The following is a 57,203-nucleotide window of genomic DNA, read 5'->3' on the forward strand; positions in this document are numbered from 1 at the left end:
ATCTTACCAACATAAAATGTGAACAAACACCGAAAATAAAAATAAAAATCCACTTATAAGGTTTCGAACACTCAAGGGTGTAATCCCATCGAACATTATATATGGATTTGGGTGAGTGCTCATGATTTTAAAGGTTATGTTGTGTTTGTTGATATAAAGGTATGGCGGGATACCAAAAACACCTACAGGAGATAGGTTAGCAGGGCAAACAAGTCGGTGAAATGGCAGGTTTTGGCGGTGAATGCCTCACCCTGCCCTCTCCAAAGGAGAGGGTTCTGAAAATCAAGCTGGAATGATCAAAAAAAGCATTAATCCATTATGCAATTTTAAAGCTGCAAATCAAAGTCCTCTCCTTTGGAGAGGATTTAGGTGAGGCCGAGGCTGTGCTAATTGATATATCCTATAAAATATCACAATTACCGCTGGTACACCTAACCAATGCGCATGAAAGGAGTTGCGCAGCTGGCCGTGAAACAGGTAGATGATAGAATGCCCCAGTCCGCAGCCGGGGCACCAGGTAAAGCCCATAAGCTTTAATGGGCATAAAGAAAAATGCGATGTGGCTTGTGGCGGGGTAAGGGCCAGGCACAACATCGCGGTAATCCAGAAAACGAGTTCGAAATATTTTCTAAAAAGCTTTTTAATCAACCTTGTTTGCTTTGTTTGCGAATAGTAAAGATACGGCAAACGCCAATATTACGCCAACAAGCAAGGCCCCAAATATCCGGCCCGAAAAATCGCTCAATGTATTTTTGGTTGATACGTAGCTAAAGTATAATATGGTTGCAAAAACAGTTATGATGCCACCGGCTATCAATATTTTAAAGCTTTGTATGAGGGCCTCCAAAAAGCCCATTTTGTCCTTGCATTCGTTTTTGCGGTAGGTGTAAATACCAAAAAACAAACCAATAGCCGGGATCAAAAACGAAAAGTACTCTAATGGCGCCACCTGGTCATTAATCGGGCCAATACCCGCGCTATGCATTACATAAATCCATATTCCGCTTAATACGCCAATCATGGCGCCCCATAAAATCGCATTTTTCATGATATTAAAATTTGGTTTAAATACTTAGGTTGAGCTCAGGGAAATAATACCTGAATTTATCATTAAAAAGTAAATAAAGCACCATATTGTTTGCATTGATTTATACTATTTAACCCAATTTATTTAAAGTGCCTTTTTTGCTTACATTTGCATCAGTTTGAATATCCGTGATATATTAGATAGGTATAAAGCCGACGACCGGATTAAAGCATTAGCCACCGCGCTTAATGCATCAAAAAATCCAAGAGTACAGCTTCGTGGTTTAGTCGGATCGAGTGATGCGGCCATGGCGGTAGCATTGTATTTTTTGCAGCACAAGCACATGGTATTTGTATTGCCCGATAGGGAAGAAGCCGGCTTTTTCCAGGCCGATCTGGAAAACCTTACCGGTAAAGAAGTTTTACTTTTTCCATCATCGTACCGCAAGCCATTTGAATTTACCCAGCCCGATAGCAGCAACGTGCTTGCCCGTGCCGAGGTATTGAATGAGCTTAACCACTCATCTGAATTTGGTCAGCTGATTGTTACCTACCCCGAGGCTATGGCCGAAAAGGTGATAGACCGCACATCGCTGGAAAAAAACACGCTGGAAATTGCGGTAAGCAATAAACTGAGTATCGACTTTATCAACGAGTTTTTAATTGAGTACGATTTTGATCGGGTTGATTTTGTTTATGAGCCCGGGCAGTTTTCTGTACGTGGCGGTATAGTTGATATCTTCTCTTTCTCGCACAACTTGCCCTACAGGGTAGAGTTTTTTGGCGATTTTATTGAATCTATCCGCACGTTTGAAATTGAAAGCCAGCTATCTGTTGAACAGGTAAAAAGCATCACCATTGTACCTAATGTACAATCTAAATTTTTAACGGAGAGCAATATCTCTTTGTTGGAGTATGTAGACCCTGGCACACAGGTATGGATAAAAGACGTACAATTTACTTTAGATATTATCCAATCCGGCTTTAAAAAAGCTGTAAACCTGTGGAAAGCCCTATCTGCCGATGAAAAGGCGCAAAATCCCGACTGGATTGACCCTAAATTTGGTTTTACTGATGAGAAACTAATTGCCGATCAGCTTTTTGATTTTCCGGTGGTGGAGTTTGGTAAACAATTCTTTTACCAGGCCGGTACGGTTATTAACTTTGAAATGCGCCCGCAGCCATCTTTTAATAAAGATTTTACGCTGCTTATCCACAACTTTAAAAACAACGAAGCTGCCCATATAGAGAATTTTATCCTTACCGATTCATCGCGCCAGGTGGAGCGCTTATATGCCATATTGGACGATCTGGATAAAACGGTAAAGTTTACCCCGATAAGCATTTCTGTAAGAGAAGGTTTTGTTGACCAGGAGCAAAAATTAGCCTGTTATACAGATCACCAGATTTTTGATAGGTACTACAAATACAAACTCAAAAAAGGCTACCAGCGCTCGCAGGCCATCACCCTGAAAGAACTGCGCGACCTTAAGCCCGGCGATTTTGTAACCCATATTGACCATGGCATTGGCAAATACGCAGGCCTGGAAAAAGTTGAGGTTAACGGCAAACAGCAGGAAATGATAAGGCTGATTTATGCCGATAACGACCTGCTTTACGTAAACATCAATTCGCTAAACCGTATTAGCAAATACAGCGGTAAAGAAGGCTCCCAACCCAAAATGAATAAGCTGGGTACCGATACCTGGGAGCGCCTAAAGAAAACCACAAAAAAAAAAGTTAAGGACATAGCCCGCGACCTGATTAAGCTTTACGCCCTGCGTAAAGCCCAGCATGGTAACGCGTTTTCGCGCGATAGCTACCTGCAAACAGAGCTGGAAGCATCGTTCTTGTACGAAGACACCCCCGACCAGGAAAAAGCCACTACTGATTTTAAAAAGGACATGGAATCGCCCCATCCTATGGACAGGTTGATTTGCGGCGACGTAGGCTTTGGTAAAACAGAAATTGCCGTGCGCGCGGCGTTTAAAGCCGTTGCCGATAGCAAACAGGTAGCCATATTGGTGCCTACCACCATTTTGGCGGCCCAGCATTACAAAACCTTTACCGATAGGCTCAAAGGCTTCCCGGCCAATATAGATTACATCAACAGGTTTAAAACCAGCAAACAGATCAAGGACACTTTAGAGAAGCTGAAGGAAGGCAAGGTAGATATCATTATTGGTACCCACCGCCTGGTGAGCAAAGATGTGAAGTTTAAGGATTTGGGGCTGATGATCATTGATGAGGAGCAAAAGTTTGGCGTAAGTACCAAAGAGAAGTTGAAACAAATGCGGGCCAATGTGGATACGCTTACTTTAACCGCTACGCCTATACCTCGTACGCTGCATTTTTCATTGATGGGCGCGCGCGACCTTTCCATCATATCAACCCCGCCACCAAACAGGCAACCGGTGGTTACCGAACTGCATGTGTTTAATGATAAGCTGATTAAAGAAGCCGTAGAGTTTGAAATAGAACGCGACGGCCAGATATTTTTTATCCATAACCGCGTGGCCGATCTGCCGCAATTGGGCGGTATGATACGCAAGCTGGTACCCAAGGCCCGCATAGGCATAGCTCATGGCCAATTGGAGGGCGACGCGCTGGAAGATGTGATGCTGAAGTTTGTGAACCACGAGTACGATGTATTGGTAGCCACAACCATTATTGAGGCCGGTTTGGATATCCCGAACGCCAATACCATTATCATTAACTACGCTCATATGTTTGGCCTGAGCGACTTGCACCAGATGCGTGGCAGGGTAGGCAGGAGCAACAAAAAAGCGTACTGCTACCTGTTGAGTCCGCCACTGTCAACGCTCACCAGCGAGGCTCGCAAGCGCCTTAGCGCCATTGAAGAATTTAGCGACCTGGGCAGCGGCTTTAACGTAGCCATGCGCGATTTAGATATCCGCGGCAGCGGTAACCTGTTAGGTGCAGAGCAAAGCGGTTTTATTGCCGAAATTGGCTTTGAAATGTACCACAAGATATTGGACGAAGCTATACAGGAATTAAAAGAGGACGAATTTAAAGGCGTATTCCCCGATGATAAGCCAAGGCCATATATTTCCTTTACGCAGATTGATACCGACCAGGAAATCCTGATACCCGATGAGTATGTAACCAATTTATCTGAGCGTTATAATCTGTATACCGAAGTATCTAAATTGGAAACAGAGGTGCAACTTTCGGCTTTTCAACAGCAACTGCATGACCGCTTTGGTCCGATACCGCCGCAGGTACATGACTTATTAAACACCATGCGCCTGCAGTGGATGGGTAAAGCTATCGGCTTTGAAAAAATTTCCTTGAAAAAGAATGTGCTGCGCGGATACTTTATCACCAACCAGCAATCAACCTACTTTGAGACCGAAGCGTTTCACAATGTGCTGGCTTTTGTACAGGCCAACCCAAGGCGCACAAACCTAAAAGAGGTTAAAAGCACCCTGCGCCTTAGCGTTGAGGGTGTGCACAGCATTGACCAGGCGCTGCTATTTTTAAATGAGATGGCAGGATTGGTAGGGGCGTAGTGATTTCATTTGGCTGAAAGGACTAATATATCTTCAAATCAACAACATCTTTTGCGTTATTATCCAACCCTATAGATGGTGCAAAAACTTTATCGTGCGTGTCAATTTTGCCGTCGCCATTGGTATCCCTAAACCGGATATCGCCAATTGAGGGTGTGGGTGTTTGTGAGGGGTTATTATTGATATCGGCCTGTGTATTAAAAATGCCTGCGGGGACATAACCATTATAAAAATTTTTCAGACTGCCGTTTTCAATCAAGATAAAACAGCGTGGCTGGAAGCTGGCATTAATGTTTGCTACACCATCAGCGCCGGTTGTGGCCTGGTATGTTGGTTTATTGTTTGATACCGATGCGGAATCCTTATATAGCTGAATGACGGCACCTGCTGATACTATGCCCGTGCGGCCGTTAGTTACAGTAATTTGCAGTGTTGTGGTATTGTTATCCTTGCGGCATGCGCCAAACAAAAGGATGATAAAGCAAGTAGATAACAGGGTTTTAATAGGAGGCATAATGCTAAAATACAAACGATATTTAATCGGCCTATGTATCTTTATAAATAAAAAGCAGCAATCCTGTTATTGATCACTGCTTTTGAATTTCGTTTTGTGGCGACGCTTATTTACACCTTTTTATAAATCGCATCCAAATTCCTGCCCATTTCCTGGTAATCCAGTCCGTATCCAACCACAAAATCATTTTCTATTTCAAAGCCTACGTACTTCAGCTCATCTATGGTTTTGGTAAGGGCGGCTGGTTTAAGCAGCAATGAACAAACTTTGATAGAAGCCGGACCGCGTTCTTTTAACTTGTCTATCAGGTAATGTACGGTGTTACCGGTATCTACAATATCTTCAATAATCAATACATCCCGGCCTTTAATATCCACAATCAAATCAATATCATCCCGTATTTTTAGCTTGCTGGTGGTGCCGCCATAATAGGAAGCAAGTTTGGTAAAGGAAATTTCGCAGGGGATAGAAATTTGTTTAATCAGGTCGGCAATAAACAGGAAGCTGCCATTAAGTACACCAACAAATACGGGGACACTATTTTTAAAATCTTCGTTTATCTGTAGGCCAATGGTTTTTACGCGCTCTTCAATGGTTTCGGCGCTAATAAGGGGCTCAAACTCAAGGTCTGCAATTTTAATTTTCATATGGTGCTTGATAGGGGTATTTAATTTTAAAGCATTTTTTAGAGTGCTTTAAACGATAAAAAGTTAATCTACTAAAATACTAAAAACACCTAAGAGTTGTACTACAATTAATTGTAACATATATATAGCTATCTTTGCGCTCCCATGATCGACTACCAGGCCCACACGCTCCCCAATGGCATCCGCATTTTGTTTAAGCCATCTCCATTTGCCATAACGCATTGCTGCTTTATTGTTAATGCCGGCTCGCGCGATGAAATGCCCGGCCAGGAGGGTTTAGCCCATTTTATTGAACACCTGCTGTTTAAAGAAACCGAAAGACGCAATACCAACCAGATATTAAACCGGTTGGAATTAGTAGGAGCCGATTTAAACGCTTATACCACCAAAGAATATACCTGCATTCACGCCTCATTGCTCAATCCGTATTTAGAGCGAAGTATGGATTTGTTTGAGGATATACTGTTTCATTCTACTTTTCCAGAGGAAGAGCAGGAGAAAGAACGTGGCGTAATCCTTGATGAAATAGCTTCTTACCTCGACCAGCCGGAGGAAGCTATCCAGGATGATTTTGAGGAGCTTCTGTTTAAAGATGATCCCTTTGGTAAAAACATTTTAGGCACGCCCGAAACCGTTGGCCGGATGAACAGCGATGATATGCGCGCTTTTATCAAGGCCAATTACAGCACATCTGAAATGATCTTCGCTGTACATGGCAACTACGATTTTAAAAAGGTAGTTAAACTGGGCGAAAAATATTTTGGCAGTGTTGCCGCTCATCACCCTCAAAAAACAAGAATAAAACCGCAGCTCAATACCAGCGGCATAGTTGTGGTTAAAAAGCCAATTTCGCAAACGCATTGCATTATTGGCGGGCAGGCCTATGAATCATCGCATCAGCATAAAAACGCGTTATTGCTGTTGAATAACCTGCTGGGAGGCATGGGCATGAGCAGCCGCTTAAACCTGGAAATACGGGAGAAGCATGGCATTGCTTACACGATAGAATCAAACTACACCACCTTTACCGATACCGGCATTTTCTCCATTTATTTTGGAACCGATACCGAGAAGGCCGATAAAGCCGGGCGCCTGGTACATAAGGAGCTAAAAAAACTGCGCGAGCAAAAGTTAGGCACCCTGCTGTTGCACCAGGCTAAGCAAAAGTTTATAGGGCAGATAGCCCTGGCCGAAGAAAATCGACTGAGCTTGATTATCTCTATGGCGAAAAGCCTCTTAGATTTTAACCATATTGACACACTTGAGGATCTTTTTGCTAAAATTAATGCCGTTACTGCCGAACAATTGCTGGAAATAAGCAACCAAATATTTGATAATGAAAGGCTTATTACATTGAAGTTTGAGCCTAAAGAATAAACCCGTATTTTTGCAAAATGAAGTACCCTATCATCGCCTACGGAGACCCTGTTTTAAGAAAAAAAGCTACGGCCATTGAACCGGATGAATATCCTCATATAAAAGAATTGGTTAACAATATGTTTGAAACCATGTACGGTGCCCGTGGCGTAGGATTGGCAGCGCCACAAGTTGGCATGTCTATGCGTTTATTTGTGGTTGATGCTACCCCGTTTGACGATGAGGACCCGGATTTGAAGGATTTTAAAAAGGCGTTTATCAACGCGACGATTTTAGAAGAAACCGGCGAGGAGTGGTCTTTCAATGAGGGCTGTTTAAGTATTCCCGATATCAGGGAAGATGTAAAACGCAAGCCGGTGATCAAAATGTCGTACTATGACGAGGACTGGAAACATCACGAAGCAACCTTTAAAGGAATGGCTGCACGCGTTATTCAGCACGAATACGACCATATTGAAGGCAAGCTATTTACCGACAAATTAACCCCATTACGTAAGCGCCTCATTGAGAAAAAGCTCAACAACATATCAAAAGGCGAAGTAGATGTAGATTACAAAATGAAATTCCCGGCAGCTAAGAAGGGGAGGTAGTTTGCAGTTGGCTTTTAGTATCAAGTAGTTAGTATCAAGTATCAAGATAGGGGGGAATTTGCAGTTTGCAGTGAAATGGCCTAACAGGTTAATGAAAATCAATGCGATTTCACAAACATGCAAATGAGCTTTTTAGAAAAATTCCAATAATTCTTTAATTCGATAAATTCCGGTTCAGACAATCAAAATCCTGTGAAATCTGATAAATCCGTTTAATCCCGGTTCAGAAAATAATCAAATAATCAAAACAAACATCCCTGAAAGGAATTCTTAACTGACCACTGACCACTGACCACTGACCACTGACCACTGACCACTGACCACTGACCACTGACCACTGACCACTGACCACTGACCANACTGACCACTGACCACTGACCACTGACCACTGACCACTGACCTTACTTACTATCCGCGTCTGAAATTTGTTTGATCAGGCTTCCCCAGGCAAATGGGTTAAGCAGGGGATTGGGTGTTAATGAGTGCGAGTTCTGGATGTTGTTATGCATGGCCTGCGCGTTGGCCGATTGAATTTCCTGCGCGTCCCTTGGCAGGGTATTGTACATGGCGGTAAGCGATGCCCTGCTGATATTTTTGCGGGCAATCTCCAGGTCGTCATCAGCTAACTTTATAGTTAAAAAATCTTTCTTAAACTCATCTGTGGTAGCCCATGGAAATACATGGAAGGCCGGCAGGTTAATGATTTGCGATTTAATGCCTACCTGCAGCGTATAGCTTTTGCCCGATAAGTTTGAGGGGATCACTACGGTTACCGGGGCATAGCCCACACAGGTAAAGCGCAAGGTATCCTGCTCATGAACCACAAAAGAAAAATAGCCTTTGTAGTTACTTAAATTAACCTGGTTATGGAATGATGTATTGGTGATAGATACATAGGGTACAATAACAACGGCACTATCGGCATTATGCACCACGCCTGAAAACTGCACCAAAGGCTTATCGCCATGGCTTTGTGCAAATGCGGCTGCCGATGCAAATAATAAAAATATGAGAACTAAATATTTCATATACCGGTTTCCCTTTTCCTAAACTACATTACCATAACTAACGGGAAAAGGTTTCAAAACGTTGCTCAAAAATATGTAAATACGACAAAAAAGTATCGTATTTAACAATACTTAACACTATCTCAAATTTTCGGGTAGTACGGCGTTAGGATCGTCAATATCGGTAAGGTTGATGGCCTCAATAGCGGTAACTTCGGGCACGGCCTTTTTAATAGCCTGCTCAATGCCTGCTTTAAGGGTCATGATACTCATTGGGCAAGAGCCACATGAGCCTAACAATTTTAATTTAACAACACCCTCCGGGGTGATTTCCTCAACTGAAACATTCCCGCCATCAGCCTCCAGATACGGACGGATGGTATCTAATGCTGCTTCAACCTGACTTAATAAACTCATTTTTACTAATTTATAACTAAAGTAAAGTTATCAATAATTTATAATATTTTTTGTTTGAATATCGGCCCCTAAAATAAGGCCAATGTCAAAAATCAATGCTTAGGCAACAGCCTCATTTGCCAATGCTTTGGCGTTGGCAATAGCCACTTGCTGGGCTACGTGCTGCGCCATGCCAATAAACGCGTTGGTCATTGCGCCATCTTCTTCCATAATGGCCGGCCGGCCCGCGTCGCCAGAATCACTGATGCTTTTAATCAACGGAATTTCACCTAAAAAGGGAACGTCCAACTGTGCCGCCAGCTTTTTACCGCCGTCTTTACCAAAAATATAATACTTGTTTTCGGGTAGCTCGGCGGGGGTAAAGTAGGCCATATTTTCAACAACGCCCAATATAGGCACGTTGATAGCTGGCATCATAAACATACCAATCCCTTTTTTAGCATCGGCTAAAGCCACATTTTGCGGCGTGGTTACAATTACCGCGCCCGTAACCGGGAAGGTTTGTGTAACAGTGATATGAATATCGCCGGTGCCGGGCGGCAGGTCAATCACCAAATAATCCAGGTCGCCCCAATCGGCATCGTTAAACAGTTGTTTTACGGCGGTTGATACCATTGGTCCGCGCCATGGCACGGGTTGGTTTGGATCGGTGAAGAAGCCTATCGAAAGCAACTTAATGCCATATTTTTCAATGGGTTCAATGCGGGTTTTGCCATCTACCACGCCGGCCTGCGGGCGTGCGCCCTCTAAGCCAAACATAATAGGTACCGATGGTCCGTAAATATCGGCATCAATTAAGCCAACCGAAGCCCCCATTTTTGCAAGGCCTAAAGCAAGATTTGCCGCCACGGTTGATTTACCTACACCACCTTTGCCCGATGCTACCGCTATAATATTTTTAACGCCCGGCACGCCGGTGTTTTTTTGGGTGGTAACACGCGATGTCATGTTGATATCAACCACCACATCTTTACTTACAAAATAAGCGATGGCGTTGCGGCAGGCATTTTCAATCATGGCCTTAAGCGGGCAGGCCGGTGTGGTTAATATAACCGAAAAGCTAAGCTTGTGGCCATCAATATGTATATCCTGGATCATGTTGAGTGTAACCAGGTCTTTTTTCAGATCCGGCTCTTCAACATTGCCCAGTGCTTGTAATACTTGTTCTTTAGTGATTATCATAATATTATGGCAAATTTACAAAAACAGGTGGTCCATTTGTAGCTGGTAAAGAAACAATTTGCAGAAACAACCGTTTGCAGGGGATAGGAATTAGTTTAGTTTTGGAAAAATTTACACATGAAGCGCCTCAACCCTAAATATATACGTATAGCCGCCTTTATCCTTATCCCGCTGTTAATTATACTGTTAATTGGCGGATATATAGCCTATTCAAAACGCGAGGGCCTGCTTCAAAGCGCCATTGTCAAAGCTACTGCAAAAGCTAAGCGCGATTATAATTTGGATGTAAAAATAGGTTCGGCCCATTTTACGGGTGCCAGTACGGTATCGTTTTCTGATGTAACCATCGTGCCAGAGCAGCGTGATAGCTTGCTGCGTATCAAAAATTTTGTGGTAAGCGTGAAGTTATTGCCGCTGGTAGTTGGCGAGATTAAGTTATCAGATGTGCTGCTGCAGGATGGGTTTATCAACCTAACTAATATTAAAGGCGTAAAGAATTTCGATTTTTTATTCAAAAAGAAACGCGATACGACATCGACCACCAAAGCCGACTTGAGTTTGCTGGCTAATAACCTGGTTAACGAAGTGTTGTACAAAATACCGGATAACCTATCGCTCAATAACTTTTCCCTAAGTTTTAAGGACGACAGCAGCGAGGTAAAATTGTTGGCAAAAACGGCGAAGATTAAAGATGGCAACCTTACCTCAACAATTGATGTGGATAACGGCGAATCTACCTGGCACCTTGCCGGTAAAATGCATCCTTCAGATAAAAACATCGATGTAAAACTTTATGCCGATGGTAAAAAAGTGGAGCTGCCTATCATCCAGAAAAAACTGCACGTTAAGATTAATGCCGATACCATATCAACCAAACTTACCAAAGTTGAACACAGCAGCGGCGAAACTAAAATTTATGGCTCGTGGGCGGTAAGTAATTTACTGATTAACCACCCAGGTCTTTCGCCGGGCGATATCGTTTTCCCTAAAGCTTCTATTGATGCCAATTTATTTGTGGGGCAAAACTATGTTTCTATTGATAGCTCGTCGGTTATCCATATTAAAAATGTTACCGCCCGGCCATTCATTAAATACACGCTTAATCCGGTTAAAATATATGAGTTAAAAATGAATACCGACTGGCTTAACGCCACCGATATTTTCGACTCTTTTCCGCAAGGGATGTTTGACGCTTTGGACGGCATCCAGGTGGCCGGTAAGTTAAAATATGCTATGAACTTTTACATGGATTCAAGCAAACCCGATGATTTGAAGTTTGATTCGCGCCTGGATAAAGATGGTTTCAGAATTATTAAATACGGAAAAACCGACTTAGGTAAGCTGAACAGCCCGTTTGTTTATACGCCATATGAAAAAGGTAAGCCAATGGCACCGCACCTGATTGGACCCGATAACCCGGAGTTTACACCGATAGACCAGATTGCGCCCAACCTGCGTAACGCGGTAATGACTGCCGAAGACCCTTCGTTTTTAACCAATCATGGTTTTGTGGAAGAGGCTTTCCGTAAATCGCTGGCTACCGATTTTAAAACCAAAAAGTTTAAACGCGGCGCAAGCGGCATATCTATGCAGCTGGTTAAAAACTCGTTTTTGAGCAGGGATAAAAACCTGGCCCGTAAAATAGAAGAGATATTGATAGTGTGGATCATTGAGAATAATCACATCATGAAAAAAGACCGCATGCTGGAGGTTTATTTGAATATTATTGAATGGGGGCGAAATATTTACGGTATTTCAGAAGCGTCGCATTTTTATTTTGGCAAATCGCCATCGGAGTTAACCCTGGGCGAAAGTATTTACCTGGCCAGCATTGTGCCTTACCCTAAGGGCGGTTTATACGCTTTTCAGCCCGATGGTTCGTTAAGGCCGGGCTTGCATGGTTATTTTAATTTAATTGGCCGGCTAATGGCCGATAAGGGCCTTACCCCGCGGGATACCAGCGCCTATGGCTTTTATACCGTAAGGCTGCGTGAAGGCCTCAGGGAGCGTATTGCCCCCATTGATACAGCCAAGGCCGATAGCTTAATGAAACAAGGCAGTAACGATGATAATGATCCCTTGCCGGTAATTGATGAGCCGGCAAAAAAACCAAACTTTTTTCAGCGATTATTTGGTAAAAAAGACACCGCCGAAAAGAAACAGGAAGAAAAGGAAAAGCTAAAGGAGAAAACAGCCAAAGAAAAGTTGAAAGAGCAGGTTGAAGCCCTAAAACTGGAATACAAAAACAAAATTGATAATATTGATACCGCCGGCAAAACCCGTAAAGATATCCGCGTGGAAAAACGCAGGCTTAAAAAGGAAGAAAGCGATAAGGAAGACGAGTTGAAAGCCAAAGCAAATTTATAGTTTACTGTATGATGACTAAAATAAATGTTTAAACACGCATCTTTGTTTAAGCAATTAAAGAAATCATGTCATTAGTAGATAAATTACAAAAAAGGGCCGCCATTAAAAAATTCGACCCTACTAAAAAAATCAGCGCAGGGCAGTTAGAGTCGCTTGAAAACGCGGTACAATTAGCACCATCTTCGTTAGGTTTGCAATCATTTAAAGTTATTGTAGTGCAAGACCCCGAAACCCGTGCAAAATTACGCGCGGCCGGTTACAATCAGCCACAAATAACAGATTCATCTGCATTATTTGTATTTGCCTCGTTAACAACGCTTGATGAAGATTTTGGTAAAAAATTCATTGACCTTGTTGCGCAAACCCGCAGTGTTGATCGTGCCAGCCTTGGCGGTTTAGAGCAAATGGTGTTAGGCACCTTAAGCAGCCGTACCGATGAGCAAAAACTGGCCTGGTCGCACAAACAAACCTACATCGCGTTAGGTGTTTTGATTTCAGAAGCGGCAGTGCTTGGTGTTGATGCCGCTGCGATGGAAGGTTTTGACGCCGCCCAGTTTGATGAAATTCTTGGTTTAAAAGAGTTGGGTTTAACAACCTCTGTAATAGCAGCCGTTGGTCACCGTGCCGACGATGACGTTTACAGCAAAATGATAAAAGTACGCCGCCCTAAAAACGAGTTGTTTATACACGTGTAATTGGTGAGTGGTTGATTGGGTTGGATTAGGTTGAATGGGTTAAGGATATCAGCTTAATTTTAAAGATCAAAAACCATGATCTCTAATATAGTTTTCAAGGCGATAGGGTATTTCTATCGCCTTTTTTCTATTATATCCTGATCAAAACATATCTTTGGTGACCCAGTCCTTCAATGAAAACATTTCACACCGTTTATGATTTTGGAAATGAGTCAATCCCTATTACGTTCCTTTTTCCCCTTCCGTTTTTCATTATTGGGTTGCTTATCTTTTTTTATCACTTAAAGAATAAGGATGAAAGTAAAGAGAATAGAAATATTTTGCCTGACCGTATACGAGGCCTAATTGTTGGGGGCGCTTTCCTTACACTGTCGGGATTTATGATGCCGATGATAGCGCTTTCAAGTATTCCGGATTATTATAAATTAAAGAAGATTTACAGTGCCGGAAGATATCAGATTGTTGAGGGCTCTGTAAAAAATTATCACCCTATGCCAGAAGGAGGGCATGATACAGAGAGATTTGATGTTAAAAATATTCATTTTGAGTTTTCAGATTTCCATATCAAAAATGGATATAATAATGCAGCATCTCACGGAGGCGCGATTAAAGCTAATTTGGCAGTGAAAATAAGGTATTATTCAGATGGCGGTGAAAATGTTATTTTAAAGCTTGAAGTAGATTGACATATTTTAATCAACCCAACTCACTCCCCCGAACTCTTTCTGATAAATAATTTTGATTTCAACACCACATGCCTTTTAGGGTTTGATGATGGAGCGTTTTTTTGTTCCAAGGCTTCAAACAGCAGGTTGGCGGCCTTAATGCCCATTTCATAAGCCGGTTGTGTAATGGTTGATAGCGCCGGACTCAACAGCGGCGCTATGCCCAGGCTTGAGAAGCTGATCATCTTTAATTTTTTAGGAATTTCTATCCCCAGGTCATTACACACATAATAGGTGGCAAAGGCCAGGCGCTCAACCGAGCTAAAAATGCCGTCGGGTTTTATTTCCTGCAGCACTTTGGTGAGTATTTTGTAGTTTATCTTTTCGTCGTTACTGCAATCAATTACCAATTCATCATCAAAGGGAACATTGTGCTTTTTTAGGGCATCCATGTAGCCCTGCATGCGCACCTGGCCAATAGAAATGCTTTTATTTACCACCAGGTATGCCACCCTGCGGCAACCTGTTTTTAAAAGGTGCTCGGTGGCGTCAAAGCTGCTCTCATAGTCGTTTGTGGTAACTTTGGCGGCATCAATATCCTCATACACCCGGTCGAAAAATACTACGGGCACGTTTTTAGATTCTAACTGCCGCAGGTAATTATGATCATTAGCCTCGCCCGATACCGACATGATGATGCCATCAACCTTGCCATTGTTAAGGTAGTTTACAAAGGATACCTCTTTTTCAAAAATATCATCGGTACGGTATAGTAGTATGTAAAACCCTTTTTTGCGGGCAACCTCTTCAATACCATTTATGGCTTGCGAGAAAAAATCGTTGGCAATTTCGGGGATAATAACGGCCAGGGTTTTGGTTTTTTTATCGCGAAGGTTACTGGCGTAATGGTTGGGTAAAAAATTATGCTCTTTGGCAAAGGCCAGGATGCGCTCTTTGGTATCTTTATTAATATCATGGCTGCCGTTAAAGGCCCTCGAAATAGTAGAAGTAGAGATATTGAGCTCCTTCGCCAGTTTCTTAATATTAACATTATCCATTATGATCCGGGTTCCTTTTTATTGATGATGCCAAATGTAACAAAACTCGGGTATTAGTATTTAAAAATTGACGTTAATTGCCGTTAAAATTGTATAAAATTATGGTATTAACTACATATTTAAACCAGACCCAAGTCGACGTTAACTGTAAGTTAATCAATGGCATGCGCTTTGCACTGCTATTGACGAAGGGATGGAAAAGATCATGACAAAGAGAATTTTGATAGTTGACGATAATGAGTTGATGACGGAGGTAATGACCTATATACTCAACGGAAACGGTTACCAGGTAACAGCGCTGAACGATGGCGAAAATATATTTAATGAGATAAAAAGGATACACCCTCATCTGGTGATTCTTGACGCGATATTACCGGGAATGGACGGGCGCGACATTTGCAAACTCATCAAACTTAACCGGGCTACTAAAAATCTGCCGGTTATCATTTGCTCGGGCAATGAGGATATTGATGATGCGCTAAACCAAAAAGGAGCGCCGAACGACGTATTACATAAGCCTTTTAATATAGATAGCCTGATTGAAAAGGTAGATTATCAGCTGGCGGCATAAAAACAGATGCTTTGCTTGTTGTTTTTAATGGCCTGTAAATTAGTTGTTTGATAAAATAGAAACCGGTTAAAAAAAGGATTGTGACTTTTTAGGGAATGGGATTTGTATATTTACCCGGAGAGAAGACACAGATGGGACTGCCACTAAGAATTACATACAATGATACCGACCATGTGTATCAGATTAATACATCGCCAATAAATAAGGCTACCAGCGAGCTTGAAATTTTATTGAATGGCGAAACAATTACCCTTCAAAAAGACGAACGCCAGGTATGGATACAACAGGGCGAAGGCCCAATGATTGATCCGGAATTGGCGCAGGCCCTGGGCCGGTCGGTTTCTTTAAGATTCAGGATGTAATTTGCTTGAATTGAAAAAGGGCGATTGATATCGTTCTTTCAACTTTTTGGTTCCGGATAAAATTTAATGTGAGTTTTTTGTCGCCAAATTTGTGACATAAAAAAAGCCTCTTCGCCCTCGCAGCTCAGAGGCTTTTATCTAAACCTTATCACAATGGAGCAAGCGCTCCGATTTGCATTGTAAACCTACAATTACCTGAATTAACCAGGAAAGAGTATCGATGAATGGCAAGGATTTATCGACGGATGGCCTATCTAAATCCAATTTCCAGCCCTTTAAAAGCATTTAAAACGAGTTTTCGTTTTCAACCGGGTGCCCCGTATCTATGAAAAAACAGCTTGATTTTTTTATAGAAGATGGCATCAGCGTTTATATGTTGAAATGCCTTAGTTTGCATGTAGCTGCAATGAAGCGTGTTTTTACGCTCTATTTCTACAGATCCGTTTTAAAGGTTTTTGATAGGTATTTTGGTTGGTGTTATTGATTTTAGCGCGGGATAAACACAGATGACAACTTATTCGTCATTATCTTTGTTTTTGGGTAATAAACGTACTGCTGCTATGCAAAACAGCAGGCTTACAGAAAATATCGCGGCGGCTATAAAAAATATCATCAGCTTAAAATATTGTAGGGGTTCAATAAAAAAGTCAAAAAAAATCTACACGCCTTTCAGCGCGATGGTTATTATCAATAAAATTTAGCGTTCGGTTTGTACTATTTACGTAGCTAATTTACAATTGGTTGCGCTAAAGTAACAGAATTATCGATAAGCAGGCCATTTATACCGACGGAGAGTTAAAAATTAATGCTTTGTGGAGGCTTTAGCTGCACAGAAAGTAGTGAAACGCCAGTAGGGGCTGCTTTAAATATCGTATTAAGCGATAGCTGCAAATACCGTTAAAACACCTATTGCCGGCACAACCGCATCATGATAGCTTTATCATTATTAAACGGAAAAGAAAATCTGATGAGTTTCGAGGTAATTTGTATTGCAAAACCCGATGTGAATAGTTCACACAAGGAAATCACGCATATAGGCTATTACGAATCTATAAACCAGCCCAAAGTGATTATCCCTATAGAGGATGCCATAAAGCGTATAGAATTATACAGAAGGGCATTTCATGTTTACATTGGTCGCCAGATAGCGCTCCTGAAAGTTGAGCGACAGCAGGATGGAAGGGCTTTCATCAGTACTCTGCCCGATGAAACACAAAAGGACAACCTGTTAAATTTGCCTTTGTGCTAAAATGAAATTGATACGCGTTTTTTCATTTGCGGCAATCATGTTATTGGTGCTACCGTTATTTGCCCGGCCAGTGCTTCAGCAAGCCCGGCATTACATAAAAAAGAAGCATAAGGCACGCCATAAAAATGCTCGTAAAGCACGGGTTTGTAATCCATATGGGAAGCACACATTATGATAAATAAAAGCGCTACTTACTTTTCAACGCCCTTGTAAAGGCACCAGCTATAACTTAAGCCCTCTGTATAATCCTGCCGTGAGCCCTCATGTGGCAGCACATCAACAATGTGGTTTACAGAGAGGTCTTCTGGCGATGGTACAAAATCAACGGCGTTACCAGTTAGCACATCAAGCGTATCGCCAGTATCATATAACAGCCGGAAAACACAATACCCCATGCCCGATTCGCCTGCGTTGTAAAGCTTATTGGCAAGTTTGGCCGGTAGTCTGTTGGGGCTATCGTGTATTACAATAACATCTTCTATGAGTATAAGCTGGTCGTCGCCGGGTAAAACGCTATAGCTGCTAATGTAGCTGTCATAGTCGGCAATGTAAACGTTATCAAGCACGGTGCCATCCTTTAACTCTACCTGGCAGGGATAATACTTTAAAACGCTATCTTTTGATGGCGTAATATCTGCAAGCTGTTGCTGCTGTGCTCTTGAAATTGGCTTGATTTCCATGGGGTTATGCTAATATAGCATATACACCATAAGTTGCATAACAAAGTTTAAATTTTTGTTTGGGTTGATGGACGGGGCAGATGGAGAGCCCTTAACTAGATCACCAGGAGCGGGGTGACAGAAGGAGCCGTAAACAAAAACAAAAAGAGCATATTAAATCGGTCCTAAACCCTTTCAAATATGCTCTTTTCCATACTGTTTCTCCTGTCGGGATGAGAAGATTCGAACTTCCGACCTCCAGCACCCCATGCTGGCGCGATACCGGGCTACGCTACATCCCGAATTTTATGTAGGGTTTGCAAATATATAATTTGTGTAAATAAATCAAAATGCAAATATGCTGATATAACAGCAGATTATTGGCCTGTGCCGCTATCCCTCCCCATCCAACTCCATATAAAAAACAGTGCCTTTACCCGGTTCGCTCACAAACCATATTTTGCCGCCGTGCTTTTCTATAATTTTTTTGGTGATTGATAGGCCGAGTCCAAAGGGTTGCTCGCCGGCGGTGCCGCGTCTTTTATCGCGGGTAAACATTTCAAAAATGCTGTCTCGGTTTTTTTCGGGGATGCCGATGCCGTTATCGGCTACATGGATTAAAATACGCTTGCCTTGCTGTGTCATCCCTACGCGGATTGTGCCGCCCTCAAAGCTAAACTTAATGGCGTTTACAATTACGTTGTTAAAAGCGCGCCACAGTTTTTCGGCATTGGCCATGGCTATAACCGGGCTGTCGTCGGCTTCAAATATGATCTCCTGGTTTTTGGTTTTGGCTTTAAAACGCAGAAGTTCTACAGCCTCAAACAGCAGTTTTTTGAGGTTGAGCAGTTCTACAGCAATGGGTTCATTTTCATCGGCAAGGCCAGATTTAAGCAGCTCATTGATCATATCCATCGTATTATTCCCCGTCGATTCAATGAGCTTTAAAGCATGGCGGCTATCTTCAGAAATGGTTTGAGCTTCCTCATCAAGCATCATACTGGCCAGGCCGGTAATACCCCACAGGGGATTCCTTAAATCGTGTGCCATTACACGCATCATGCGGATATAGTTTTGATTGGCCTCCTCTAACTCTGTAAGAGTAGTTTTTTGCTGGTCGTTTATTAAAATGGTGTGACTGTGACTTTTGCGTGTCTTTTTAAGGTTGCGAACAATTAGCCCCATAATGACGGCCAACAGTATGGCAACAACCGTAATAGCAGCCAAAAAAATCTGCTTTACTTTATTAAACTCAGTTATGGCCTCTTGTTGGCGCATAGCGGTTAGCTCCTGGTCAACATCCAGCCGATATATTTTGGCCGAACTGTTTTCGAGTGAATCGGCTATGTGTACGTAATCGGTAAGCGTCCGGAAAGCTTTTTCAGGCTGGTGTATTTTAAAAAGATAATCGGGGTACAGGCGGCTCCATCTAATAAGACCTTCTGGATTATAGCGTCCGTATTTATCAAGCAACTCGTGCGCTTTATCAAAAGCCACACCTGCTTTACTTAATTCGCCAATGCGCATGTATAAATCGCCCAGTTTGGTAAAGGCAGTTATCCGCATGCCATCAATATCCGCATTGGGTATGGTTACGCTTTTTTCGAGGTAAAGGCGGGCTTGCGTGTAATTGCCGGTTTGGGTACTAAGGCCGCCCAGGTTATCATATATTACAATACTTGCACTGTTTATATAATGCTTATCAAGAATATTTTCTTTGTCGGCTTGCGATATTAATGCCAAATCCGCTTATAATAATATGCGGCGCTATCGGTAATGCCGGCCCGCTCATAGGCTACCCCAATGCTGTTTAAAGCCGCCTGGCGCAGGTAAAAAAGCTTTTGCTGGGTGCGGGTAGTGCAGGCCCCCAGGCGCTGATAATCTAACTTCCAGTATTGTGCCGCCAACAGGTAGTTTTTTTGCGAATAATAAATACCCGCAATTTTGGTGTCAAGAATACCATCATCACAGCTGCCATCGCTTAAAAGCAACTTACCCTTAGCATAATAGCGTAGGGCAAGGTTGTATTGCTTTAATACCATACTTATGTCGCCCTTAATAATGAGGGCTTGCAAATAGGCGTCCGGGTATTTTTCTGCCAGGTTATTATTATTGAAGAAGGCAATGGCGCTATCTGCATAGCGGATCATCAAAGGACGGTTGTGATAGTAACCATCGGCCTTCATGCGATAGTAGTAAACAATAAGCGGATTGCTTTTATCAAGTTTGCCCCGGGTAGCGTCAAGCATTTTTTTGGCGGTATCGCTGTTGCCGGCAATCATCAGGCTATCTATAACCTGGAAATCGTTTTTTAACTTTGGGTTGTTGTTTATTGTGCTGCTTTTATAGCAGGAGGAAAATATTAAAATAATATGTAAAAATAACAGGCTTAAACAGCGTGTACTATATCTCATGGATTTAAAATACATAGTAATTTATGCTGTTTTGTTAATTAGAAGGGATATTTTTTTTAAATATAATTAAAAGCCCAATACCTCAAACTTTTTTTAACGATTTAGCATGTTCAATGGTGTTCAAATTTGTCCCAATATTGTTAAATATTACAGTTTTGGCTTTTAATACAAAAGCAAATTTTTATCTTACACACTATGTGTATAATTTACTGTCATTTATCGTTTATTTGATAGTTTAGCGCTTAGTTATGACACCTGCCGAAAATTATGATTTACTTATTGAGAAGATTAATATCTTCATAAAGAAGTATTACTTCAATAATTTTCTGCGCGGGCTTATCTTTTTGGGCGCGGGCCTGTTTACCGCTTATGTGGTAATTACGCTTAGCGAGTACTTTGGCAACTTCAACACCGTTTTCCGCACCATACTGTTTTACTTTTTTATCCTGCTTAATTTAGGGTTAATTTGCTGGCTGATACTGCCGCCGTTGCTTTCTTGGTTAAAATTGGGCAAATCCTTAACGCACGATGAAGCTGCTCAAATCATTGGCAGGCATTTTCAGGATGTAAACGATAAACTCCTCAATACCCTGCAATTAAAAAAGCTGGCCGCCCAGGATGAAACCCGCCGCGCCCTTATTGAAGCCAGCATCGATCAAAAGATTGAAACGCTGAAACCTGTAAGCTTTCCCTCGGCCATTAACATACAGGAGAACACCAGGTATTTAAAATACATTTTGGCACCGGTGGCGGTGATCATCGTTATCGCTTTCGCCGCGCCATCTATTTTAACCGAGAGTACCAAACGACTCATTCGCCATAACGAATACTTTGTGCCCGCCGCGCCGTTTAAATTCATGGTGCTTAACAAAAGTCTGTCGGTAGTGCAGGGAGAGGATTTAAAGCTGAGCCTGAAATTGGATGGCGATAAACTTCCCGCCGATGTATATATTGAAACTGCCAATAACACCTTCAAGTTGGATAAGGAAAGCATCAGCCGCTTTCATTACCAGTTTAGCAATTTGCAACAGGATACCCGCTTTAAGCTCATCGGCAACGGCTTTACATCGGCAGAATATACGGTGAAGGTTAACCAGAAACCGGCCCTGCTCCATTTTGATGTGGAGTTGAACTACCCGGCCTATCTCCATAAAAAAAATGAAACCCTTGTAAACGCCGGCGATTTGGTATTGCCTGCTGGTACCAACGTTACCTGGCAGCTGCATACCCAACACGCTACCGGTCTGCGCTTTTTTATGGATGATGTGCAGCATGATGCCAAAGCAGGCGGTACAGACCTGTTTGAACACAGCGAAAAGGTTTACAAAAACGCCATCTACAAGCTTAGTCCTGTTAACACCCAGGTAAGTCGCTCCGACTCGGCAACGTATCATATTAACGTAATTTTAGATGAAGCCCCCACCATCAGCGTGGAAGAAAAACCCGACTCGGTGAGTATGAAATCGCTTTATTTTACCGGGAAAATTCAGGACGATCATGGCTTTTCGGCGCTCGATTTTCATTACACCGTTCAGTCCGCAGGTAATAAGGCTGCGTCCAAAACGTTTGTTAAGCGGGTTGAAGCAGATATGAAACAAACACAGGCCGATTTCTTTTACTACTGGAATTTGAAGGAATTGGGCATTAACCCCGGCAGCCAGGTAAGCTATTATTTTGAGGTTGCAGATAATGATGGCGTTAATGGTCCTAAAAAAGCACGCAGTCCCGAACGTACCCTTAACGTGCCCGATACCAAAGAAGTGAACGAGCAATTGAACGCCGGTACACAGGCCATTAAGCAAAAAATGGAATCGGCTATTAAGCTGGCCGGGCAGGTGGAGCGCGAATCGCAGAAGCTTAACCAGATGCTGCTTGATAAAAACACGCTCAGTTTCGACGAAAAGAAACAGGTGGAAGACCTGCTGCAAAAACGCAAGGACCTGGAAGATTTGGTGAAAGAGATTAAAGACGATAACAAAAAAAACCAATACAACCGGCAGGAAAATCAGCAGCAAAACCAGGAGTTACTGGATAAGCAAAAGCAGATTGAGGATTTGTTTAACAACGTGCTCGATCAAAAAACTAAAGATCTGCTTCAAAACCTGCAACAGTTACTAAACGAACAGCAAAAAGATGCCACCCGCGATGAGCTATCCAAAATGCAGATGGATAATAAATCGCTTAAAAAGGAATTGGACAGGATGCTGGAGCTGTACAAAAAGCTGGAGTTTGATCAGAAGTTGAACCAGCAGGTAGATGAGTTAAACAAACTGGCAGAGCAGCAGCAAAAGCTTGCCGAAAAAACAAATCAAAAAGGCAGCGATCAGCAAAAACTACAGCAGGAGCAGCAGGGCATTAAAAAAGACTTTGAGGATGTAAAAAAAGGCTTACAGGATTTGCAAAAAACAAACGAGCAGGCCGAGCATAAGAGCGACTTCCAGAATCCCGAAAAGGAAACCCAAAGCATTGAGCGAAAAATGGATCAAAGCGCCGATGATTTGCAAAAGAACGATAAAAGCAAAGCTGGCAAAAGTCAGCAGCAGGCAGCCCAGGAAATGAAAGATCTGGCGAATAAAATGCAGCAGCAGGATGCTGAAGGCGAAAGCAAGGATAACGCCGTAGATGCCCAGCAACTGCGAGAATTGCTCAAAAACCTGGTAAACAGTTCCTTTAGCCAGGAAAAGCTGATGCAAACGTTAAAAAGTACCAGTCCGACTGATCCGCAGTATATCACCCTATCTCAAAGTCAAAAGGATATTAAGGATAATTTGAAAACGGCCGAGGATAGTTTATATGCCCTAAGCAGGCGCATACCGCAAATACAATCTACGGTAAACCAGGAGATCACGAGCATTAACAGCCATATTGACGATGCGTTGGATAACTTAGGCGATAGGCGCACGGCCGAAGCCAACCGCAATCAGCAATACGCCATGACCAGCATGAACAACCTGGCCCTGATGCTGAGCGAGGCTTTAGATCAGCTTCAAAAACAGATGAACAAAAGCAAAGGTGGCAAGGGTAAGCCGCAAAGCATGTCGCAACTGTCAAAAATGCAGGATCAGCTTAACAAAAACATGCAAAAGGCGCGCGAGCAAATGAAACAGCAAGGCAATATGCCCGGGCAGGGCGCACCAAAACCAGGGCAGGGGCAACCCGGTATGAGTGAGCAACTTGCACGCATGGCGCGCCAGCAGCAATTGATAAGGCAACAATTACAACAAATAAACCGTGAACAAAATAAGGATGGAAAGCCCGGAATTGGTAATTTAGACAAAATTTCGCAAGAAATGGAACAAACCGAGCGCGATCTCGTAAACAAGACGATTACAGACGAAGCGCTTAAACGACAACAACAAATTCAGAGCCGGTTACTGGAAGCAGAGAAAGCACAACAAGAGCGGGAACAAGACCAGCAGCGCGAAAGCAATGCCGGTAAAAACATCCCCCCGGGCTATATAAAAGCCCTGCAGGGATACCAGCAGCAACGTGCAAAACAAACCGAAGAGATAAAAACCGTATCTCCGGCACTTAATTTGTATTATAAGCAAAAAATTAAATCATACTTTGATCAACTTAATGCCAAATAATATGGAACAGGCAAATGTTCAAACCGGCGAATTATTCACGCTGCAGCTACCCTCTACCCCAGAGAGCATAACTCAGCTTGAGGCGCTGATAGAAGAGATTGCTGATAAATACCATGTGGCCGAAGATACTTTTGCCAACATGATGACCTGCTTAAATGAGGCCGCTATAAATGCCATTATACATGGCAACAAATCCGATATATCTAAAAAGGTGATCATCAATGCCGATGTGGACCTTAAGCGTATTATATGGACCGTTACCGATGAAGGCGAAGGCTTTGATTACGACCACCTGGCCGACCCAACCGCCCCCGAAAATCTGGAAAACTTAACAGGACGCGGTGTATTCATTATTAAACACCTTGCCGATCAGTGCATATTTAACACCAAAGGCAACGAAATAGAGTTACATTTTAAAATCTGATGCCCGCAATTCAATTTTTTGAAGAAGACATAAGCTATAAGCTAAAAAATAAAACCCTTGTGCGCCAGTGGATCAAAGATACCATCATCGCCGAGGGTTTTAAGTTGAAAGAACTTACCTACGTTTTTTGTTCAGACGCGTACCTGCTGCCCATGAACCAGCAATATCTTAACCACGATACCCTTACCGATATCATCACCTTTGATAACAGCGACGAAGAAGACCAAATTGTGGGCGATATATTTATATCTATCGACCGCATCCGCGAAAACGCCGCCAAGTTTGGCGTAACCGAAACGCAGGAGCTGCACCGCGTAATTATCCACGGCGCGCTGCACCTGTTGGGCTACACAGATAAAACTGTTGTTACAAAACAAAAAATGACACAAAAAGAAGACGAGTACTTAGCCCGTCGAAATTTTATTAGTTAGTTTTACGTAAATTTTTATCCAAAACTATCAATTATTACCAACCATGAAATTACTTACGTTAATATTAGCCTTCTTCCTGGTATCGGCACCAGCGTCGGTTTATGAATTTAAACTAAAAACTATCGACGGCGAAAACTTTTCCCTGGCCAAATACAAAGGCAAAAAAGTGCTTATTGTAAACACAGCTTCAAAATGCGGCTTCACCAAACAGTATAAAGATTTAGAAGCCCTTGCCGAAAAATACAAAGGCAAGCTGGTAGTAGTAGGTTTCCCGGCCAATAACTTTGGCGGCCAGGAGCCAGGCACCAACCAGGATATCAAAACCTTTTGTCACGATAACTTTAACGTAACTTTCCCTATGAGCGGTAAAGTAAGCGTGTTAGGTTTAGATATTGACCCATTGTTCCAGTACCTCACCACCGCCCCAAACCCCGAGTTTACCGGCGACATCAAATGGAACTTCGAAAAATTCCTGGTCGACGAAAACGGCAAACTAATCCACCGTTTCCGCTCACAAACCACCCCACTATCAGAAGATATTACCAAGTACCTGTAAGGTATAACGGTTACATAAAAAAGCCTCGGTTTACCGGGGCTTTTTCTTTAACCCGCCGTCATGCCGAACTTGTTTCGGCACCCCACTTGCTAAGTTTACTTCATGCGCGAAACCTGTTTCATGGGGTCCTGAAACAAGGATGACTTCCCTATGAATACAAAAAGCAATTAAGGTAGTAAAAGCAGACGCTTCGTGCGATTCCTTCCTAGGGAAGGGCAGGATAGATTTGAGGGGTTACGGACTATGTTTCACGTAAGTTCTGTGTAATGGTCAGTATCTAGGCTGACCTGTGATCGCCTGATGTGAAATTAAGTAAATCATAAGTCACCACCAGATAGATCGCGCATGACTTGCGCTTAGGATGAAATATATTATTGCAAATCTATAAGTGAATTTGTCATTTGGCTTTCGATGTGGATTTCATCTTTAAGATCTTTTAATTTTTGATTTAAGCTATCAAAAATAGCGGCCATTTCTTCATAGGCTTTGCCGAGTTTTAGTATAGTATCTTTTAGGTTCTCGAAATGATTGTTTACATTAAAATCAAAAGTAATTTCACCGTCTTCATTTGTCTCAGAAATTTTTTCAAAATCCTCAATGTTGTCGAGGATAAATTCATTAATAGAATTTAGTAAATCGTTATCCCGCTGTTTATAGTGTAGCCTGGATGGTAATAAATCGAAAAGGTTCCCAATTTTCAAGTATCTAAAAATTGCGATGTATGGAGAAAAGCTTAATAAATATACGTCACCTCCTGCAAATTTAATGTTGTCATCGTTGTCGAATTCTATAGAGTCCGCCAATCCCGAAAATGAATAATATTTTCTAAGTTGATTTACAGGGTCTTCGTCAAAAACTTTTCTTTTGAAATTTTCAAGGATAGGTAAAATGAAAAATTTAAGAAAACTTATCCTATCTACCTCGCTGCATAAATTCCAAAGATTTTCATAACCACCAATTGAGCTTCTAATTAATAGAAGAAATTTTTCTTTGTAAATTTTCTCTTTGTTTTCATCCGTTTGTTGTTTTACTAACATTGCGCAAAAATATTCTTGGATGGATTTATGAGGAAACTTGTATTCTATTCCGTCAATAACAATAATTGGAATGGCTAATGTTAGGTCATCGACAAGGTCATTTATATTGAAGTCATATTTTAGGGCCTTTTTTATTTCAGCTAACTTTGTATTTAGATAACTTGCGTCGAAGTTTAGTTCCCCGTCAAGTAGTGATTTAAAAGAAAACCACCTAAGTATTTGTTCAAAATCGTCATTTTGCAATTTTGTTTTTCGTTCATGCTGGTAGCCGCCCTGTTTTGTAAAACTGTCATGTTTAGTTGCTAACGTATCAAATACATTCCAATAAAATTTACTCTTTTTGGTCGGAAGTTCGGGATATGTATTAAATGTTAATATAAACATTGATAGTAATAGCGGACTTCTTAGAAAGTCAGAATATTCCTTATCAAAAGATTGGTTGATAACATTTTTTATTTTTGTTGCGAGATCTTTATCAACATTGTCTTTAAGAACTTTGTCGATAAACAAAAAAACCTCGTCATTCGACAGTTGTTGTACATAATAATTGCTGAACCTTGGAAGTGATTCAATTCCGCTTCCTGGCCGAGATGAAATTAAGAACAGATTTTTTGAATACCTGTCTATAAATTTATCAATGTCTTCCGTTATTTTGTTTTTTCGTTCTGAAAATATCTCATCATAGCCATCTAATAAAATAAAAAATTGGCCGCTTTCTAATAGCCGTTCAAGTATTCTTTTGTCTGGAGATAGTTTATTATTAAAAATATGTTCATAGATGTATTCAGTAAAGGACTTATCATAATGATTTAGGTTTCTTAATTCGATAAGAATGGGAATCCTAAATGTTTCATTAATTGTTGCCAAAAAGAAATGTTTCATTAACATGGTTTTTCCGCAACCTGCCGTTCCAATAATCGTTACATACTGTGAATTGAAAAATAAATCGTCATATGAGACAGTTTCTTTTCCGGCATGCCCTAGTTTGAGTGAGACGGGAAAAAATACATCATAAAAAGAAATAGTTTCGTCTCGGTATAAAAAGGTTTTGGTGTTGGCGAATTTTTTTTCGAGGCTGTCTATATAATCAGGTAAACCATTATCCCAAAAATATTCTATTTCGTTTTTTATATCAGAGCACAATGATAAGATTGGGTCCTTAAATGTACTCAATAAAGTTAACACGGATGGGCTTATCGGCATGTAATTTTGATGACTGTTGTTATCCAAATATAGCTTTATTTAAATATTTAATATATTAATAAAAAGAGTGCTGTTAACGGCTTTAGGTGCCCTTTTTTTCCTATTGATTCACAACATACGGCAATTGCAATTAGTAGAACGTTTGCATTAAATAGGGTAAAATACAAAAATGTTGCGTCTCGCATTTAAATCGGCTTTGCAATTGTTTGTTAACGGATGCGGTAATTACACATTGAATTGTCTATAATCGCGTATCAACAATCAATAGTATGAATCTGCAAATTGTAAAAGATGCACTATACTATGCTTTAACTTTAATGAACGACGAGGTGGAAAGCGTGGAACTACCAGAGTTAAGGGACGAGTATTGCTGGGTGATTGAAAAGATTGAAGAGGCTTTGAAGGAAATGAATGATAGAGAGATAAACAGTACGATATGCTCCAAGTAACCTGCGCCCTCATCATCAACAATCAAAACCAAGTGCTCGCCGCCCAACGCAGCGAAACCATGAGCCTGCCTTTAAAATGGGAGTTCCCCGGCGGTAAAATTGAGCCCAACGAAACCGCAGAGGATTGTCTGATCAGAGAAATCAAAGAGGAACTAAATATTGATGTTGAAATTATAAAGGCTCTACCGACGAACATCCATACTTACCCCAAGATTACCATAGAACTGATTCCTTTTATTTGTAGGCATATGAATGGCGAAATAATATTGAAAGAACACGCCCAAATTAGGTGGCTGAATAAGGATGAATTGTTAGCTTTGGATTGGGCAGATGCAGATGTGCCTATTTTACACCATTACTTAAGCCTTTAAAATGCCGGTACTTGAATTAGGTCTGTACGAGCAATTGATTAATAAGCTTATTGCAAATAAGTTAGATCTGCTGAGTAGCGACTCTTTCTTTATCAAAAGCACCCAACTGGATAAAGAAGAAGCCTCGAGATATCTGAGTCTGTATTTGGCCGAAACTATCAAGTTTGCGTTGAACGAGATTAAAGATGATAACAAAACGCTTAAGCAAATCGAGTTATCCAATAAAATCATTCAGCTTTTAATTAGCGAACTCCCGGCCGTTAGCCTTACTGACAATTTAATTGATAACGAAGGCAAGATTTTGGATGCGGTATTTTCTAAATTGGATTCGCCTTTTGCTGATTTTACCAACAGGGTTAAAGAAATTACCCCTTACACCCGCTTAAGCCAATGTGAATTATTTACCGGGAATAACCGGGGGCTATCTTTAGAGAGTGAGATCAAAAAAGAAATTTTATCGTCGGATGAAATTTGCTGGTTGGTGTCGTTTATTAAATATTCGGGCATCCGCATCTTTAAAGAAGAGTTGGAGGAGTTTACCAATAGCGGAAAAAAACTAAAGATCATCACCACCTCATACATGGGTGCTACCGATGTAAAGGCGATAGAATTTCTGTCGAGTTTAAAAAACACCGAGATAAAAGTTTCCTATAACTCGGAGCATGAAAGATTGCATGCTAAAGCTTATTTGTTTATCAGGAATACAGGCTTTACTACAGGGTACATCGGTTCGTCGAATATTTCAAGATCAGCCTTAACCAATGGTTTGGAGTGGAATTTAAAAGTAACCTCCAAAGAGATTAACCACATTATTGACAAGTTTAAAAAGACTTTTGAAACCTATTGGGTTGATAAGGATTTTGAACATTATGAGTTTGGCAAAAGTAAGCAAAAACTAAGCGAGGCCTTAAAGCAACAAAAATCATACGATAAGCAAAGCATTACCAGCTTTTTCGATTTAAAGCCTTTTCCGTATCAGGAAGAAATTTTAGAGAAACTACAATCGGAAAGAAAAGTACATGAGCGGTTCAAAAATCTTGTAGTGGCGGCAACAGGAACCGGCAAAACCGTAATCTCGTCATTTGACTACCGCGATTTCAAAAACAATAATCCCAGGGCCCGCCTATTGTTTGTTGCGCATCGCAAAGAGATTTTGGAGCAGGCTCAACAAACGTTTCAGCATGTGTTAAAAAACGCCAACTTTGGAGAATTATGGGTTGACGGACAAGAGCCAGATAATTATGAATATGTATTTGCCTCCGTTCAAACGCTGGCCAATCAAATCAGCAAATTGGCATTATCGCCCGATTTTTATGATTTCATTATCATTGATGAGGTGCACCACATCGCTGCATCAAGTTACAGACCAATTTTAGCACGATTTGCACCGCAGGTTTTATTGGGTTTAACGGCAACACCTGAGCGTGGCGACGGCGAAGATATTTTGAAAGATTTTTGCGGGGTAATAGCTGCAGAAATTAGATTGCCTGAAGCTTTGAATAGAAAGTTACTTTCGCCATTTCAATATTTTGCATTATCGGATAGTGTTGATTTATCCAAACTATCATGGAAAAACGGCAGGTACGAAATAAACGAATTGACTAAGCTTTACACCGAAGGCGACAGGCGTGTAAATGACATTTTAACCAATTGCGATAAATACCTTACCGATGTGCATGATGTGCGGGCATTGGGTTTTTGTGTAAGTATGGAGCATGCCCGGTACATGGCCGAAAAATTTGTTTTGGCAGGTTTAAAAGCCGATTATTTAACCAGCGACAATTCTCACAACCGGGCTGAATTAAGGGAGCGTCTTAGAAATAAGGAAATCAATTACCTGTTTGTAAGAGACATTTTTAACGAAGGCGTTGACATTCCCGAAATAGATACCGTGTTGTTTTTACGACCAACCGAAAGCTTAACAATACTTTTGCAACAACTGGGTAGGGGACTGCGCCTTGCCGAAAATAAGGACTGCCTAACCGTGTTAGATTTTGTAGGCAACGCCCGACCCGAATACGACTTTGAGCATAAGTTTAGGGCCTTGGTGGGTAAAACGCAAACATCTATTATCAAAGAGATTGAAGATGAGTTTCCGCATCTGCCGCTGGGATGCTCTATTGTTTTAGAAAAGAAAGCGAAAGAAGTAATCCTGAAAAATATTAGGGATGCAATTGGATTTAACAGGAGGCAACTCATTGTTAAAATTCAAAACTTTAAACATCAAACCACACTACCACTAACCCTGCACAACTTTATCGATTTTCAACACATAGAACCGCAACTGATTTATAAAAAAGATAGTTGGAGAAGGCTTTGCGCAGAGGCGGGCGCTATTGATGATTTTGCCGAACCTAATGAGCAGGAAATAGCCGGTTGTATCAAACGCTTGTTGCGCTGTAACTCTATCTGTTATTTGAAGTTTTTAAAAGGCCTGATTGAAAGCGGGTTTGAGAGCAATAGCTTCCACCAGGAACAAGAGTTAATGTTGTTGATGTTCCATTATGATTTATGGCAAAAGGCTGGTCCGCAATTGGGTTTTAGTAGCCTAAAAGACAGTGTTGCGCAATTCGCCAAAAATCCGGTAATGGTTTCTGAATTATTGGAAGTGGTCAATTACCTGATTTCAAAAGTCGATTTTATTGAAAAGACAATCGACCTTGATTTCCCGATGCCGTTAAAAGTTCATAGCAGGTACAATCGAAGCGAGATTTTAGTAGCAACAGGCTTGCATCAATTTGATAAAGCATCATCTAACAGAGAAGGCGTTGCAGCTAACAAAGTCCTGAACATGGAATCGCTTTTTGTAACACTTAAAAAATCTGAAAAAGAATATTCGCCATCAACGTTATATGATGATTATGCCATTAGTGAATCCTTGTTTCATTGGCAGTCGCAAAATGCCACCACTCCCGAATCGACCAAAGGGTTATCATACATTAATCACAACAAACAAGATAAAAAGATACTACTATTTGTACGTGAGCAAAACGACGATGAGTTTGGCTTTACCATGCCTTACGTATTTTTAGGTGAGGCTAATTATATCAAATCCACGGGGTCAAAACCAATGAATATTGAATGGCGTTTGCACGAACCAATGCCGGCCTATATTTGGAAGGAGAGCGGGAAATTGGCAGTAGGCTAAATGTTCACTTATCTCCGATTGCCCATCCCAAACCATCACCCTAAATTGCCGCATGGCAAACATTAAGTTCAACTACCAGTACCGTGATGGCGGCAATTATAAAAAATGTGGTTCGATGGTATTGGCAAACCCAACCGGTTTGGGTCTTGCCGAGCTAAGCTCGTTAATCCGATCCAAACTAATAGACCAAACCTGGTTTTACGCCGCTGATGCCGGTATCCCTGATTTAATCCCCAACACCTTCAACCCCGAAACCGACTCCACCTGGCACGAGTTTGAAAGTATTGAATTTACTGCCGCCCCGGTGAGTATGAAAATAGATGTGTTGGGTTTTGTGGAACTGTTGGGAATTATATGAATTGTCCACAGGAATGCCACGATAGTTGGTAATTACCTATATTGCTTTTTTAATAAACGATGAAGAAGGAAATAATATTAGAACTATTTGAAAAGTTTGAAGGGGCGTGTTATAGTTATAAAGATGTAGAATATTGGAGCGCTCGGGATTTGCAACACATATTAGGTTATTTGAGGTGGGAAAACTTTTTTAACGTTGTCAATAAAGCTAAAAAATCTTGTGAAGCCGCCGGTTCAAATATCGAAGATCATTTTCGTGATGCTACGAAAATGATAACCATTGCAAAAGGCGGCCAACGAGAAGTAGATGACATTGCTTTAACCCGCTACGCCAGTTACCTCATCGCTCAAAATGGCGATCCCGCAAAACAAGCGATCGCTTTTGCTCAAACTTACTTTGCTGTGCAAACCCGCAAACAGGAAATTATTGAACAACGGTTAATAGACGTTGAACGTGTTACAGCCCGCGAAAAATTAACAAAGTCTGAAAAGAAATTATCGGGAATATTATATGAGCGTGGCGTTGACAGTGCCGGGTTTGCTGTTATCCGATCAAAAGGCGATCAGGCCTTATTTGGAGGATTCAGCACAAACGACATGAAAAAGAAGTTGGGCGTGCCCACAACCAAACCTTTAGCTGATTTTCTTCCAACATTAACGATTAAGGCCAAAGATTTTGCCAACGAACTTACCAGTCATAACGTTATTGAAAAGGATTTGAATAACAATGCGCAAATATCAAAGGAGCATGTTGATAACAATAAAGCAGTGAGGGATATTTTACTGCAAAGAGGCGTAAAGCCAGAATCGCTACCTGCCGCCGAAGATGTTAAAAAGTTAGAGCGCAGGTTAGAAAGCGATGAAAAGAAGGTTTCTAAAACAAGTGGGAAACCAAAGAAGTAGGGGCAATAGGGTCTTTTATTCCTCGTCTTGTTTCGCCAAACTGTTGCGGTTTTGTTGCGGTTTTCAAAATATGGCAATTGTTAATCTGTTGATTACTAATGTAATATTGTTTTTTGTTGTTTTCTCCTGTTGCGAACGCAACACTTTATAAAAGATTTTAAGAAGCGGCGCGATCGGTGCTAAAGATTGGTTTAACGGATGTCTTGGTGTTCCGTCTACTTGTCGCTTGTAAAAACCCCTCCCTGCCGTTGCGCTCATTTCCGGCGCGGCCCTCCCGAGGGAGGAAATGGGAAAACACCCCCTCCAAACAAATTGGTCGACACATTTTGGGCTTCGGTGCGTTATTTGCTTACTTTAGCTTTAAGTACCGTGCTTATGAAAAATATCATCTACATTATATTACTGTTTGCTGTTGCTGCTGGTTTGGGGGCGTGTTCGCCAAAGGTGCTGCCTTATGCGGCTACCAACAAAGTGTACAGCCATCAAACAGATTCGGTATTGGAGGTGCTTGGTCGCGAGCAGCCTGCGGTGCTGGTTGATAGCCTGGGTGCGCCCATACCAAGCGAGTTTATAGGTACGGTTAACTTTAATGCCCGCAAGCCCAACTATGTAATTATTCACTACACCGCGCAGGATTCGCTGGCGCAAACCATTAAAACTTTTACCCTGGTTAAGCCACAGGTGAGCGCCCATTATGTAGTGGGCAAGGATGGCAAAGTGGTGCACATGCTTAACGATTACCTGCGCGCCTGGCAGGCCGGTATTAGCAAATGGGGCAGCATTACGGATATGAACAGCTGTTCGATAGGTATTGAAATAGATAACAACGGCCACGAGCCTTTTACCGATGTGCAGATTAAGAGTGTACTGGCCCTGCTAACCCAGCTTAAAAAGGCTTATAACATCCCTACGGCCAACTTTATAGGTCACCAGGATATTGCCCCCGCCCGCAAGCCCGATCCCGGCCCGCTGTTCCCCTGGAAACTGCTTGCCGCCAAAGGCTTCGGCTACTGGCCCGACGAACTGCTGGAGCTTCCGCCCGATAACTTCGACTATGCCACCGCCCTGCGCCTGATAGGCTACGATACCAGCAACCTGCCCGCCGCCATAACCGCCTTTAAACGCCACTTTGTACAAATTGAAGATAGCCCCGTAATGGGTCAGCTGGATTTGAATGTGCTGTATAATGTGTATAGGAAGTATTAGGTTAAAGGGTAAAGGCGAAAGGTAAAAGGAGCTGCGTTTTGGGTAAAGAAAAGGCGAAAAGTATAACTACCTTTCGCCTTTTGCCTTTCAGCTTTCGCCTTTAACCTTTCAGCTTTCACCTACTTCTTCACCCACCCATCTTTCAACGTAACTGTTCTGTTAAAGATCAGTTTTTCGGTGGTTGAGTATTTATCTAAGGTAAAGTATCCTTTGCGCATGAACTGTATGGCGGTGCCGGGTGTGGCGTTGGCCAGGTCTGGTTCGATGTAGGCGGTTGGGATAATATGCAGGCTGTTTGGGTTGATGTAGTCTTTAAAGTCGCCCTCTTCGCTTTGTGGGTTCTCTACCTGGAACAGGCGGTCGTACAGCCTTACTTCGGCAGTTTTGGCATGTGGTACGCTCACCCAGTGAATGGTGCCCTTTACGTTGATGCCGCTGGTGTCATTGCCCGATTTTGATTCGGGCAGGTAAGTACAATGAATTTCGGTTACGTTGCCATCGGCATCTTTCACAAAGCTATCGCATTTGATGATATAAGCGCTCTTCAGCCTCACCATCAACCCTACACCCAGGCGGAAGAATTTCTTGGGCGGTACTTCCATAAAGTCCTCCCGCTCAATCCATAGTTCACGGCTAAACGGAAACTCGCGGCTGCCGTCGCCATCTTCGGCTTCGGGGTTATTTTCGCCGGTAAATATTTCGGTTTCACCTTCGGGGTAATTGGTAATGATACATTTAATAGGGTCAAGCACAGCCATACGGCGCCAAGCGGTTTTGTTTAAATCCTCGCGGATACAAAACTCCAGCAGACCAACATCTATCATATTCTCGCGCTTAGCTACGCCAATGCGTTCGCAAAACTCGCGGATACTGGCAGGGGTGTACCCCCGGCGGCGTAGGCCGCTAATGGTAGGCATGCGTGGGTCATCCCAGCCATCCACATGGCCTTCAACCACCAGTTGCAGCAGCTTGCGCTTGCTCATAACGGTATAGTTGAGGTTAAGGCGGGCAAACTCGTATTGTTTTGACGGGAAGATGCTAAGGCGCTCGATAAACCAATCATACAATGCACGGTGGGGTATAAACTCCAGCGTACAAACCGAGTGGGTGATGTTTTCGATAGCGTCTGATTGCCCGTGGGCAAAATCATACATAGGGTATATGCACCAGGCATCGCCGGTACGGTGGTGATGGGCGTGCTTAATGCGGTACATCAATGGGTCGCGCAGGTGCATGTTGGGTGCGGCAAGGTCAACCTTGGCACGCAGCACTTTAGCGCCATCGGGGTATTTACCGGCTTTCATATCGGCAAATAATTGCAGGTTTTCTTCTACCGAGCGGCTGCGGTACTGGTTGGGTACGCCGGGTTCGGTAGGGGTGCCTTTTTGGTGGGCAATTTCTTCGGCCGTGCTATCGTCAACATAAGCCAGATCGGCTTTGATCAGCGCTACCGCGAAATCATAAAGCTGATCGAAATAGTCTGACGCGTAAAGCTCTTCGGCCCAGTTGAAGCCCAGCCATTTTACGTCTTCTTTAATGCTATCTACGTATTCAACATCCTCTTTAACAGGGTTGGTATCATCAAAACGGAGGTTGGTTTTGCCATTATATTTTTGGGCCAAACCAAAGTTTAAACAAATGGATTTAGCATGACCAATGTGCAGGTAACCATTAGGCTCGGGCGGAAAACGGGTTAATACCCGGCCATTGTGCTTGCCGGCAGCTATATCTTCTTCAACAATTTCTTCAATAAAGTTCAGTGATCTTTCTTCGCTCATAGGGCAAAAATAATAAAAAAAAGCCCCCTAACCCCCTGAAGGGGGAACTTTTGATTTGCGTGCGATGTGTTCATGCATCAATGTTCAACAAGCCCCTCAAAAGTCTCCCCTTCAGGGGGAACTTTTGAGGGGCTTCTATTGTTTTTATGGGAAAAATATTAAATTTGAAAAAACGCATAAATCTTAACCGCACGCCTATATGAACATGTACCCAGATCCATATATGAATTTTCAGGATATGACAGCCGAGGAGATGGCCTTTTTACAGCAAGCCACCGCCGCGCTGGATGAAGGCCAGAAAAAGTATTTCTATATGGTTTACAGCAGCAAACGCAAAAACTCGCAGGAGATATTGATTTTTACACTGCTTGGTTTTGTAGGCTTTGCCGGTATTCACCGTTTTGTTTTGGGACAGATAGGCATGGGCTTGGTTTACTTTTTCACCATTGGCTTTTGCTGGATAGGTACAATTATCGATCTGGTAAACAATAAATCGTTAACCCTGGAGTATAATAAAAACATGGCTTATGAAAGCCATAGGATGGCTGCTATGAGTAAGCAATCATAAGCCATATACATATATTTGTTCATGAAATTATCCGCCCTAACCGCCTACCTCGAAAGCCTTGCGCCGCTGGTTTACCAGGAAGATTATGATAACGCCGGCCTGATTGTAGGTAATCCCGATCAGGAGATTAGCCAAGCCCTGTTATCATTAGATTGTACCGAGGCCGTGGTAGACGAGGCTATTGCTACCGGTTGCCAGGTGATCATATCGCACCACCCTATCGTTTTCCGCGGACTGAAAAAGTTTAACGGCAAAACTTATGTGGAGCGTGTGGTGGAGAAAGCCATCCGTAAGGGGATAGCATTGTATGCCATTCATACCAATTTAGATAATGTGATGCAGGGTGTAAATACCCGCATTTGCGACACGCTTGGCCTCAAAAACTGCCGGATATTAGTCCCCAAGCATAACCTCCTTAAAAAGCTCATCACCTTTGTGCCCCATAGCCATGCCGATGAAGTGCGTAATGCTTTATTTGCCGCAGGTGCAGGTAACATAGGTAATTACAGCGAAGTAAGTTTTAATGCCGAGGGAGTAGGTACGTTTAAAGGCAATGAGTTTACCGATCCGCATGTGGGTACGCCAGGCAAACTGCACCGCGAAAATGAGATCTGCATTCAAACCATTTATCCGGCTAATTTAGAGAGTAAGATTATCATGGCGCTGATCTTAGCTCACCCTTACGAGGAGGTGGCTTATGACTTGGTGCCGCTAACCAACCAGCACCAACAAGTAGGTGCTGGGATGATTGGCGAGTTGGAGGTGCCAACCAACCAGGAGTCATTCCTGTTTCATGTAAAGGATAAGATGCGCACTCATGTAATAAGGCATACCGCATTTACCCATAAACCGGTTAAAAAAGTGGCTGTTTGTGGCGGTGCAGGAGGCTTTTTACTGAAGCATGCCATAGCCGCCGGGGCCGATGTTTTTATCACTGCCGATTACAAGTATCACGAGTTTTTTGATGCCGAAGGAAAAATACTTATTGCCGATATTGGACACTTTGAGAGTGAACAATTTACGGTGCAATTATTGTATGAAATAATACGAAAAAAATTTCCTATCTTTGCCGTCCGTTTAACAGAAGTAAATACAAACCCCGTCAAATATTTTATTTAATGGAACAAACCGTAGAACAAAAGCTTAAAGCTTTATACGAACTACAAACCATCCACACCAAAATTGACAGAATCCGCCAGGTACGCGGCGAGCTGCCAATGGAAGTTGCTGATTTGGAAGATGATGTTGCTGGTCTTGAAACCCGCATTCAGAAAATCAAATATGAGCTTGACGATGTAGAGGATGAGATTGTAACCCGCAAAAACCTGATCAAAGATGCTCAGGCTAATATCAAAAAATACGAAAATCAGCTTAACGAGGTTAAGAATAACCGCGAGTACGATGCTATATCAAAAGAAATTGAGATACAAGGCTTAGATATTCAGGTAAGCGAAAAAAAAATAAGGGAGTACGGTTTTGAGATTACTAACAAAACCCAGGTTTACGAAAAAGCCCTTGCCGATTTAGAATCTCGTAAAAGCGACCTTAACGCTAAAAAAGAAGAATTAGGCACCATTACCGCCGAAACTGAAAAAGAAGAAGCTGAATTAAATGCCCAGGCAGAAAAAGCTATCCCTAACATTGAAGAGCGTTTATTAACCGCTTACACCCGTTTACGTCAAAATGCTAAAAACGGCTTAGCGGTAGTAACCATCCAGCGCGATTCATGCTCTGGTTGCTTTAACCAGATCCCGCCTCAGCGCCAGTCGGATATCCGTCAGCGTAAAAAAATCATCGTTTGCGAGCATTGCGGTCGTATCCTGGTTGACGAGCAAATGGCTTTAGAAGCAGAAACCGTATAAGCAATTACTTATCAAATAATATAAAAGGCATCTTACGGATGCCTTTTTTTATGAGCTAAAATTTATGCAAAGATCAAGGTTAACCTTTTTTATACTCACCATAGCCACTATTATCATCGGCCTGCTTTCCCGCCATTTTAAAGGCATCCCGTTGTTTATTGGCGATATATTGTGGGCTACCATGGTTTACTTTATTGCGCGCTTCGTGCTTATCAGTAAACCGTTGAAACCAGTGGTTGTAGCCAGTTTATTATTTTGCTTCGCGATAGAGTTTAGCCAGCTTTATAAAGCGCCCTGGATAAACGATTTGAGGCACACCCTATTTGGTAGATTAGTTTTGGGCGAAGGTTTTTTGTGGAGCGATTTGTTGTGTTATGTGGTAGGAGTGGGGATTGGTGTTGTGGTTGAGGGATTTATTAATAAGCGAAACTCATTTTAAAGCGATTGGTTTCTTTCCCACTCACCTCTTAAGTAGGTTTGCATAATTGTTGGGTCCTCTTTTGCCTTGAATATACCATTGTACTTTTTGGCATTGAACCCTGTGCCTGCATTTTTTGTGAAGAGTTGTTTTTCAACGGCTTTGATCTCTTTGTGTGTCGCTCCCTGTTTCAAATTACAATCATGGGTTTCCTTTAATATCAAAATTAAATATAGCTGATTTTTAAAACAAACTCGTTTGCTTCCCTTTCTTCGGCACAAATAAACTATAGTCATATTCGGGCATCTCCCTATCGCCAAGGAAGCGTTTACAGGCCATTTTAAACATCTGGTGGATAGATTCTGCCACTTTGCCTTCACCGCTCATACGGCGGCCGTAATTGCTATCGTTGAGGTTGCCGTCGTGGCATGATTTAATGAGGTTCAGCACTTTTTCTGCACGATCGGGGAAGGCTTTGTAAATCCAGTCGGTAAAGATATCGGCAATGCTGCCATTCAGGCGTACCATAGTAAAGCCGGCAGCTAATGCGCCCCGGTCGGCGGCTGCTTTGATAATATTGGGGACTTCGTTACTATTCAAGCCCGGTATAATAGGCGCGGCCATCACTCTTACAGGGATACCCTTTTCTGACAGTTTTTGTACCACAGATAATCTACCAGTGGCGGTTACCGTACGTGGCTCTAACTTTTGGCGTAGCTGTTCATTTAAGGAAGTGATAGATACATTAACATGCACCAGGTTCATGGCGGCCAGTTCACTGAGGATATCCAGATCGCGCAGGATTACATTGTTTTTGGTGATGATGCTTACCGGGTTTTTATACTGCAAAAATACTTCGAGCAGGCGCCGGGTAATCTGTAAGCGCCGCTCTACCGGCTGATAACAGTCGGTATTACCCGATAGCATAATGCAAACCGGTTTGTAGGTCTTTTTATTAAAATACTGCTCTAATAGCTCGGGAGCGTTGGGTTTTATGATGATCTTTCGCTCAAAATCAAGTCCGGCGCTAAAGCCATAATATTCATGACTGTTACGGGCATAGCAATAAATACAACCATGCTCGCAACCCTGGTAGGGATTGATAGAGTACATATGGCTCAGATCCGGACTGTGCGATTCGCTTACTATCTTTTTTGGGGTTTCTTCAAATAGCTGGGTAGCACTGTTTTCAAGCAAAGGTTCGTCGATGCCCTCCATATGTTCGGCTACATATTTGTTTTTCAGAAACTTGTTGTGGGTATTAAGCTGTGCTCCGCGCCCCTTAAAAAAGTCGGGATTGTCCTCATTTGCCATAAAGCAAATTTGCTAATATATTTAGCAAATTACAACTCTATCAGCTTGTTTTTTATGCTGTATAAAACAAGGCCCACGCGGCTTTTTATCTGCAGTTTTTCAAACAATTGATCGCGATAGCTATCAACGGTGCGTACGCTGATGCACATGGTATCGGCTATTTCCTTGTAGGTAAGTTCGGTGCTGGTGAGGCGCAAAAACTCAATTTCGCGTGGGTTTAGTTTTACCTGCGCGGCTTTATCGCTGTTGAAGTTATGAAGCAGGTGCCGGGTAACAAAATCGGGGTAATATAAATCACCCTCAACTACCTTAATCAGTGCTTTTTCAAATTCATGCGGTTCGGCATCTTTTAACAGGTAGCCCTTTACACCGGCTTTAACCATGGATAATACCTTCTCGGCATCCTCAAACATCGATAAAATAATAACCCTGATGGATGGATGAAACTTGCGGAGCCACTGCGCTGTGGATATGCCATCCATTACCGGCATATTGATATCGAGTAATATAATATCAGGGATATGGCCGGCTGTGATATTATCTATCAGCTCTTTGCCATGCGCGGCTTCAAATAGAATATTGTAGTTGCCAAAGCTTTCTATCAGCGCGGCCATACCGCTTCTGAAAAGTCGATGATCATCAACCAGGGCTATTTGAATGGGTTCCGTTAGCATAAATTTCTTGTACCAGGGGGTTAAGCGATAGCTTTATAGTGCAGCCTTGTTTTGGCGAGCTGCTTATAACGGCCTCTGCACCAATCAATGTCGCCCTATTTGTCATGTTCCGTAAGCCCGATCCACTCTTGTCTGTAAGCAATTCGGGCTGGAAACCAACACCATCATCTTGGATGGTTAAATTAAACATTTGTGTATTATAATACAAACCAATTTTTATGTTGGCGGCATCGGCATATTTTAATACGTTATTTAAGGCCTCCTGGAATATCCTGAACAGTACCAGCTCGCGTTGTTCGCCCAGGCTGTAAGGCTCACCATCAACCAAAAGGTCCATATTGATGAGGCCGCTTTTGTTTATCCTGATGGCCTCCATTTCTAAAGTTTTAACCAGACCCAGGGCGCTGATGTGTTCAAAACTCAGGCTTTTGGATAGGTTACGTAAATCGGTAATGGTTTGTGCTACCAGTTCGCGGCTATCGTTTAGCTTCGTTTTTTCGGGCTCCAGTATCTTGTTGCCCAGCAAGCCGAGGTTTAGTTTTACAAATGATAATACCTGGGTAATATTATCATGCATTTCCCTGCTTACATAATTCAGCGTTTCTTCCTGTATTTCTATCCGTGTTTTCAGGAGTTCCTGTTCAAAAGCCGCCTGCAATTCTACTTTTTCTAAGCGATTCTTATTTTGTTTTTTTTGGAATAACAACAAAAAACCTACCATGAAAAAACCAAGCAACAGCAACAAGGCTGTGCCGGCCACTATGATTAGGATAACTTGTTCGTCTTTGTTAAACATGGAGGGCACGTAAATAAAAGTAAATTAAGCAATAGATTTACAATTACCGAAACGGTAATTGTAACAATTAAAAATGTTTATTGTCTTTGCCAGCCAATATCTTGTCATCTTTTTTCTTGAAAAAACTTAAAAGAGCAAGTCCAATCAATACATTAAATATGATGTTTACCGTGCCGGGGATGATGCGGGCGATTATAAGAAATGCATGATTATGCTTATAAGCCATATAACTGAAACAAGCATAAAAAAACGTGGTCCCCAACAGGTATAGCGATAAGCCGGTGGTAAATAAAAAATCAGGATTGTACATCAGTTTTTGATCTTCCGCTGCCTCATCAAGCAACAAGTAATAATATGCAAATGCCAGAACCAGCAAAAAGATGCCCTGTACAACCGTGGCGATAGTGGCTAACTTAAAGAAACCTTGTATAAACGCGATATCGATAAAGGTGAAGATCAAAACTAAGCCCTCAACTATAAATATTTTCCGTTTGTGGGGCTTCAGCTCTGGAAAGGATGCAAGCAGGTGGGTAAATAGCACCAACTCAACTACTCCCTCCATATTGTTGCACCACGAGTTGGTATGATGCCATATCAACAATTTAGAAGCTGTGGCCAGCTCGTAAAAAAAAGCAAATAATTGATACCAGGTAAGCCATTTGTAAAGATTAGGCAGTTTTTTGTAAGTAATTAACCCACATACAAAGGTCAGGAGATAAGAAATTATCGCTACCGTATTTATATTTAACATCCAATATTCTTAATGATGATTATAATGCAAAAGTAATTATCCTAAGCATTTATAAAACACCATTAAGAACAGGAATATTTACTAATTACTCGCAAGGCGGGCAGGTAGGACAATCGGGTGGGCAATTAGTCATTTTATTTACCGGATTTAATCCCCCCTCGTTTTCCTGCGGTTCGTAGCCGTTTAAAACATCGTTGTCGCTGCCGTTGTCATCTACTGTTCCGGCCAATATAATAGCTGTTTGGTTGGGGTAGGTGGTTTCGGTTTCATCATAAGCGCCAAGGTAAACCCGTACCCCGGTTGCTGTCTCTGGCAGGCTATTGATGTAGTCTTTTAAATCTTCAATAGGTATCCATGACGACAGCGTGTCATTTATGCTGTACGTTGAATCAATAAGACTTTTACGTGTAGACTCGTAACGCGCGGTCATTTGTTTTGCAATTGCTAAATCAATAATTTCCATACTTAATCAGGGTTTGTTTGTCGCCAATTTAACATTCTTATAAAGAATAATGCAACCCGTGTTTTAACTGATTTTCCACACCGCTAAATCACCCATAACGAGTGTTTTAATTGTGTTTTTAACACAAAGTACCCCTGCAATGTTAAATAGGTATTATCAATTATTACAACAAAAACGCTTTACAAGGATGATATAAGGGGGGCGGACAAAAAAATCAATGATGACAGCAAATGAACAGCTTTGTAAAGCTACCGGCTTGATAAGTTAGTTTAGAGGAGATAACTCATCGTATAGTAGAAGCTTTATATCACGGAATCGTCCAACAAAAACACAAACAACTCTTTGGGGCCGTGTGCGCCAAGTACCAGGGTTTTCTCAATATCAGCAGTACGGCTTGGTCCCGTTACGTTGCTGATCATGGATGGCAGGCGGTTGCCGTATTTATTTTTTAGCAATTTAAAGCCATCTTTTAACTCCATCACCATTTGAGAGGTATAGGCAAGCACAATATGAACCGGGGGGTATATACTTAAGCGCCGGCCGGCCATATTACCGTTGGAGAGCAGGATACTGCCGTTGCGCGCTATTAAAGCTTCGCAAAAGGTAAAGCCAACCTCGGCTTGTTCAAAATCCTTGTCGGTTTCATAAAAAGGGTATTCAAAACGGTTAAGGATATCCTGCAAGCCAGGTTCCCAGCAGTATATTTTACGCCAGTTGCGTTCTTCGGCAAGGGTAAGCAGGGTTTCTAAAAATTGGATCTCGTCTTCGCAAAAAATAAACTGACCGTTAACGGCGGTAAATTGCTCGGCAAAAACAACCTCGGGTATCTCTTCATCACTGGCATAAAGCGGCAAATCTTCCAGCTGCGGATAAGGGTTATCCCTTTTTTCCAGCAAGGCCTTACGGATTTTTTTTAGCAGCTTTTCTTTTGATGTAGTGATATCCCTCATAGTGTAAAAAGGAAAGCCACCAGCTTTGGCTGATGGCTTTGTATAATGTTATTAATTATTAAAGCTTTGGCGCTTCGCCATCAATTGACGATAATTCGGGATTGATGATACTATCAGGGATAGCGTTATTATCCGGAATTAAAGTTGGCTCGCCGTTTACAAACTTATCATAAGCGGTGCGGTGCTCAAATGGCCTTTTACCTAAAATCTCTTCTAAATCGGCCTGGAACAATACTTCTTTTTCCAATAGCTTTTTGGCTACGTTTTCCAAACCTTCGCGATGCTTAATTAACAGCGTTTTGGTATTGGCATAAACTTCCTCAACCAGGCTACGTACTTCAGAGTCAATCAGCTCGGCTGTTGAATCTGAGTAAGGTTTGCTGAATTGATTTTCGCCTTGAGGATCATAAAACGACAGGTTACCAACCTTGGCATTCATGCCATATATTTTAACCATGCCATAAGCTAAACGGGTAATACGTTCCAAATCGCTCAGCGCGCCTGTTGTGATTTTACCAAAAGTAATATCCTCCGCAACACGACCGCCCATTGATAATATCATATCGTCCATCAGCTCTTCTTTAGAAACCAGGAAGCGCTCATTTGGCAAATATTGCGCATAACCCAAGGCTGCAACACCACGAGGCACTATAGATACCTTAACTAAAGGATCGGTATGTTCCAGGAACCAGCCAGCGATGGCGTGACCTGCTTCGTGATAAGCAACAACGCGTTTTTCTTCTGGCGAGATCAAAGTATTCTTTTTCTCTAAACCACCGATAACACGGTCAATAGCATCCTGAAAATCCTGCATGTCAACCGCCTCTTTGTTTTTGCGGGCAGCAATTAAAGCGGCTTCGTTACAAACGTTGGCAATTTCGGCACCGGCAAAACCTGGTGTTTGTGCCGACAGTTTTTTAGCGTCAACATCATCAGATAATTTAATAGGCTTTAGGTGAACTTTAAAGATCTGCTCACGGCCATTCAAATCGGGTTTATCGATAGATACCTGCCTGTCAAAACGTCCCGGACGTAATAAGGCAGAATCCAATACATCCGGGCGGTTGGTAGCTGCCAGGATGATGATACCAGAATCGGTACCGAAACCATCCATCTCCACCAGTAACTGGTTTAACGTGTTTTCGCGTTCATCATTACCGCCTACGATATTGTTTTTACCACGGGCACGACCGATAGCGTCAATCTCATCAATAAAGATGATACAAGGGGCTTTGTCTTTTGCCTGGCGGAACAAATCACGTACACGTGACGCGCCCACACCAACAAACATCTCCACAAAATCAGACCCTGATAGTGAGAAGAAAGGCACATGCGCTTCGCCTGCAACAGCTTTAGCTAACAATGTTTTACCTGTACCTGGTGAGCCTACCAGCAATGCTCCTTTGGGAATTTTACCACCCAAATTGGTGTATTTTTTAGGGTTTTTAAGGAAATCTACAATTTCCATAACCTCCTGCTTGGCTTCTTCTAAACCGGCAACGTCATTAAACGTTACGGTTACCTGTGCTTCTTTATCAAATAAGGTAGCTTTTGACTTGCCAATGTTAAAGATCTGACCACCCGGACCACCGCCCGAACCGCCACTCATGCGGCGCATAATGAAAATCCATACCGCGGCAAAAAGGATCACCATAATTACACCCTGTACCAGCCAGTTTGATAAAAAGCTTTCGCGGGCTTCCCGTAATTCAAGTGATATATCGCCAATGGCCGGGTCAGCTGCTTCTGCAAACGCGATAGATTTTTTCAGGCTATCGTAAGAGTCGTCTGTAAATGTAAACTGTGGGCCGTTACCGCTTGGAAACACGTGCTGATCTTTATTCAGATCGGCATATTCGGGCTTGGTATTAAGGCTTTGTTTTTTGATGTAAACTTCAGCAACAATCAAATCGTTACTTTTATATGCTATGATCTTTTCAACATCGTGCTGTTTAAGCATTTTTGTTTCAAACTCCTGGTAGGTTACACGTTTGCCGCTATCGCCGCTCAATAAGGTTGATGCAAGCAGGAATGCCAAAACTATGATGCCATAAATCCACATAATGTTAAACTTAGGTGGTTTTGGCGGTGTTTTTTTATTAAGGATTTTCCTTATAGGTTTCGGACTTTCTGATTTATTATCTTTATTATCTTTCATTTCTGTTGTTACGTGCTCAAACTTACAATCTATAATTTAAAATACAAGGCAATAACATGACGCTGTTATGAGTCATTATGTGACTACTGATTAGGCGCTTTTGTAATTTTTAATTTCGGCATCGCCCCATAACTCTTCCACACCGTAATACTCCCGCTTGTCTGTACGGAAAATGTGTATCACAATGTCCACATAATCAAGCAGTATCCATTCGCCGTGCTCCAAACCCTCTTTGCGCCATGGCTCCTGTTGGGTTGCTTTAAAAATTTCATCTTCAATGCTATTGGCAATGGCTTTAACCTGTGTAGATGAATCGGCATGACAAATTACAAAGTAATCTGTTACCGAGCTGTTTAAGTTACGAAGGTCTAACCTTACTATGTCATTTCCCTTTTTTTCCTGGATACCATGTATTGCCAGTTCAGAAATATAGGTTGACTGACCTACCTTTTTACTTTTTACCATCAAAAAGAATTAGTTTTGAACGTTTTTTGGTTAAAAATTATTACACTTTGCAAAATAACATATTTTCGGGATTATTTGTTGGTCAAAATTTAGTAACAATTAAAGAAGTTGACTCAACAAATACTTTCCTCAAAACATTACTGTCAAATTCCAAGCCAGTGCCAGAAGGTACAGTCATTATGGCAGAAAGCCAGTATGCCGGTCGGGGCCAGCAACAAAACAAATGGCACAGTGAGCCGGGCAAAAACCTCACTTTCAGTATATTGCTAACACCCTCATTTTTACCTGTTTTACAGCAGTTTGACTTAACCCGGATAGTGAGCCTGGGTGTTTATGAGGCCCTTAAACCCCTGCTTGGCGACAAATTAAAAATTAAATGGCCAAACGATATTTATTATGACAACCACAAGCTTGGCGGTATTTTGATTGAAGCGCACCTGCAGGGCGATAAGATCAAGAATGCCGTAATTGGCATAGGGCTTAACATTAACCAGGAACACTTTGAGCCGGGGGCCGGCAATGCCATTTCTGTAAAGCAGATATTACATAAGGATTATGATTTACGAGTATTATTATTAGAAATTTGCGGGTATATAGAAGGATACTATCTTAATTTAAAGGCAGGTAATTTTTCTTTTGTAAGGAATGTTTATTTAAGCCGACTATATTGGTTAAACGAGGTAAAGCAATTCCAGAGTAACGGACAGGTTTTTACCGGAACCATTATTAATGTAAAAGATGAGGGTTTGCTGGTAGTTGAAAATAAAAATGAACTACAGGAGTTTAGCTTGAAACAAATTGAATTTTTAAATAAATAACTAATGAAAAAACTATTGATGATGATGGTGGCGCTACTAATTTGCGCCGGGGCTTACGCGCAAATTGAAACACCTGTAAGGTGGTCATACGCGGCTAAAAAAGTAAATGCTAAGGAAGCTGTTGTGTTTTTAAAAGCAACTATACAGCCAGGCTGGCACATATACTCGCTTAATGTTGGCGATGGCGGCCCAATAAAAACATCATTTGAGTTTACTAAATCAAAAGATTATGCACCGGTAGGTAAAACTACCGAGCCCACTCCAATATCCCGCTTCGAAAAATCATTCAACATGAATGTTACCTTTTTTGAAAAGGAAGTTATTTTTCAGCAAAAAATCAGCCTTAAATCAGCTTCGGTATCAAGCGTAACAGGTAAACTTACTTACATGACCTGTAACGATAAAAAATGCCTGCCACCAGAAGATCTTGACTTTACTATCCCTTTAGGCAAATAATCAGCTAAAAAATCAATGAAACTATTTAGCAAGATTAATTGGTTGCCAACCTCAATAGCTGTGGTAACCTTGCTTATTATATTTGGTCTTAATGCGCCCAAGCCGGTTTATGCCGCGCAAAAACAAGGTAAGGATACAACAGTATCTGCCGGCGATGTACAATTTACCGATATACCAACTGCTGCCGATAGTATAGCTATCAGAAAAAAGGCAGCGATGGAAGCCGCTGCAAAAACCACACAAAACGCGGTGTCATCGGCAGAAGCTGCTACCAGGCAAGCTGCTGCTACGGCAGACAATGCATCTAAACATGCCGGTTCTCAATCAGAAAAACCAAAAACGCTGTGGCAGATATTTATTGAGGGGCTAATTGGCGGGTTTACCGCAGTAATTCTGCCGTGTATTTATCCGCTGTTGCCATTAACAGTAAGTTTTTTTACCAAAAAAAGCGGCAGCCGCAGCAAAGCCATTATGCAATCGCTTATTTACGGTATTTCAATCATTGTAATATACGTAACGCTGGGCTTGCTTATCTCTATCATTTTTGGCTCAAGCGCTTTAAACGAACTGGCCACCAACGGCATCTTCAATATTTTCTTCTTTTTACTGCTGATCGTTTTCGGGATATCTTTCCTGGGCGCTTTTGAAATCACCTTGCCCAGCTCCCTGGCCAATAAGCTCGACGAAAACGCCGATAAAGGAGGCCTTGCGGGCATCTTCTTTATGGCATCAACACTTGTTGTGGTTTCATTTTCATGTACAGGGCCTATTATAGGCACGTTATTGGTTGACGCCGCTTCAAAAGGCGATCGTCTTGGTCCGGCAATGGGGATGTTTGGTTTCTCATTAGCCTTGGCTTTACCATTTACCATATTCGCGTTGTTCCCTTCTGGCTTAAAAAGCCTGCCAAAATCTGGTGGCTGGTTAAATAGTGTGAAGGTGATTTTAGGTTTTTTAGAACTTGCTTTTGCATTGAAATTTTTATCGAATGTAGATTTGGCCTATCACTGGCATTGGTTTGATCGTGAAGTGTTTTTATCACTTTGGATAGCTATCGGGTTGATGGTTGGTTTATACCTTTTAGGGAAAATCAAGTTTTCGCACGATAGCGATGCGCCATATCTAACTATTCCGAGAGTGTTTTTATCCATCATCGTATTCGCGTTTGTGGTTTACATGATCCCGGGATTGTGGGGTGCCCCGCTCAAATCTATCAGTGCTTTTTTACCGCCGATAGGCACACAGGATTTTGATCTTTCGCCGGTACCGGGAGGAAGCAGCGCCGGAGCGGAGACAAAATCTGATACAAGGGAAAGAAAATACGCGTCAAACTACACAGCCTTAAAAATCAAAGGCCTTGATCCCTGGTTTGATTATGACCAGGCTTTACAGGTTTCAAAAGAGCTGCATAAGCCCATATTGATTGATTTTACAGGTTTTGCCTGTGTTAACTGCCGTAATATGGAAACCAACGTATGGTCGGACCCGGTGGTGTTTAAAAAACTACAGAATGACTTTGTGCTTTTACAGCTTGTTGTGGATGACAAGGCCAATTTAGATGTTAAAGATCAGTTTACATCAAAGTATAGCTTCAAAAAAATTATTACAGTTGGTGATAAATGGAGCGATTTAGAGGCCGACCGGTTTAAATCCAACTCGCAGCCACTTTATGTATTGCTTGATAGCGATGGCAATGAACTAAAACAAAAAGATGGTACGCCAATACCGCATTATAATGCCGATTATCATATTGACCGATACCTTAAATTTTTAGATAGCGGGATAGCGGCTTATAAAAAGTGATACGGCGTTAATAAATTAAACGTAAATTCGCGGCAACTTTTAAAGGTTTGCCGCGTTTTTTGGTTACGGGGTAATGTTAAAAGCACTAATTAAATTATTCAATTTTTTAAGGTAGGGTTAAGCCAGCCATATCAGAGTAAAAAATGACGCAGATTAAAAAAATAGGACTTTATACTTCAGGGGGCGACTCGCCAGGCATGAATGCTGCCATCAGGGCAGTAGTACGTACAGCAATATATTACGGTATCGAGGTGGTGGGTATTCGCCGTGGCTACGATGGCATGACCAAGGGCGATTTTATACCCATGAACCGCAAATCTGTATCAAACATCATTCAGCGTGGGGGTACAATTTTAAAAACGGCTCGTTGCGATAACTTCCGCACACCCGAAGGCCGTCAGCAAGCATATGATCATTTAAAAAAACATAATATAGATGCCCTTGTAGGTATTGGTGGCGACGGTACTTTTACCGGCGCGAAAGTATTTGGTGCCGAGTTTGACATGCCGATCATCGGCCTGCCGGGTACCATCGATAACGATTTAATGGGTACCGATTTTACCATTGGTTATGATACTGCCATTAATACCGTTGTTGAGGCTGTTGATAAAATCAGGGACACTGCCGAATCACATGACAGGCTATTTATTGTAGAAGTAATGGGCCGCGACTCAGGCCTTATCGCCTTGCGTACAGGCATAGCCGCCGGTGCCGAAGCTATCCTGATCCCCGAAAGTAAAGGTGGCATGGATGGTTTATTTAACCGCCTTGAAAACGGTCGTAAAGATAAAACGTCACGTATTGTAATAGTAGCCGAAGGCGAAGAAGCCGGTGGCGCGTTTGAGGTTGGGCGACTGGTACAGGAGCGCTTCCCACATTATGATACCCGCATCTCGATATTAGGTCACATTCAGCGTGGTGGCGCGCCAAGCTGTATGGATAGAGTACTGGCAAGCCGCGTAGGCGCCGCCGCCGTTGAAGCGCTGCGCGATGGTCACCGCAACGAAATGATAGGCATCATCCACAATGAAATTGCTTACACGCCATTTGAGCACGCCATTAAACACCACGTTGAGATCAACCCTAACTTGCTAAAGTTGGTTGAGATATTATCAATGTAAAAAAATAGAATTAAGAGCATTATTGCTCAATGCCTCCCCCTGGTATTTGTATGATTCCCAGACTTACGAAGTTTTTAAAACTTCGTAAGTCTTCCGGAGTTTTGTCATCCCCCTGTCAGTCATCTCCAGGATATAAAACAAACAATCAAGTCTTTTGTCTAAAAGTCCTTGCTCCTTTATCCAAACCCTAAGGGTTCCCCGTAAAGGTATTATCAACAATTAACCGTATTACATCATCAATTTCGGTACTTACGGTGAGTATGTGCTCAATGATCTCTTCGTTATCGGGGTTGTAAAAATTATCGCGGTCCATGATACTTATCAGGCCCATCATGCTGGCTACCGGTCGCCTTATTTCATGGGAACTGAGTGAGGCGATGTTACGCAGGCGCTCATTTTGATCTATCAGCTCCTGTTCAATTTTAAGGCGCTGAGTTATATCGCGGGCAAAGCAGCCAACACCTATAATCTCACCTTGTTGGGTATATATGGGATTAAAACTTACCTCAAAATAAACGGGCGTATTTTTTGCCCTGTCAATACTTTCATTAATAATGGTGTATTGCTCGCCATCAAGTGCCTGTTGATAGTAAATTTTCCACTCCTGATGTATTTGCGGCGTATAGCCTTTGTGCATATAGGAGTGCACACCTTGTTTGGGTTCAACGCCGGTTAAATATGTGGTTTCGGTAATATAAGCGTTGTTCATATAAACGTAGCGCATCTCTTTATCAACAGACCAAATGTGATCATGTGTATTGTTGATGAGCGCTTCGAGGCTATTTTTTGCCCAGTGTGCTTCTTCCTGCGCGCGCCGCTCATGGGTAATATCTTTAACAAAGAAGGTAATACCCTCGGCAGATGGATATACCGATGTGCTGAACCATTTATCAATCAGCTCAAAATATTCGGTAAATTTAACGCTTTGGCGCTTTTGAATAGCTTCATAATAGGCGCGCCCAAAGCCCGAGTCCATAATCTCGGGGAAAACCTCCCATAACACATTGCCCAGCATCTCTTCCCTGGGCGTGTTGGTCATTTGTTCAAATGCCGAATTTACTTTTACAAACTTCCAATCGTTGTCAATAATAAAAAATGAATCGGTTATGCTTTCAATAAACGCGTCGAGTTTTTCGGATGCTGCTTTAACCTCTTTTTCAATTTTTAGTTTGTCAGTAATATCCTGCCCGATGCCTTGTATTTCGCATACCTGGCCGCTATCGTCAATAATGGAAATAAACTCCCAGTCGGTATCGTGAATGCCTCCGTTAACGTCGGGCTTTTTATGTACCAGCTTAACAATTTTACCAGGATTGTTAAGACACTCCTTAAAAGCTTCTACGCAAAGATGCAGTTCTTGCGGTATGGTGCATATTGAAAAATGCTGGCCAATAAGCTCGGTTGCTGTGAAGCCAAAAGTTCGTAAAAACTGCTTATTTACAAAGGTAAAGCTGCCATGTATATCAATCCTGATTAAAAAGTTGGTCTGTGAATCTATCAGCGAGCTTAAAAACTGTTCGCGCAACTTAGCCTCTTCCTGGTAACCAAGCTGGGTGGTAACATCAACAGCTTCTACAAGTACGCAAGCCCGGTTGTTATATTTTACGGGGTACCAGTTAATATCGGCAAAAATGGTGCTGCCGTTTTTGGTTAAATGCTTCCAGATGCCTTCGTTGCTGAAATCGCCTTTAGGCTTTAAAAATGATCCCCTATCCTGCAAAAGTTCATTCACCCTTTCTGCCTCCAGTGGCGACCGGATTTCGTTTACCGTCATTAGCAAAAACTCCTGCTCGGTATAGCCGTAGTTTTTAATAGCGGTGTGGTTAACCTTTACAAAGCGTAGGGTTTCCATATCGGCAATCCACACCGGGTTTGCGTTTTTGTAAAACAGATCGCTAAAAATTTCGGTCTCGCCGGCACCGGGGATTGTATTGACAGCAATGGAGCTGGTCAATATTTGATGCCCCGTTGAGGCATCAATTACCAGGCTTTTTTTATCGACTATGTTTTTGCCGGCATTCCCAGTTGTTGCAATTTGATAGTATAACGCCACAGATTGATCGACCTGTAAATTTTTAACCATTACATCGATCTCGCCGCGTTGGTTGGGTTGGATAAGAGTAAGCCAAAGTGAGGGATTATTATTTAGCTGTTGTGGCGTAATCCCTAAAATATTGGAAATAGCCGGACTAATGAACAGGAACTTTTGTTCATCAATGTCAAAAATAGTTATGCAATCGGTTACAGCGGCGTATGTATGGTTGAGCATACCTAAAAGAATCTCGGCTTATAGTATAAAGTTAACGTATTTGTATTAAAGTGTTTACATCAAGTACTTAATAATTTTGCCGCAACATCAGGCCAGTTATTTACCCGCTCAAAGCCTTCAATTAAAAAGTTATGCGGCGATGAATATAACAACTTACGCCCGTTAAAAGTTACAAAGTTTTTAATCCTATCATCAATCATAATATCAACATCCAGTATTTTATGGCCACAGAAGATGATATTGGTCCATGATATAAAAGGGAAGTGCTCTTCAAGCCAGGCTTGTTTATCTTCTAACGAGTATTTGAATTCCATAGCCGCCGAAGCGATGTAAACATCATAATGCTCCGTAAGCGCTTTTACTACATCCTGGCTGCCTGGCATTACTTTAAGATTCCTGAAAAAGCCGCGCTCATTAATGTACTGCTTTACCGAGCTTGCCAGATTGGCTGGCAATGTTTGGCCAAACTCCCGGCCATGCATATCGCTTAATAGTACTTCATGCTGATGGCGTTCTTTATATACTTCAATAAGCTTATCAACTGTATCGGCCAGTACTTCGTCCATATCAATAGCGATACGGGGTTTTCTATGAATGTTCATGGTGGGTTAAGTTGCAACTTTTTAAGCAGAATGGCAATTGGCTTTTAAGAATAATTGTAACGATAACGATGGACTGAATTTACTGGTCAATTCGTGTAATTCGACAAAATTTGCGACCATTTGTACACCCTTCAAATATTTAATTACAAGGCTTTTAAATTGTTAAGAATAATTTATACCTTTGCATCCCCGCAGAAAGGACTCCGGGGACATGTTGAATACATAAAATAAAGAAATGGCAACTAAAATTAGACTGCAAAGACACGGTAAAAAAGGAAAACCTTTTTACTACATCGTAGTAGCAGACGCCCGCGCTCCACGCGACGGTCGTTTCATTGAGCGTTTAGGTTCATACAACCCAAACACCAACCCGGCAACTATCGATATTGATTTCGACAAAACTTTAGCTTGGGTTAACACAGGTGCTCAGCCTACAGATACTTGTCGTGCTATCCTTTCATACAAAGGTGTGCTTTACAAAAAACACTTAGAAGGTGGTGTTAAAAAAGGTGCTTTAACTGAAGAACAAGCTGCAGAGAAATTTGCTGCATGGACTGATTTGAAAGACGGTAAAATCACCGGCAAAAAAACCAGCCTGTTAACTGCAAAAGACGAAGCTCGTAAATTAGCTTTGGCTGCTGAGGCTAAAAAGAAAGAAGAAAAAGCTGCTGCAATTGCTGCTAAAAATGCTCCTGTTGCAGAAGAAGTTGAAGCTCCGGCTGAAGAAGAAGCTGCTGCTGATAGCGCAGAATAATTCTTTTAAAGAATCAAGAATTAAGAGTCAGGAATCAAGAAAGCTGCAATGCAGGGTAATTGATTTTCACTCGATGATTTTCAATGGCGAAGCTACCAGCTTCGCCATTGTTATTTAACACTGTTTTATTATGAAAACCGAAGATTGTTTTAGGGTTGGCAGCATTTTAAAAACCAAGGGCCTTAAAGGCGAAATGCAGATATATGTTGACTTTGATAACCTGGATGCCATTAAGTTTGACGCCTTGTTTATTGATATGGCGGGCAAAATGATCCCTTATTTTGTACAGTCGATAAAATACCTGCAAAAGAGCAACGCCTATTTGTTTTTGGAGGATGTAGATACCATTGAAAAAGCGGCCTTACTGGTGCGCAAGGATATTTACCTGCCCAATAAACTAAAGCCCAAGAAGAAAAAAGAAGAATTTACCCTGGCAGATGTTGAAGGTTTCATAGCCATCGACGAAACCCATGGCGAGCTTGGCGAAATATTGGAGGTACAGGAATATCCACAACAGTTAATTGCTACTGTAAAATATCAGAATAAAGACGTGCTGTTCCCGCTAAACGTTGAGATCATTAAAGGAATTGATATTGAGGCGGGAGAGATTTATATTGATTTGCCTGAAGGGTTGTTGGACGTTTATTTATCGGAATAGTTGTTGATCGGTAAGAAAGAATTCATTGAAATTAATGGCTGCCGAATACACACTCGATTAAAAAGGTTGAAAAAATTATGTCTTACATATTTGCAATTTGAGGTAGATATTGTTTAAATTTAATAAATGAATCTTTTAGATAGATACGCACAATTTAAAATAGCAAAGAGTTTTAATAGACCCGATGTTAAAGGAGTTGTGTCCGTTAGGGATTACTCATTTGATATCCGGTTGGTTAATGGTGAGCTTTATGCTAATGGATTATCTTTAGCAGATTTTTTTGCTGAAGCGATGCTTTCTCTTGATGAAGAAATTTCATACGAAGAAGCGATCTATCAATGGCTATCTGAAATGTCTAAGTTCCAAGTAGCTTAGGTAAAAATTCTAAAGATAATTTGTCCCTATCTCCCAAATATTTAGCGGCACATTGGGGCATCCAAACCTCGTCTATAAATTTAATAAATACAGGGAGTATCTCATTTTTGTACTGTCTTGCATCTACCGTCATTCCATTTGGGAACTTATGGCTATACATTTTATGAGTGTCGGTTATAGAAGGATAATTGTCTTTTAGATATTGGGAGAATAATCTACCAACACTTACATCGGGCCTGATTTCTTTTCCATCAAAGGCTTTATTGGGTATTTGATAACCAACTTGTTCAAATCTGCCATAAATTCTAATAAATAGTTCGCTAATTACCGAGAAATGTCCTCTGTCTGTTCTGTCCCAATTGTCATTAAATCTTACAACGAAGTTGGGTGTATCAACTCTATTTGTAACAAAAGCTCCGGTTTTCCGAATCACAGGGATTACCTCCTTCGTTACCCATTTTCTAAAAGCTTTCGCTGATGGCTTTTTGCTTCTGAAGATTAAGTTATATAACCCACTTTCATTTATAAGGTTTGTTGCTCTAACTTGACCTGCCCTAAGGATTGGTGAGGTCAGCTTTTCATCGTCGTCAAGACCCCTAATCGCTTCAGTAACATTGGTAAGTCCTAAAAGATTACAAACTTCGACGGCTATAAACCATGGTTCGCCTTCTATTTCTATAGTGGTAAAATCATTGATTGAATTTGTGTTTTCTTCTTGATACTTAAATATAGCTAATTGCATGTGAGTAAGGTTAAGATAAATTCAAATATAATGATAAAACATCTGATAAAAAGAACCGCAATGCGTTGTCAAACACATTTGATAATTGTAAAGTTTGTTTTACATTTGGTAAACTAAACTTTACAATTATGAAATCACGATTCTTATTCCCGTACTGGTTCAGGTATTTTGGTTTAGCGCTCATTTTATTTCATGTGCCTGTGGTATTGTTTAAAAAAGAGTTGGGTTTTGATCAAGCCGGGGCAAATAATCCTGATCTTTTTAACAGTCACCACGTTTTTTTCATGACTACTACCTTGCTTATGGCTGTGGGTTTATTTTTCGCGGCTTTTGCCAAAGAGAAGATTGAAGATGAGCAGACCTCTCAGCTTCGCCTCGATTCATTGCAATGGGCCATTTATGTTAATTATGTACTTTTGGTGGTGAGTTTGATTTTAAGCAGTGATACAGAGCATATTTTGTTTTTAAATTTATTGGTGCCATTGGTGTTTTTTATAGTCCGTTTCAGGTGGAAGATCTTCCAGAATAACCGTTTACTAAAAAAGGAAGAGGCATAGTTATGAAAAATAACATCCGTGTAGAACGCGCCATTAAAAACATTACCCAGGCCGATTTGGCCGAAACCATCGGGGTATCGCGCCAAACCATCAATACTATTGAAAGTAACCGCTACGTGCCGTCAACTGTGCTCGCCCTTAAAATAGCCCGTGTTTTTGGCAAGCCCGTTGAAGAGATTTTTACCTTAGATGATGAAGATTAATTAAAAGCTATACTTATGAAAGATAAACCTGTTTTTGCCCCCGAGCTGGCTATCCCCAACGGAATAACAGATATCAGTTTTTATATTGACGCTTTTGGAGCCGAAGAGCTGCGCCGTTTTAGTAACGATGACGGAACGGTACATGTTTCTGAACTGGCTATTAATGGCGCTATGTTCCATTTGCACGAAGAAACACCGCACACCGGCCTCCGCAGTCCGCAGCGAAATGGACCATCAGTAATTATTGGCTTATTTGTAGCCGATGTGCACGCCGTTATTGAGCAGGCCGTTACCGCAGGTGCAAAAATTACCTCGCCCGTGCAGGATTATGATTATGGCTACAGGCAAGGCAGTATTGAGGACCCATTCGGCCATCGATGGCAGATACAGTGTGCGATTTAGGGAGCAAGGATTGATGGACAAAGGAATAAGGACTTTGAATAGTATTCAAAACGTTTAACAATTAAATCAAAGCGATCATGGCAAATGAACCTACTTATGGTAACGGCAAGATTTGTTACGTTGAAGTCCCGGCGATTAACATTGCACAATCGGCGGCGTTTTTTCAGAAAACATTTGGCTGGCACATTCGGCACGATAACCATGGCAATGCCTCTTTTGATGATGGTGTTGGGCAGGT

59 protein-coding genes and 1 tRNA gene (1 of these 60 running past the window's edge) are annotated in these 57,203 nt (G+C 41.8%); 34 read left to right on the forward strand and 26 right to left on the reverse strand.

All coding sequences use genetic code 11. The features are described 5' to 3' along the window. Positions 1–339: 339 nt before the first annotated feature. The gene (locus tag QWZ17_RS13580) at positions 340–486 is read right to left on the reverse strand and encodes a DUF2752 domain-containing protein (RefSeq protein ID WP_290305863.1); all 147 of its coding nucleotides are present in this window, start codon (positions 484–486) and stop codon (positions 340–342) included. 154 nt (positions 487–640) lie between these two features. After that, positions 641–1,048 carry a DUF4199 domain-containing protein gene (locus QWZ17_RS13585; RefSeq protein WP_290305783.1) on the reverse strand — a complete coding sequence of 136 codons (408 nt, stop codon included), beginning with the start codon at positions 1,046–1,048 and terminating at the stop codon, positions 641–643. A 157-nt stretch (positions 1,049–1,205) separates the two neighbouring features. Between QWZ17_RS13585 and mfd the strand changes: the two genes are divergently transcribed. Further along, positions 1,206–4,559 (forward strand): transcription-repair coupling factor, encoded by a 3,354-nt coding sequence (gene mfd, locus QWZ17_RS13590; protein WP_290305784.1) that lies wholly within the window; start codon positions 1,206–1,208, stop codon positions 4,557–4,559. Positions 4,560–4,581: 22 nt separating this feature from the next. Here the strand turns inward: mfd and QWZ17_RS13595 are convergent, their stop codons facing one another. Next, positions 4,582–5,073: a hypothetical protein gene (locus tag QWZ17_RS13595; RefSeq protein WP_290305785.1), complete on the reverse strand. Its 492-nt coding sequence runs from the start codon at positions 5,071–5,073 to the stop codon at positions 4,582–4,584. A gap of 110 nt (positions 5,074–5,183) precedes the next feature. After that, a complete protein-coding gene (gene hpt / locus QWZ17_RS13600; RefSeq protein WP_290305786.1) occupies positions 5,184–5,720 on the reverse strand; it encodes a hypoxanthine phosphoribosyltransferase in 537 nt (178 codons plus the stop codon). Positions 5,721–5,867: 147 nt separating this feature from the next. On the opposite strand from hpt, the gene QWZ17_RS13605 reads away from it, so the two are divergent. Both QWZ17_RS13605 and def read left to right on the forward strand, forming a co-directional pair. Beyond that, positions 5,868–7,097: a M16 family metallopeptidase gene (locus QWZ17_RS13605; protein WP_290305864.1), complete on the forward strand. Its 1,230-nt coding sequence runs from the start codon at positions 5,868–5,870 to the stop codon at positions 7,095–7,097. 17 nt (positions 7,098–7,114) lie between these two features. Next, positions 7,115–7,687, forward strand: coding sequence for a peptide deformylase (def, locus tag QWZ17_RS13610; protein ID WP_290305787.1), 573 nt, complete (start codon positions 7,115–7,117; stop codon positions 7,685–7,687). Positions 7,688–8,088: 401 nt separating this feature from the next. Here the strand turns inward: def and QWZ17_RS13615 are convergent, their stop codons facing one another. The 3 genes from QWZ17_RS13615 to QWZ17_RS13625 all read right to left on the reverse strand — a co-directional run bounded on the left by QWZ17_RS13615 (position 8,089) and on the right by QWZ17_RS13625 (position 10,293). Then, complete coding sequence (locus QWZ17_RS13615) at positions 8,089–8,715, reverse strand: hypothetical protein (protein WP_290305788.1); 627 nt, start codon at positions 8,713–8,715, stop codon at positions 8,089–8,091. Between the two features lie 117 nt (positions 8,716–8,832). After that, positions 8,833–9,111 (reverse strand): NifU family protein, encoded by a 279-nt coding sequence (locus QWZ17_RS13620; protein ID WP_259091670.1) that lies wholly within the window; start codon positions 9,109–9,111, stop codon positions 8,833–8,835. A gap of 99 nt (positions 9,112–9,210) precedes the next feature. Next, positions 9,211–10,293: an Mrp/NBP35 family ATP-binding protein gene (locus QWZ17_RS13625; protein ID WP_290305789.1), complete on the reverse strand. Its 1,083-nt coding sequence runs from the start codon at positions 10,291–10,293 to the stop codon at positions 9,211–9,213. 117 nt (positions 10,294–10,410) lie between these two features. On the opposite strand from QWZ17_RS13625, the gene QWZ17_RS13630 reads away from it, so the two are divergent. The 3 genes from QWZ17_RS13630 to QWZ17_RS13640 all read left to right on the forward strand — a co-directional run bounded on the left by QWZ17_RS13630 (position 10,411) and on the right by QWZ17_RS13640 (position 14,041). Continuing rightward, positions 10,411–12,660 (forward strand): transglycosylase domain-containing protein, encoded by a 2,250-nt coding sequence (locus tag QWZ17_RS13630; RefSeq protein WP_290305790.1) that lies wholly within the window; start codon positions 10,411–10,413, stop codon positions 12,658–12,660. Between the two features lie 65 nt (positions 12,661–12,725). Beyond that, entirely contained in the window at positions 12,726–13,355 is a 630-nt protein-coding gene (locus QWZ17_RS13635; protein ID WP_290305791.1) for an NAD(P)H-dependent oxidoreductase, read from the forward strand. 173 nt (positions 13,356–13,528) lie between these two features. Next, on the forward strand, positions 13,529–14,041 hold the full coding sequence (locus tag QWZ17_RS13640) for a hypothetical protein (protein ID WP_290305792.1): 513 nt from the start codon (positions 13,529–13,531) through the stop codon (positions 14,039–14,041). Between the two features lie 20 nt (positions 14,042–14,061). Here QWZ17_RS13640 and QWZ17_RS13645 read toward each other — a convergent pair whose 3' ends face one another. Further along, entirely contained in the window at positions 14,062–15,078 is a 1,017-nt protein-coding gene (locus QWZ17_RS13645) for a LacI family DNA-binding transcriptional regulator (protein ID WP_290305793.1), read from the reverse strand. A gap of 205 nt (positions 15,079–15,283) precedes the next feature. Between QWZ17_RS13645 and QWZ17_RS13650 the strand changes: the two genes are divergently transcribed. The 3 genes from QWZ17_RS13650 to QWZ17_RS13660 all read left to right on the forward strand — a co-directional run bounded on the left by QWZ17_RS13650 (position 15,284) and on the right by QWZ17_RS13660 (position 17,260). After that, positions 15,284–15,649: a response regulator gene (locus QWZ17_RS13650; RefSeq protein WP_290305794.1), complete on the forward strand. Its 366-nt coding sequence runs from the start codon at positions 15,284–15,286 to the stop codon at positions 15,647–15,649. A gap of 131 nt (positions 15,650–15,780) precedes the next feature. Beyond that, complete coding sequence (locus QWZ17_RS13655) at positions 15,781–16,011, forward strand: hypothetical protein (RefSeq protein WP_290305795.1); 231 nt, start codon at positions 15,781–15,783, stop codon at positions 16,009–16,011. Between the two features lie 928 nt (positions 16,012–16,939). Further along, positions 16,940–17,260, forward strand: a complete 321-nt coding sequence (locus tag QWZ17_RS13660) for a DUF3892 domain-containing protein (protein WP_290305796.1) — start codon at positions 16,940–16,942, stop codon at positions 17,258–17,260. Positions 17,261–17,451: 191 nt separating this feature from the next. Here QWZ17_RS13660 and QWZ17_RS13665 read toward each other — a convergent pair whose 3' ends face one another. The 4 genes from QWZ17_RS13665 to QWZ17_RS13680 form a co-directional block, all read right to left on the reverse strand. Further along, the gene (locus QWZ17_RS13665) at positions 17,452–17,940 is read right to left on the reverse strand and encodes a hypothetical protein (RefSeq protein WP_290305798.1); all 489 of its coding nucleotides are present in this window, start codon (positions 17,938–17,940) and stop codon (positions 17,452–17,454) included. Between the two features lie 207 nt (positions 17,941–18,147). Continuing rightward, a tRNA-Pro gene (locus QWZ17_RS13670) sits at positions 18,148–18,221 on the reverse strand. A 91-nt stretch (positions 18,222–18,312) separates the two neighbouring features. Beyond that, positions 18,313–19,662 carry a tetratricopeptide repeat-containing sensor histidine kinase gene (locus tag QWZ17_RS13675; protein WP_290305799.1) on the reverse strand — a complete coding sequence of 450 codons (1,350 nt, stop codon included), beginning with the start codon at positions 19,660–19,662 and terminating at the stop codon, positions 18,313–18,315. Further along, positions 19,653–20,333: a hypothetical protein gene (locus tag QWZ17_RS13680; protein WP_290305800.1), complete on the reverse strand. Its 681-nt coding sequence runs from the start codon at positions 20,331–20,333 to the stop codon at positions 19,653–19,655. Before QWZ17_RS13680 ends, QWZ17_RS13675 begins: the two co-directional genes overlap by 10 nt. A 248-nt stretch (positions 20,334–20,581) precedes the next feature. On the opposite strand from QWZ17_RS13680, the gene QWZ17_RS13685 reads away from it, so the two are divergent. Genes QWZ17_RS13685 through QWZ17_RS13700 form a run of 4 tightly spaced genes read left to right on the forward strand, consistent with a single transcriptional unit; the run spans position 20,582 to position 25,334 of the window. Further along, positions 20,582–23,923, forward strand: a complete 3,342-nt coding sequence (locus tag QWZ17_RS13685) for a DUF4175 family protein (protein WP_290305801.1) — start codon at positions 20,582–20,584, stop codon at positions 23,921–23,923. A 1-nt stretch (position 23,924) separates the two neighbouring features. After that, positions 23,925–24,347, forward strand: a complete 423-nt coding sequence (locus QWZ17_RS13690) for an ATP-binding protein (protein ID WP_290305802.1) — start codon at positions 23,925–23,927, stop codon at positions 24,345–24,347. Further along, the gene (gene ybeY, locus QWZ17_RS13695; RefSeq protein ID WP_290305803.1) at positions 24,347–24,778 is read left to right on the forward strand and encodes an rRNA maturation RNase YbeY; all 432 of its coding nucleotides are present in this window, start codon (positions 24,347–24,349) and stop codon (positions 24,776–24,778) included. Before QWZ17_RS13690 ends, ybeY begins: the two co-directional genes overlap by 1 nt. Before the next feature lie 43 nt (positions 24,779–24,821). Next, positions 24,822–25,334 carry a glutathione peroxidase gene (locus QWZ17_RS13700; RefSeq protein WP_290305805.1) on the forward strand — a complete coding sequence of 171 codons (513 nt, stop codon included), beginning with the start codon at positions 24,822–24,824 and terminating at the stop codon, positions 25,332–25,334. Between the two features lie 371 nt (positions 25,335–25,705). On the opposite strand, the gene QWZ17_RS13705 is transcribed toward QWZ17_RS13700, so the two are convergent. Further along, positions 25,706–27,601, reverse strand: a complete 1,896-nt coding sequence (locus QWZ17_RS13705; protein ID WP_290305806.1) for an NACHT domain-containing protein — start codon at positions 27,599–27,601, stop codon at positions 25,706–25,708. Between the two features lie 242 nt (positions 27,602–27,843). On the opposite strand from QWZ17_RS13705, the gene QWZ17_RS13710 reads away from it, so the two are divergent. The 6 genes from QWZ17_RS13710 to QWZ17_RS13735 all read left to right on the forward strand — a co-directional run bounded on the left by QWZ17_RS13710 (position 27,844) and on the right by QWZ17_RS13735 (position 34,008). After that, positions 27,844–28,023 (forward strand): hypothetical protein, encoded by a 180-nt coding sequence (locus QWZ17_RS13710; protein ID WP_290305807.1) that lies wholly within the window; start codon positions 27,844–27,846, stop codon positions 28,021–28,023. After that, complete coding sequence (locus QWZ17_RS13715; RefSeq protein ID WP_290305808.1) at positions 28,011–28,394, forward strand: (deoxy)nucleoside triphosphate pyrophosphohydrolase; 384 nt, start codon at positions 28,011–28,013, stop codon at positions 28,392–28,394. Before QWZ17_RS13710 ends, QWZ17_RS13715 begins: the two co-directional genes overlap by 13 nt. A 1-nt stretch (position 28,395) precedes the next feature. Further along, positions 28,396–31,542 (forward strand): DEAD/DEAH box helicase, encoded by a 3,147-nt coding sequence (locus QWZ17_RS13720; protein ID WP_290305809.1) that lies wholly within the window; start codon positions 28,396–28,398, stop codon positions 31,540–31,542. A 52-nt stretch (positions 31,543–31,594) separates the two neighbouring features. Beyond that, positions 31,595–31,900 (forward strand): hypothetical protein, encoded by a 306-nt coding sequence (locus QWZ17_RS13725; RefSeq protein ID WP_290305810.1) that lies wholly within the window; start codon positions 31,595–31,597, stop codon positions 31,898–31,900. A 59-nt stretch (positions 31,901–31,959) separates the two neighbouring features. Continuing rightward, positions 31,960–32,802 (forward strand): DNA damage-inducible protein D, encoded by an 843-nt coding sequence (dinD, locus tag QWZ17_RS13730; protein ID WP_290305811.1) that lies wholly within the window; start codon positions 31,960–31,962, stop codon positions 32,800–32,802. Positions 32,803–33,177: 375 nt separating this feature from the next. Continuing rightward, positions 33,178–34,008, forward strand: a complete 831-nt coding sequence (locus QWZ17_RS13735) for an N-acetylmuramoyl-L-alanine amidase (protein WP_290305812.1) — start codon at positions 33,178–33,180, stop codon at positions 34,006–34,008. A gap of 119 nt (positions 34,009–34,127) precedes the next feature. Here the strand turns inward: QWZ17_RS13735 and QWZ17_RS13740 are convergent, their stop codons facing one another. Next, on the reverse strand, positions 34,128–35,786 hold the full coding sequence (locus QWZ17_RS13740; RefSeq protein ID WP_290305813.1) for a glutamine--tRNA ligase/YqeY domain fusion protein: 1,659 nt from the start codon (positions 35,784–35,786) through the stop codon (positions 34,128–34,130). A gap of 199 nt (positions 35,787–35,985) precedes the next feature. On the opposite strand from QWZ17_RS13740, the gene QWZ17_RS13745 reads away from it, so the two are divergent. The 4 genes from QWZ17_RS13745 (at position 35,986) to QWZ17_RS13760 (ending at position 38,655) form a co-directional block, all read left to right on the forward strand. Next, on the forward strand, positions 35,986–36,354 hold the full coding sequence (locus tag QWZ17_RS13745; RefSeq protein WP_290305814.1) for a TM2 domain-containing protein: 369 nt from the start codon (positions 35,986–35,988) through the stop codon (positions 36,352–36,354). A gap of 21 nt (positions 36,355–36,375) precedes the next feature. Further along, complete coding sequence (locus QWZ17_RS13750) at positions 36,376–37,473, forward strand: Nif3-like dinuclear metal center hexameric protein (protein WP_290305815.1); 1,098 nt, start codon at positions 36,376–36,378, stop codon at positions 37,471–37,473. After that, complete coding sequence (locus QWZ17_RS13755; RefSeq protein ID WP_290305816.1) at positions 37,473–38,216, forward strand: zinc ribbon domain-containing protein; 744 nt, start codon at positions 37,473–37,475, stop codon at positions 38,214–38,216. Before QWZ17_RS13750 ends, QWZ17_RS13755 begins: the two co-directional genes overlap by 1 nt. 64 nt (positions 38,217–38,280) lie before the next feature. After that, positions 38,281–38,655, forward strand: coding sequence for a ribosomal maturation YjgA family protein (locus QWZ17_RS13760; RefSeq protein ID WP_290305817.1), 375 nt, complete (start codon positions 38,281–38,283; stop codon positions 38,653–38,655). Here QWZ17_RS13760 and QWZ17_RS13765 read toward each other — a convergent pair. The 9 genes from QWZ17_RS13765 to rsfS form a co-directional block, all read right to left on the reverse strand. Beyond that, the gene (locus QWZ17_RS13765) at positions 38,652–38,858 is read right to left on the reverse strand and encodes a hypothetical protein (RefSeq protein WP_290305818.1); all 207 of its coding nucleotides are present in this window, start codon (positions 38,856–38,858) and stop codon (positions 38,652–38,654) included. The genes QWZ17_RS13760 and QWZ17_RS13765 overlap by 4 nt on opposite strands. Before the next feature lie 19 nt (positions 38,859–38,877). Next, complete coding sequence (locus QWZ17_RS13770; RefSeq protein WP_290305819.1) at positions 38,878–39,948, reverse strand: PA0069 family radical SAM protein; 1,071 nt, start codon at positions 39,946–39,948, stop codon at positions 38,878–38,880. Between the two features lie 29 nt (positions 39,949–39,977). Further along, a complete protein-coding gene (locus QWZ17_RS13775; RefSeq protein ID WP_290305820.1) occupies positions 39,978–40,622 on the reverse strand; it encodes a response regulator transcription factor in 645 nt (214 codons plus the stop codon). Beyond that, positions 40,588–41,418 carry a sensor histidine kinase gene (locus QWZ17_RS13780; protein ID WP_290305821.1) on the reverse strand — a complete coding sequence of 277 codons (831 nt, stop codon included), beginning with the start codon at positions 41,416–41,418 and terminating at the stop codon, positions 40,588–40,590. The genes QWZ17_RS13775 and QWZ17_RS13780 overlap by 35 nt, the downstream gene beginning before the upstream one ends. 67 nt (positions 41,419–41,485) lie before the next feature. After that, the gene (locus QWZ17_RS13785) at positions 41,486–42,169 is read right to left on the reverse strand and encodes a hypothetical protein (RefSeq protein ID WP_290305822.1); all 684 of its coding nucleotides are present in this window, start codon (positions 42,167–42,169) and stop codon (positions 41,486–41,488) included. A gap of 85 nt (positions 42,170–42,254) precedes the next feature. Further along, entirely contained in the window at positions 42,255–42,632 is a 378-nt protein-coding gene (locus tag QWZ17_RS13790) for a hypothetical protein (protein ID WP_290305823.1), read from the reverse strand. Between the two features lie 302 nt (positions 42,633–42,934). Then, on the reverse strand, positions 42,935–43,582 hold the full coding sequence (locus QWZ17_RS13795; RefSeq protein WP_290305824.1) for a LutC/YkgG family protein: 648 nt from the start codon (positions 43,580–43,582) through the stop codon (positions 42,935–42,937). Positions 43,583–43,640: 58 nt separating this feature from the next. Then, positions 43,641–45,740, reverse strand: coding sequence for an ATP-dependent zinc metalloprotease FtsH (ftsH, locus tag QWZ17_RS13800; RefSeq protein WP_290305825.1), 2,100 nt, complete (start codon positions 45,738–45,740; stop codon positions 43,641–43,643). A 90-nt stretch (positions 45,741–45,830) separates the two neighbouring features. Continuing rightward, positions 45,831–46,205 (reverse strand): ribosome silencing factor, encoded by a 375-nt coding sequence (gene rsfS, locus QWZ17_RS13805; RefSeq protein WP_290305826.1) that lies wholly within the window; start codon positions 46,203–46,205, stop codon positions 45,831–45,833. 47 nt (positions 46,206–46,252) lie between these two features. Here rsfS and QWZ17_RS13810 point away from each other — a divergent pair, with 47 nt between their 5' ends. The 4 genes from QWZ17_RS13810 to pfkA all read left to right on the forward strand — a co-directional run bounded on the left by QWZ17_RS13810 (position 46,253) and on the right by pfkA (position 50,403). Next, entirely contained in the window at positions 46,253–47,023 is a 771-nt protein-coding gene (locus QWZ17_RS13810) for a biotin--[acetyl-CoA-carboxylase] ligase (RefSeq protein ID WP_290305827.1), read from the forward strand. Between the two features lie 3 nt (positions 47,024–47,026). Beyond that, entirely contained in the window at positions 47,027–47,479 is a 453-nt protein-coding gene (locus QWZ17_RS13815; protein WP_290305828.1) for a protein-disulfide reductase DsbD domain-containing protein, read from the forward strand. A gap of 15 nt (positions 47,480–47,494) precedes the next feature. After that, positions 47,495–49,282: a protein-disulfide reductase DsbD family protein gene (locus QWZ17_RS13820; RefSeq protein WP_290305829.1), complete on the forward strand. Its 1,788-nt coding sequence runs from the start codon at positions 47,495–47,497 to the stop codon at positions 49,280–49,282. A 143-nt stretch (positions 49,283–49,425) separates the two neighbouring features. Next, positions 49,426–50,403: a 6-phosphofructokinase gene (pfkA, locus tag QWZ17_RS13825; RefSeq protein WP_290305830.1), complete on the forward strand. Its 978-nt coding sequence runs from the start codon at positions 49,426–49,428 to the stop codon at positions 50,401–50,403. A gap of 187 nt (positions 50,404–50,590) precedes the next feature. Here the strand turns inward: pfkA and QWZ17_RS13830 are convergent, their stop codons facing one another. Continuing rightward, on the reverse strand, positions 50,591–52,672 hold the full coding sequence (locus tag QWZ17_RS13830; RefSeq protein WP_290305831.1) for a PAS domain S-box protein: 2,082 nt from the start codon (positions 52,670–52,672) through the stop codon (positions 50,591–50,593). Between the two features lie 59 nt (positions 52,673–52,731). Beyond that, positions 52,732–53,274 (reverse strand): 5' nucleotidase, NT5C type, encoded by a 543-nt coding sequence (locus QWZ17_RS13835; protein WP_290305832.1) that lies wholly within the window; start codon positions 53,272–53,274, stop codon positions 52,732–52,734. Between the two features lie 235 nt (positions 53,275–53,509). Between QWZ17_RS13835 and QWZ17_RS13840 the strand changes: the two genes are divergently transcribed. From QWZ17_RS13840 to QWZ17_RS13850, 3 genes are all read left to right on the forward strand, one after another. After that, positions 53,510–54,028 carry a 30S ribosomal protein S16 gene (locus tag QWZ17_RS13840; protein ID WP_290305833.1) on the forward strand — a complete coding sequence of 173 codons (519 nt, stop codon included), beginning with the start codon at positions 53,510–53,512 and terminating at the stop codon, positions 54,026–54,028. A gap of 130 nt (positions 54,029–54,158) precedes the next feature. Next, positions 54,159–54,686, forward strand: coding sequence for a ribosome maturation factor RimM (gene rimM / locus QWZ17_RS13845; RefSeq protein WP_290305834.1), 528 nt, complete (start codon positions 54,159–54,161; stop codon positions 54,684–54,686). Between the two features lie 126 nt (positions 54,687–54,812). Further along, positions 54,813–55,061, forward strand: a complete 249-nt coding sequence (locus QWZ17_RS13850; RefSeq protein WP_290305835.1) for a hypothetical protein — start codon at positions 54,813–54,815, stop codon at positions 55,059–55,061. Here the strand turns inward: QWZ17_RS13850 and QWZ17_RS13855 are convergent. Beyond that, positions 55,042–55,803, reverse strand: coding sequence for a BRO-N domain-containing protein (locus tag QWZ17_RS13855; protein ID WP_290305836.1), 762 nt, complete (start codon positions 55,801–55,803; stop codon positions 55,042–55,044). The two genes, QWZ17_RS13850 and QWZ17_RS13855, sit on opposite strands and share 20 nt — an antisense overlap. Positions 55,804–55,931: 128 nt before the next feature. Between QWZ17_RS13855 and QWZ17_RS13860 the strand changes: the two genes are divergently transcribed. The 4 genes from QWZ17_RS13860 to QWZ17_RS13875 all read left to right on the forward strand — a co-directional run. Next, on the forward strand, positions 55,932–56,360 hold the full coding sequence (locus QWZ17_RS13860; protein ID WP_290305837.1) for a hypothetical protein: 429 nt from the start codon (positions 55,932–55,934) through the stop codon (positions 56,358–56,360). 2 nt (positions 56,361–56,362) lie between these two features. Beyond that, entirely contained in the window at positions 56,363–56,563 is a 201-nt protein-coding gene (locus QWZ17_RS13865) for a helix-turn-helix transcriptional regulator (RefSeq protein WP_290305838.1), read from the forward strand. Between the two features lie 15 nt (positions 56,564–56,578). Continuing rightward, positions 56,579–56,965, forward strand: coding sequence for a VOC family protein (locus tag QWZ17_RS13870; RefSeq protein WP_290305839.1), 387 nt, complete (start codon positions 56,579–56,581; stop codon positions 56,963–56,965). Positions 56,966–57,042: 77 nt separating this feature from the next. Further along, positions 57,043–57,203: the start of a VOC family protein gene (locus tag QWZ17_RS13875; RefSeq protein WP_290305841.1), read on the forward strand. Its footprint extends 211 nt past the window's final position; 161 of the gene's 372 nt are visible here — the first part of the coding sequence; the start codon lies at positions 57,043–57,045; its stop codon lies beyond the right edge, outside the window.

It is taken from the genome of Mucilaginibacter flavus (genome assembly GCF_030409315.1).
Taxonomy (GTDB): domain Bacteria; phylum Bacteroidota; class Bacteroidia; order Sphingobacteriales; family Sphingobacteriaceae; genus Mucilaginibacter; species Mucilaginibacter flavus.

Excerpts from the sequence above, each read along its gene's own strand:
- QWZ17_RS13585 (WP_290305783.1), bottom strand. The coding sequence starts at position 1,048 with ATGAAAAATGCGATTTTATGGGGCGCCATGATTGGCGTATTAAGCGGA.
- QWZ17_RS13595 (WP_290305785.1), bottom strand. The coding sequence starts at position 5,073 with ATGCCTCCTATTAAAACCCTGTTATCTACTTGCTTTATCATCCTTTTG.
- hpt (WP_290305786.1), bottom strand. The coding sequence starts at position 5,720 with ATGAAAATTAAAATTGCAGACCTTGAGTTTGAGCCCCTTATTAGCGCC.
- def (WP_290305787.1), top strand. The coding sequence starts at position 7,115 with ATGAAGTACCCTATCATCGCCTACGGAGACCCTGTTTTAAGAAAAAAA.
- QWZ17_RS13615 (WP_290305788.1), bottom strand. The coding sequence starts at position 8,715 with ATGAAATATTTAGTTCTCATATTTTTATTATTTGCATCGGCAGCCGCA.
- QWZ17_RS13620 (WP_259091670.1), bottom strand. The coding sequence starts at position 9,111 with ATGAGTTTATTAAGTCAGGTTGAAGCAGCATTAGATACCATCCGTCCG.
- QWZ17_RS13625 (WP_290305789.1), bottom strand. The coding sequence starts at position 10,293 with ATGATAATCACTAAAGAACAAGTATTACAAGCACTGGGCAATGTTGAA.
- QWZ17_RS13630 (WP_290305790.1), top strand. The coding sequence starts at position 10,411 with ATGAAGCGCCTCAACCCTAAATATATACGTATAGCCGCCTTTATCCTT.
- QWZ17_RS13635 (WP_290305791.1), top strand. The coding sequence starts at position 12,726 with ATGTCATTAGTAGATAAATTACAAAAAAGGGCCGCCATTAAAAAATTC.
- QWZ17_RS13640 (WP_290305792.1), top strand. The coding sequence starts at position 13,529 with ATGAAAACATTTCACACCGTTTATGATTTTGGAAATGAGTCAATCCCT.
- QWZ17_RS13645 (WP_290305793.1), bottom strand. The coding sequence starts at position 15,078 with ATGGATAATGTTAATATTAAGAAACTGGCGAAGGAGCTCAATATCTCT.
- QWZ17_RS13650 (WP_290305794.1), top strand. The coding sequence starts at position 15,284 with ATGACAAAGAGAATTTTGATAGTTGACGATAATGAGTTGATGACGGAG.
- QWZ17_RS13655 (WP_290305795.1), top strand. The coding sequence starts at position 15,781 with ATGGGACTGCCACTAAGAATTACATACAATGATACCGACCATGTGTAT.
- QWZ17_RS13660 (WP_290305796.1), top strand. The coding sequence starts at position 16,940 with ATGATAGCTTTATCATTATTAAACGGAAAAGAAAATCTGATGAGTTTC.
- QWZ17_RS13665 (WP_290305798.1), bottom strand. The coding sequence starts at position 17,940 with ATGGAAATCAAGCCAATTTCAAGAGCACAGCAGCAACAGCTTGCAGAT.
- QWZ17_RS13680 (WP_290305800.1), bottom strand. The coding sequence starts at position 20,333 with ATGAGATATAGTACACGCTGTTTAAGCCTGTTATTTTTACATATTATT.
- QWZ17_RS13685 (WP_290305801.1), top strand. The coding sequence starts at position 20,582 with ATGACACCTGCCGAAAATTATGATTTACTTATTGAGAAGATTAATATC.
- QWZ17_RS13690 (WP_290305802.1), top strand. The coding sequence starts at position 23,925 with ATGGAACAGGCAAATGTTCAAACCGGCGAATTATTCACGCTGCAGCTA.
- ybeY (WP_290305803.1), top strand. The coding sequence starts at position 24,347 with ATGCCCGCAATTCAATTTTTTGAAGAAGACATAAGCTATAAGCTAAAA.
- QWZ17_RS13700 (WP_290305805.1), top strand. The coding sequence starts at position 24,822 with ATGAAATTACTTACGTTAATATTAGCCTTCTTCCTGGTATCGGCACCA.
- QWZ17_RS13710 (WP_290305807.1), top strand. The coding sequence starts at position 27,844 with ATGAATCTGCAAATTGTAAAAGATGCACTATACTATGCTTTAACTTTA.
- QWZ17_RS13715 (WP_290305808.1), top strand. The coding sequence starts at position 28,011 with ATGCTCCAAGTAACCTGCGCCCTCATCATCAACAATCAAAACCAAGTG.
- QWZ17_RS13720 (WP_290305809.1), top strand. The coding sequence starts at position 28,396 with ATGCCGGTACTTGAATTAGGTCTGTACGAGCAATTGATTAATAAGCTT.
- QWZ17_RS13725 (WP_290305810.1), top strand. The coding sequence starts at position 31,595 with ATGGCAAACATTAAGTTCAACTACCAGTACCGTGATGGCGGCAATTAT.
- dinD (WP_290305811.1), top strand. The coding sequence starts at position 31,960 with ATGAAGAAGGAAATAATATTAGAACTATTTGAAAAGTTTGAAGGGGCG.
- QWZ17_RS13735 (WP_290305812.1), top strand. The coding sequence starts at position 33,178 with ATGAAAAATATCATCTACATTATATTACTGTTTGCTGTTGCTGCTGGT.
- QWZ17_RS13740 (WP_290305813.1), bottom strand. The coding sequence starts at position 35,786 with ATGAGCGAAGAAAGATCACTGAACTTTATTGAAGAAATTGTTGAAGAA.
- QWZ17_RS13745 (WP_290305814.1), top strand. The coding sequence starts at position 35,986 with ATGAACATGTACCCAGATCCATATATGAATTTTCAGGATATGACAGCC.
- QWZ17_RS13750 (WP_290305815.1), top strand. The coding sequence starts at position 36,376 with ATGAAATTATCCGCCCTAACCGCCTACCTCGAAAGCCTTGCGCCGCTG.
- QWZ17_RS13755 (WP_290305816.1), top strand. The coding sequence starts at position 37,473 with ATGGAACAAACCGTAGAACAAAAGCTTAAAGCTTTATACGAACTACAA.
- QWZ17_RS13760 (WP_290305817.1), top strand. The coding sequence starts at position 38,281 with ATGCAAAGATCAAGGTTAACCTTTTTTATACTCACCATAGCCACTATT.
- QWZ17_RS13770 (WP_290305819.1), bottom strand. The coding sequence starts at position 39,948 with ATGGCAAATGAGGACAATCCCGACTTTTTTAAGGGGCGCGGAGCACAG.
- QWZ17_RS13775 (WP_290305820.1), bottom strand. The coding sequence starts at position 40,622 with ATGCTAACGGAACCCATTCAAATAGCCCTGGTTGATGATCATCGACTT.
- QWZ17_RS13780 (WP_290305821.1), bottom strand. The coding sequence starts at position 41,418 with ATGTTTAACAAAGACGAACAAGTTATCCTAATCATAGTGGCCGGCACA.
- QWZ17_RS13785 (WP_290305822.1), bottom strand. The coding sequence starts at position 42,169 with ATGTTAAATATAAATACGGTAGCGATAATTTCTTATCTCCTGACCTTT.
- QWZ17_RS13790 (WP_290305823.1), bottom strand. The coding sequence starts at position 42,632 with ATGGAAATTATTGATTTAGCAATTGCAAAACAAATGACCGCGCGTTAC.
- QWZ17_RS13795 (WP_290305824.1), bottom strand. The coding sequence starts at position 43,582 with ATGAGGGATATCACTACATCAAAAGAAAAGCTGCTAAAAAAAATCCGT.
- ftsH (WP_290305825.1), bottom strand. The coding sequence starts at position 45,740 with ATGAAAGATAATAAAGATAATAAATCAGAAAGTCCGAAACCTATAAGG.
- rsfS (WP_290305826.1), bottom strand. The coding sequence starts at position 46,205 with ATGGTAAAAAGTAAAAAGGTAGGTCAGTCAACCTATATTTCTGAACTG.
- QWZ17_RS13815 (WP_290305828.1), top strand. The coding sequence starts at position 47,027 with ATGAAAAAACTATTGATGATGATGGTGGCGCTACTAATTTGCGCCGGG.
- QWZ17_RS13820 (WP_290305829.1), top strand. The coding sequence starts at position 47,495 with ATGAAACTATTTAGCAAGATTAATTGGTTGCCAACCTCAATAGCTGTG.
- pfkA (WP_290305830.1), top strand. The coding sequence starts at position 49,426 with ATGACGCAGATTAAAAAAATAGGACTTTATACTTCAGGGGGCGACTCG.
- QWZ17_RS13830 (WP_290305831.1), bottom strand. The coding sequence starts at position 52,672 with ATGCTCAACCATACATACGCCGCTGTAACCGATTGCATAACTATTTTT.
- QWZ17_RS13835 (WP_290305832.1), bottom strand. The coding sequence starts at position 53,274 with ATGAACATTCATAGAAAACCCCGTATCGCTATTGATATGGACGAAGTA.
- QWZ17_RS13840 (WP_290305833.1), top strand. The coding sequence starts at position 53,510 with ATGGCAACTAAAATTAGACTGCAAAGACACGGTAAAAAAGGAAAACCT.
- rimM (WP_290305834.1), top strand. The coding sequence starts at position 54,159 with ATGAAAACCGAAGATTGTTTTAGGGTTGGCAGCATTTTAAAAACCAAG.
- QWZ17_RS13850 (WP_290305835.1), top strand. The coding sequence starts at position 54,813 with ATGAATCTTTTAGATAGATACGCACAATTTAAAATAGCAAAGAGTTTT.
- QWZ17_RS13855 (WP_290305836.1), bottom strand. The coding sequence starts at position 55,803 with ATGCAATTAGCTATATTTAAGTATCAAGAAGAAAACACAAATTCAATC.
- QWZ17_RS13860 (WP_290305837.1), top strand. The coding sequence starts at position 55,932 with ATGAAATCACGATTCTTATTCCCGTACTGGTTCAGGTATTTTGGTTTA.
- QWZ17_RS13865 (WP_290305838.1), top strand. The coding sequence starts at position 56,363 with ATGAAAAATAACATCCGTGTAGAACGCGCCATTAAAAACATTACCCAG.
- QWZ17_RS13870 (WP_290305839.1), top strand. The coding sequence starts at position 56,579 with ATGAAAGATAAACCTGTTTTTGCCCCCGAGCTGGCTATCCCCAACGGA.